We start from the raw sequence: 56,035 nt of genomic DNA, 5'->3' as shown, positions 1-56,035 counted from the left end.
TCGGCTCGCAGCAAGTCGGATCACGTCCCGGTGCCGCCGCCTACCATCGGTCGCGTGACGGTCCCTGAGCGCACCCACCAGGCGGCGACTGCGCCGCTCTCAGGACCTCAATGGACGCGCTTCGTCGCAGATGCCAGCCCACGCGTACGCCGCGTCGTCGCTGCGCGCACCGATGCGCCGTACTGGGCGCTCGAACGCCTGGCCGTTGACGGCGATCGTCAAACCAGGCAAGCAGTCGTGGACAATCCGGTCTGCCCGCCAGGGGTACTACTCGTCTGCTTGAGAGCCGTCGAATCGGGTATCCCTCGCCCAGTTGCGTGAGCTGTCGCCCGAACTGATCGAAGCACTGCTTGCCGATTCGGACTGGCAGGTGCGCGAGCAACTGGCGGTCAACACGCCGAGCGTCAACGTGCTGCAGAGACTGATGAACGACGCCGATGCGCGCGTGCGCGGCGAGGTTGCTCTCAACGATCTGGCGACAGAAGAGCAGCTTCGCATTCTGGCGAACGACGCTTCTGCGGTGACCCGAGCCAAGGTCGCGGCACGGGAAGTCCTTCCGGAGGACGTCCAGCTCCGGCTTGCGGCAGACCGATCCCAGAATGTCCGATGGTGGCTCTGCGTCACCCACGACCGGGACATCGCGCTCATGAGAACGATGAGCGCCGATCCCAGCGAGCTGGTCGCCGACCATGCGAAATCCGCCCTTGGACGGCGACACGAAGGCAGTGAGTCGCGCTGATAGGAGATCAGTCCGCGGTGTGCTCAGGTGACCCGGAGGGGTTGGTAGTCGCGGACACTTGTTGATTCTCATCTGCAGAAGGCAAAGAACTGTACATCTGGCTGTTACCGTGCATTCATGATGGACCTGGCCGGTCGTCGCCGGCTCGTCGTTCCTGCGTTTGCGCGGGACGATCTCCGGTACGCGATCAGTAGGGTTCTGTTGCCGATCTGCGCGGCGATCATGGTGCTGCATGTCGGGTCTGTCGCGGTCCGCAGCCTCGTCCGCCCGGGCGATGGCGCGCTGGCCGACGTGCTGGGTCTGCTGAACGCCGCCCAGGAGCGCTCGTTGGCAAGTTGGTGGACATCGGCGCTGTTGATTGCCTGTTGCCTGATGGCCGTCGGCGCATCACGGCTGGCTGTCGGTGACGCCCGCCGGGTCGCAAGATCGTGGCTGGTGCTGGCCGTCGTCTTCGCGCTGCTCTCCCTCGACGAGGTCGTCTCGCTGCACGAACGGGGCGCAGGGTGGACCTCCGCCGTGTTCGAGACCGGCTCGCTGCTTGCGCGCCTGGGGTGGACGATCCCCGCGGCCGCTGCCCTGGTGGTGTCGCTGTTCGTGCTGGTCCCCGCGATCCGCGCCATCCCGGCACGGTCCCGCGTCGTCATCATCAGCGGGCTAGCCACGTCGATCGCGGGAGCGCTGGGCATGGAGGTCGTCAACGTCCTGCTCACCGAGGCCGGCGCCCGGTACCTCTGGCGACACCTGGCGATGACTGTCGAGGAGACGGCTGAGATGGTCGGTGTGGTGATCGTCCTGCTCGGCGTACTCAGCGCCGTGAGAGTGCGTTGGGCCGGACGTGGGCTGACCGTCGCCTACGAGCACGCGGACCGCTGATCGAAGGGATCGGGCCGGGTTCGGCGCGCGGTTCGGGTGGGTGCGAGAGCGTAGAGTGGCCGCATCCGGAGATCGATGACGTCTCGTACCGAGGTGCCAGCGCCCGGCCACCCCTGAGGGGATGTCTGATGAACCTTCCTCGTTCGGCTCGCGTCTGGCCGGCGCAGATGACACGGCCAGGGACTGCCAAACAGTGAGTGATTCTGCGGCCGAGCGGCCGACCTCGTCTTCTTCGACTGCTGAGCCCGGGCAGGCGGAGGCGCAGGACTCCATGGTGGAGTTGACTATTCGTACGGCGGGAGCGGTGCGTCACGCTCCACGACTGCTGCGGGCCTGGATGACGGACACCGAAACCTGCGTGCGTGACGACGCCGGGATGCTGCTGTGGCTGGCAACCCCCACACGGGTCGCCTGGGTACACGACGGCCAGCTGACCGAGTCGCCGGCGCTGCACGACCGCGATGTCGATGACGTTGTGGTGTGGGAGCCGGCAACGGAGGTGGCAGCGCTCCGCTCGTTCCACACGGCAACGTTGTGGCTGGGCGAGGCTCGAGAGCCCGGTCCGTCAACCGAGCACGGCGTGCTCTACGGCCGGGACGTCAACTGGTTCGACATCCCCCACTCTCACCTCAGGAACCTGCGGATCGCACAGGACACCCTCACTGGCATCGTCCTGCACATCAGCGGCACCGATCCCGTGTACGGCGACCTACTCGTCGAGGTCACCTCGATCGAAGTACTCCCCCACGACGAGGCCCGCTTCCAGGCCCGGCTCCAGCTCTGACTGGACGGAGTACCGGCGCGGCAGCACTTGCCGGGAGGTACAGTGGCAAGACTCCGGAGACGATGGCACACCAAGCGGTTTGTCGGGAACCGGCAGCCTATGAGGCGATGCCAGATGTCCATCCGGCCACTACCTGTTCTGCGTGGAATCCAGCATCGCTCGGCAGCGGATCACGACCTTTCGTACCTGTTCGCCGCGGTCACGTCCGCTCGCGAGGCCGATCGACTGGCCCGAGGTGGGCAGCGTCGGGAGGACATCTTCCGAAGCGACTCCGGCCGTCTCGCCGCCTCCCTCAACGCCTACGCCACAGCACTGGAGAAGTACCGGCTGCCGGTGCCCCACGAGATCCGCGACGAACTCCGCCTCCGCAGACAACTGTCGTCCTGACGCTGTCGGGATCCCTGTAGGACCTCACCCGCTGATCCTCCTGGATGGGACACCTGCGTGACCGGCGATCAGCGGGGTAGGCCGGCGAGGTCGGCCATCAGGTTCATGTGGTGGTCGAAGTTCTCGGCGCGGGCCTGGATCATGTCGTCGAGGCGACCGAAGACCTCGAAGCTGAGTACGCCGAAGAGGTGGGTCCAGGCGACCAGGACACGGTCGAGCCGTTCCTCCAGGAGGTCGCCGTGGCGCCGCTCAATCAGCCGGCGAAGGTCCTCGCGGAGCGGTGCGGTGAGTGGCGCGGTCCGCAGTGCGGTCAGGCGGTCGAGGCCGTCGACCACGATGCCGACGAGCAAGAGGATGACCTTCGACGCCGGCTCGACGGTGTCCCGTGGCGCGGCGTAGCCGGGGATCGGCGACCCGTAGATCAGGCCGTACTCGGCCGGGTGCGCCAGGGCCCAGGTGCGCACGGCGCGGCAGACAGCCATCCAGCGGCCGCGGAGGTCTTCGCGCGGTACGGCGGCGTCGGCCTCGGTGGCGGCGGTGGCGAGGGCGTCGTACGCGTCGATGACCAGGGCGGTGATCAGGGCGTCACGACTCGGGAAGTAGCGGTAGAGGGCCGAGGCGACGATGTCCAGGTCGCGGGCCACGGCGCGCAGGGAGAGGTTGGGGCCGTCCGTGGCGAGATGCCGGCGGGCGATCTCCTTGATCTCCTGGCTCATCTCCGAGCGAACCCGGGCGCGCAGTGACGGTGCTGGCATAGGGCCAGTCTGACACAGGTTCGAGAACACTGGAACGAGCTGAGAACAGTGTTCTTGCATCTGGCTCCCTCTCCCGAGTACAGTGAACCTATTCGAGAACACTGTTCTCACCCCACTCTGAGGAGATCCGCCCATGTCCCTGCATGTCGTCATCGGAGCCGGACCGGTCGGCTCGGCCACCGCCCGCCTCCTGGCCGCCCGCGGCGAGCAGGTCCGCCTCATCACCCGCTCCGGCAGCAGCCCCCAACCACCGGTCGCCCGCAACGACGTTGAGGGAATCGAGCGCGTTGCCGGTGATGCGCGGGATGCGGAGGTGCTGGCGCGGTACTGCGACGGCGCGGTCGCGGTGTATTCGTGTGCAGGGCCTGCCTACCACCGGTGGGTGGCGGAGTGGCCGCCGCTGGGGGCGGCGTTGATCCAGGCGGCCGAGGCGACCGGGGCCGTCTTGGTCACCACCGGAAACCTCTACGGGTACGGCGCAGTGGACGGCGCGATCACCGAGGAAACGCCGCTCCGGCCGAATTCGGCCAAGGGCCGCGTGCGGGCGCAGGTGTGGGAGGACGCACTGGCGGCCCACGAGGCCGGCCGGATCCGGACGGCCGAGGTGCGCGGCTCCGACTACCTCGGCGCCTACACGGTCTCGCCGTTCAGCGTGATGGTGTTGCCGAAGGTGATCGCCGGCCAACGCGGCATGATGCCGGCCGACCTGGATGCGCCGCACAGTTGGACGTACGTCGGCGACGTGGCCCGCATGCTGGTGGCGGTCGCGGCGGACGAGAAAGCGTGGGGCCGGCCGTGGCACGTGCCTACTGCCCCGCCGGTGTCCATCCGGGAGTTGGCCGGCCGCGCGGCCGAGTTGGCCGGTGCTCCGACTGCCCGGGTCGCCAGGATGCCGGGGTTCGCCTTGCGCCTGGCCGGCCTCTTCAGTCCGGCCGCCCGCGAGATGGTCGAGACGCAGTACCAGTGGCAGCGGCCGTTCGTGGTGGATTCCAAGGCCGCAACTGTTGCCTTCGGCATCGAACCGGCCGGCACGGACGCCGCCCTCGGTGAAACCGTTGCCGGACTGCGCGCGGTGTGACTTCCTTGGCCGCCTGACTAGGCTGTGCCGATCAACCGGCGATCTGCTGGGTCGGTGCGTGGAAGGGCTGGGATGAGTGCTGGGAAACCGCGGCGGTGGTTGCGGCGTTCGGTGGTGACGGTGGTGATCCTGGGGTGTCTCGCCGTGGGTGCCGATCGGGCGGCGGCGTGGGTGGCCGAGGACCGGCTGGCGACCATGGCCGCGGACGAGGCCGCGCAGTACGACGTACGCGCCGCGGACACCGAGGTGAAGATCGGCGGGTTCGGATTCCTGCCGCAGGTGGTGAAGGAAGAGTTCTCCTCCGTCACGCTGACCATGCGGCAGCCGACGATCTCGTCGGTGCCCGCCGAGGATCTGGTCGTGACGATGACGGGCGTGCATGTGCCGCGCGAGTTGGTCACGGGCGGCTCCGGTGCGGCCGTGACGGTCGACTCGACGGACATGAAGGTGCGGTTGTCGCCGGCCGAGTTGGCCAAGCTGGCGGCCCGGGCGACCGGTGTGGACGACCTGACCCTGCGCATCGTCGAGGGCAAGCTGCACGCCCGGCTGTCGGTGCGCGGGATCGACGCCGACGTGGCGATCAGCCCGAAGGTGGACAAAGGACGCATCGTCCTGGCGGTCGACGAGCTCTCCGGGTCCGTCCCGTCCGTTGTCCGTGACGCGATCTCCCGGTTGCTGGCCCGCGGCATCACGCTGCCTGAACTCCCGTTCGGCGCGTCCCTCCGGCAGATCGCCGTCGAAGGCAGTTCGGTCGTCCTCGTGGCCACCGCCGCCGACCTGGAGTTCGCCGGCTAGGCCACAGTCGACTCTTGGGTTGCGATCGTTCGCGATATATCGTCGAACTATCGCATCTTCACCTGAGGGACGGTGGTCGGGATGACCGGATGGACGTACTCCGCGGGGTGGCCCTGGCAGCACCTCGCGCGACACTGTTCAGCCTTCGACGACATCAAGGAAGAGTTGCGCGCCGCGATGACCGGCGGCCGCAGGGGCCATCACGGACATCACCCGTTCGGGGCCCAGTGGGGAATGTTCGGCGGCCAGATGTTCGCGCCGCCGTGGGGGCCGCCGCCGCGCTGGCGCGGACCGAAGGCGCGCCGCGGTGACGTGCGCGCCGCGATCCTGGCCGTACTGGCCGAGCAGCCGATGAACGGCTACCAGATCATCCAGGAGATCGCCGAGCGCAGCGGCGGGGTGTGGAAACCGAGCCCGGGCTCGATCTACCCGACCCTGCAGCAACTCGAGGACGAGGGGCTCGTCACCGCCGACGCCGAGGTCGGACGCCGTACCTTCACCCTGACCGACGAGGGACGCGCGTACGTCGCCGAGCACGCCGACGAGGTGACCACGCCGTGGGAGGCGATGAGCGCACCGGCCGACGAGGACGAGAACGGGCTGAAACCGCTGCTCGGCCAGGTCGCGACCGCGATGTGGCAGATCCTCGCCACCGGTACGCCGGAACAGCAGGCGCAGGCCAAGGACGCGCTGGCCGACCTGCGCCGCAAGTTGTACGGCATCCTCGCCGACGACGAGCAGGACCGGTCATGAGCTCACACCTCCCGGACCGTCACGGCCCGGTCCGCATCGGCGACGCCGAACGCGACCAGGCCGTGGCGATGCTCAGTGACCACTTCGTCGCCGGCCGGCTGACCCAGGACGAGTTCGAGGAGCGCAGCGAGCAGGCCACGCGGGCCCGGTACGCCGACGACCTCGCACCACTGTTCGACGACCTCCCGGACCCGGCCGAACTGCAACTCGTGCGGGGGCCGTGGTCCCCGCCGGCGAAGGTGGTCAAGCAGCGGCAGCGGCCGGCGACGCCGCCGCCGTTCGTGATGCTGGCGCCGATCCTGATGATCGGCCTCGTCGTCACCGCGGTCATACTGACCGCGCCGTGGCTGCTGTGGGGCCTGTTCTGGATCGCGATGTTCAGCGGAGCCCACCGGCACCGCTGGCACCAGAACCACTACCGCCGCTGACGCCCTCGCCGGCGAGGGATCTCCTGGGCGAACTCGACGACGAAACCGTCCGGGTCGGCGACATGGACCGTCCGGTGGCCCCACGGACGGTCCGCCGGGCCGCTGAGCACGGTCACGCCCTGAGTCGCGAGGCGATCGGCGCAGGCGTCCACGTCGTCGACGACCAGCACGATCTCGGCGGCCGGCCCGGGCGTCACCGGCTGCCCGGTCAACCACTCCGCCCGCCGCCGCTCGTACAACGCGAACCGGGTCCCGTCCGTCCCGAACTCGGCGTACCCGGCGTCGGTGAACTTGTACGGCAGCCCGATCACGTCGCGGTAGAACGCGACCGACGCGTCGAGGTCCTCGACGTACAGGATGACGTACCCGATCCGGTTCACGACCCAAAACTAGTCGGTGGCGTGACCTAGCCTCGGCGGTGACGAGAGGAGACCGGGTGTACGAGGGCACGTTGATTCTGGAAAGTCTTCGGGTCGGGACCGAGCTGTCCGGGATTCCGCTGGTGGTGCGGAAGATCAGCCGGTACGACGTGAGCACCGCGACGACCGATCAGCCTCCGGTGTGGTCGGTGCTGGAGTTCGACGTGGAGGACAAGCACACGGAGTCGCTGGCCGGGGAGTTGTCGGCGGCGCTGGACTCGCCGGGGTGGTACGCCGACTTCCACAACGACCAGGAGATCTTCGTGGTGTTCCCCGGGCGGGTCTTCCGGTACCGGCGCGGTGACACCGCGGCCCGCGCGGAGGCGCAGGCATTCGGGCGCGAGTCGGGGATTCCCGAGCCGCAACTGGATTGGACCGAGTAGTGACGTCAAAGCCGGCATGACGGCTTCGCCGCGCAGGAGGATCGGGAGGCCGGCAGGACCGGGATCGACGCGGACCGGATCGGCCGGTGGGACGAGGGCGTCGGCGCGACGATCATGGGCCGGAACATGTTCGGCCCGGTGCGCGGCGGCGGCGAGCGCCTGTTCGACAACGTCGGACGCCCTGCGGAACTACCAGGTCGCCGAGATGGTGAGCTCCCCCGCCGTCACCCATGTCACGCTGACGCGCCGGTGATCACGGGACGCGCGTGAGCCAGTCCTCGGTGCCGAACTTGGTGCGGACGCGGTCCTCGGCCAGTTCCACGGTGGTCGGGTCGATGGTGCCCGGTTTGAGGCCGTAGCGGTTCGCGAACGACGCGACCATCCGGTCGATCACCTCGGTGCGGTCGAGGCCGGTCTGGCTGCGCAGCGGGTCGACGCGCTTGTTGGCGCTCGTGGTGCCCTTGTCGGACAGCTTCTCGCGACCGATCCGCAGTACTTCGAGCATCTTCGCGGCGTCCATGTCGTACGCCATCGTGACGTGATGCAGGACGGCGCCGCCCGCCAACCGCTTCTGGGCGGCGCCGGCGATCTTGCCCGCCGGCGAGGTGATGTCGTTGATCGGCTGGTACGTCGCCGCGATGCCGAGTTCGTTGAGTGCGCCGATCACCCAGTCGTCCAGGAACGCGTACGACTCGACGAAGGACAGTCCCGAGACCAGCGACTCGGGGACGTAGAGCGAGTACGTGATCGTGTTGCCCGGCTCGACGAACATCGCTCCGCCGCCGCTGATCCGTCGTACCACCGTCACGTCGTGCTTGGCGGCACCGTCCAGGTCGACCTCGTTGCGCAGGGACTGGAAGCTGCCGATGATGACAGCGTTCGACGCCCACTCCCAGACGCGCAGCGTGGGTGGCCGCTCACCGGAACCGACCTGTTCGGTCAGCACCTCGTCGAGCGCCATCTGGAGCGCGGGCTCGCGCGGTACGTCGTGCACGAACTCCCACTCGTGGTCGCGCCAACCGGTCGCGCCTGTCAGCGCCCGTCGTACGGCGACCGCGACGGCCTCCGGCGAGAATCCGAGCATCTCCACGCCATCACCCAGTACGGCGCGCACCCGAGCAGCCACCTGAGCCGCCGGAGTCGCCACCGGCAGTCCGGCGAGCGCACCGTTGATCCGCTCCAGCGCGTCGTCCGGCTCCAGGAAGAAGTCCCCACTGATCTGAGCCCGCCGCACGTGCTCGTCGACCACATCCAGGTCCGCCACAACCAACTTCCCGCCGGGCACCTTGTACTCACCATGCATGCACAGTGACAACTCGATTGCCGCAGTCGATGTTCCCGCTCCTTCCCTCGGCGGACCGGCGCCCTTACCCTCGCCTGCATGGGGGAAATGAGTATGAACAAGGCGATCCATGCCGCGTTTCGGCGGGATCTGGGGAGGTTCGTCGACGCGTTGGAGCGGTTTCCGGCGGGGAGTCGGCAGCGGGCTCAGCAGTTGGCGACGGCCTGGGCCAACTTCGACGAGCAACTGACACGTCACCACGAGGGCGAGCACGAGATCGCCTGGCCGGCGCTGGAATCGATCGGCGTGAGCCACGACGTACTGACCCAGATGGACGCCGAGCACGACACGATGGCGGCCGCGCTGACCGCGACGCGCGGTGCGATGGCGTCCTTACGCCGTACGGCGAGTGCCGAGGACGCGGCCGCGGCGCTCACCGCGATGCGGGAACTGCAGCGGGTGACCGTGCAGCACCTGGATCACGAGGAGGCCGAGATCGAACCGGTGTACCTGCAGAATCAGGACTCCGCCGCACTGAAGGCGATGGGCCGGCAGTTCGCGAAGGTCAGTCCGTCCCAGGGCGGCACGTTCTTCGCCTGGGTCACTGACGGCGCCGCCCCGGAGGAACTGACCGCCGTCACCAGCGGCATCCCGAAGCCAGTCTTCACCGTCATCACCGGCCTCTTTGGCCGCACCTACCGCAGAACCGTCGCCCCGGTCTGGCGCAGCTAGATCTCTCGGTGTGCCGGGAGAACGTCAGCCGGCTGGGGTGAGGGCGCCGGCGACCTGGAGGAGGCGTTCGCGGACCTCGGCGATCTCGCCGTTGCCGTCCACGTTGTGCAGCACTCCGCGGTCGGAGTACAAGCTGATGAGCGGGACGGTCTGGTCGCCGTACACCTGCAGCCTGCGGCGGATCACGTCCTCGGTGTCGTCGGAGCGGTGTTCGATCTCGGCCCGGCGGAGCAGGCGGCGTACCAGAGCCTCTTCATCGACCCGCAGGGCGACCACCGCGTCGAGGCTGCGGCCCTGCGTCGCGAGGAGGTCGTCCAGTACGGCGACCTGGTCGAGTGTGCGCGGGTAGCCGTCGAGGAGGAAGCCGGGCCGGGTGTCCTCGGCGGCCAGGCGTTCGCGGACCATCGCGTTGGTGATCTCGTCCGGGACGTACTCGCCGGCGTCGAGGTACCGCTGCGCGGTCCGGCCCAGGTCGGTCTTCGCGGCGACCTGGGCACGGAAGATGTCGCCGGTCGAGATGACGGGTACGCCGAGACGACCGGCCAGCAACTCGGCATGGGTTCCCTTGCCCGCGCCGGGCGGCCCCATCAGAACGACGGTCGTCACGGTCTGTGCTCCTGACTCTCGGTAAGGCCATTCAGAGTAGGAGAACTTCCGCCCCGGGGGTACGGCGTACATCACCTCATGGACAGGGCATCGGTCACATCACGGGGCGTAACTCGATCACATCTCCCGGGCCGGCGAACTTGGTGGCGATCTCCTCGGCGCGTTCCCGGGTGGCGAAGTCGAACAGGAAGAACCCGGCGAGCTGCTCCTTCGCCTCCGCGTACGGGCCGTCGGTGCTGACCGGCTTGCCGCCGCCCCACCGGTAGACGGTCGACGAAGCCGGCGAGTCGAGAGCCTCCGCGGTGAGGAACTCCCCCGACGCCTGCAACTCGGCGAGCAGTTCCCCGAACTCCTTGTACATCTGCTCGCGCTGCTCAGCCGGCAAGGCCCGCCCGTCCGCGGTGTAGTCCGGCGTCGGGTGCCCCCACGGCTGCGGATTGGAGTGGATCAGAATCACGTACTTCACGACAACCTCCTGAAGAGAGCCGGTACGCAGAGACGTCGGAGTCGACGAACCGGGCTCGACACTTCACAATCGGCGCTTGTGAAGTATCTGCTCGCAATCTATGGGAATCGGGAGAAGTGGGCGTCGCTCGGGAAGGAGGAGTGGCAGGAGGCCGTGGCGCGGCAGGACGCGTACAACCGGAAGTACCGGGCGACCGGGGAGTTGCTGGCGGCGTACGGGCTCGGTGACGAGTCGACGGCGCAAGTGGTACGGCGTGCGGACGGGATGCCGGCGGTGACGGACGGACCGTACCTGGAGACGAAGGAGTACCTGGCCAGCTTCTACCTGCTCGAGGTGGACAGCCTCGAGCGGGCTCACGAGATCGCTGCCGACATGCCGTGGGCCGAGAAGAACGCGGTCGAACTCTGGCCGGTCGAGCACGAACCGCCCGCTGACTGGTGACGCCGGACACACCGGTCACACTCCCCTGCGGGGGCTCGTCAGAAGGGTAGGGACCCGGGAAGTGGGTCCACCTGACGAGTGGAGGAACCGTGGGAACCATGCTGGTGACGGGTGGGACCGGGACGCTGGGCCGGCAGGTCGTGCCGCTGGTGCAGGCGGCAGGGTGGAAGGTGCGGGTGCTGAGCCGCCACGCGAAGGACCGCAATGACAGCATCGAGTACGTCGCCGCCGATCTGCTGGCCGATGACGGGATCGACGCGGCGGTGGAGGGTGTCGACGTGGTCGTGCACTTGGCCGGCGGACCGAAGGGGGACGACGTCGGGACACGGAACCTGGTCAAGGCGGCGGAACGCGCCGGGGTCAAGCACCTGGTGCACATCTCGGTGACCGCGGTGGATCAGCTGCCGTTCACGTACTTCGAGGCGAAACTCGGCGCGGAGCAGGCGGTCCGTGAGTCGTCGGTGCCGTGGACCGTCGTACGGGCGGCGCAGTTCCACGACTTCGCGCTGAAGACCGTACAGGCGATGGCGAAGCTGCCGGTGATGCCTGTGCCTGGCGGACTGCGTTTCCAGCCCGTGGATGCGCGGGACGTGGCCGAGCGGATCGTCGAGCTGGCCCTGGGCGAACCAGCCGGCCTGGTGCCCGATCTGGTCGGGCCGAAGGTTTACAGCGTCGGCGAGCTCGCCCGCGACTACCTGAAGGTGACCGGCAAGCGCCGGCTGTCGCTCCCGGTCCGCGTACCGGGTAAGGCAGGCAAGGTGTACCGGGCCGGAGGCAACCTGACGCTCAGCGGCGCGACCGTCGGAACGCGGACCTGGGAGGACTTCCTGGCCGAGCATGCCCGCGGGACTTCCGCCAGGTCGCCTCGGGGGTGATGCTTGCCCCATGGCGATGGTGGGGCGCCGGAGCGAGCTGCAAGCGCTGCGCGCATGGTTGGACGAGGCTCGTGCGGGACGCGGGCGCCTGGTGCTTGCACCGGTGAGGCAGGGATCGGAAAGACCCGGCTGGCGCAGGAACTCGCCGGCCTGGCCCTCGCAGAAGGAGCCTCCGTCGCGTGGGGCCGGTGCGCCGAGACGGAAGGCGCCCCTGCCTACTGGCCCTGGCGGCAGGTACTGCGGTCGGTCGAGGTGGACGCGGATCAGGTGCTCGCCGGCGACGACCGCTTCAAGCTCTTCGAGGAGATCACCGACGGGGTACGACGGTCGGCCGCCGACCGCGGCCTCGTCATCATCCTCGACGACATCCACCGTGGCGACGAACCCTCCCTGCTGGTACTGCGGCAACTCGCCGGGCACCTGGCGGACCTGTGTGTCCTGATCCTCGCCACCGCCCGCGACGTCACCGGCCTCGGTGACCTCTCGGCCGCCGAACACCTGCACCTCCGCGCCCTCGACCACGACGAAGTCGCCGAGCAGTTGTCATCGGCAACAACCGACCCGCAGCTGGCGGCCACTGTCTACGAGACCACCGGCGGCAATCCGCTGTTCGTCCGCGAACTGGCTCGCGCCATCGCCGACGGTTCCTGGCGTCCGAACCAGCCACCGCCGCGCTCGGTCCGGGAGATCGTCGCCACCAGGCTCGCCCGAGCCTCGGCCGACTGCCGCCGGCTGGTTCAGGCCGCCGCTGTCGTCGGCCGCGACTTCCGCCTCCGAACAGTTGCCGCGACGCTGCAACGATCGGTCGACGACTGCCTCCCTCTGCTGGACGAGGCAACGAAGCTGGGCTTCGTGGACCGCCTGGACGGCAACTTCCGGTTCGTGCACGCCCTCACCCGGGACGCCGTCGAGGGCTCTCTGTCGACCACCGAACGCACGGCCCTCCACCGCGCTGTCGTCGCGGCCCTGGAGGACCATCCCGACGGGCAGGTGGCCACGATCGCCAGTCACCACGCGTTCCTCGCGCAGTACGGCGACGGCACGGTCGCCCGGCGGTGGATCGTTCGCGCGGCCGAGGACGCCGTACGGCGACTGGCCTACGAGGAAGGTGTTCGGCTCTACCGGCAGGCGTTGACGACGCGACCTCTCGACAACGAGGAGTGTTGCGAGATCTTGGTTGCCCTGGGCAAGGCCGCGTACCTGGCCGGTGATCTGCAGGGTTGTTGTGCCGCGGCCGCGGATGCGGCGGCGGCGGCGGCGGCGGCGGCACAGAGTCCCCGACAGGCGGCCGAGGCGGCGCTGGTGCTCGAAGCGGTCCCCGATCCGGCCATCAACGCGACCGCCAAACGGCTGTGTGAAGAAGCGCTCACCCGAGACGTCGATCCCGTCCGGCGCGCACGGCTCCTTGCCCTGCGCAGCCAACTCGCCTTCTACGACGGCGAGCAGGCCCGGCTCGACGAACTCAGCTCGGAGGCACTCGCTCTCGCACGGACCTCGAAGGACGACCGCGCCTTGGCGGACGCACTGCGCGCACGCCAGGAGGCGTGTCCGGGTCCCGACGGTCGCGCCGAACGGCTGGAGCTCGCCACGGAGATGCTTCACCTGGCCGAACGGACCAGCGATCCCCGGGCCGAGATGTGGGGCCGGATCTGGCGGCTCGACGCACTGATCGAGAGCGGCCGGCTCGCCGCCGCGGCCGAGGAACTCCCTCGCCTCCGCGTCGCCGTCGACCGCCTCGGCGGTCCGGTCGCGGCCTGGCACCACGACCGCATCGCCGCCTGCATCGCGCAGGCCCGCGGCCTCTACGCCGAGGCAGCACTGCTGGCACGGCGTGGCTTCGACCGGATGCAGCAGGTCGAACCTGCTCCGGCCACCGGTGCCTACTTCGCGCTGCAGATCGCCTTGGCCGGCCATGTCGGGGTCACCGACGAGCTACGGCAGTTCGTCGAGCGGCCGTTCCGACCACCACCTCGGTTCGCCACGCTTTCGTTGCTGTCCCGGGCGCACCTGTTGCTCTGTGCGAACTCGCCCGAGCAGGCCGAGGCGTCGTACCGGCAGGCAGGTCCGATCGAGACGTGGTCGTTGCCGGCGTTCTTCGTGCTGCCGGCGTACGTGTACGCGACGGTGGTCTGCTGCGGCCTCGGACGGTACGACGACCTCGCCGTGCTGCTGGACCGGCTGCAGCCGTTCCGCGGGGAACATGCCGTAGGCAACGGTGTCGCCTACATGGGGCCGGCCGAGCTGGCGATCGGCCTGGCCGCGGCGACCCTGGGCCGATTGGATGCCGCGGTCAACGACTTCGCGACGGCGGTCCAGCAGGCACAGACCACAGGAGCCGCAGGATTCGTTGCCGAAGCGCAGTACCACCTGGCGTGGACGCTGTTCACCCGCGCCCGGCCGGGCGACCGCGATCGGGCCCGGCCGCTCGCGACCGAGGCGGCTCGCCTGGTCGATGCGCTCGGCATGACGGCGTACGCGGAGCGGGCCGGTGTTCTCGTCGCACGGTTGAACGGCGGCCAGGAGCACGGCCTGAGTGCCCGTGAACTGGAGGTGGCCGGGCTGGTGACCGAGGGGCTGACGAACCGGCAGATCGCCGCGCGGCTGGTGATCTCGGAGCGGACCGCGCAGAACCACGTCCAGCACATCCTCACCAAGCTCGGCTTCACCACCCGCAGCCAGATCGCCGCCTGGTCGAGCCGCCGCTGAGTACCTGTGGATGAGTACCCCTGATGAGTCATCCGGCGGATTCGCGGCGGTGACGAGATTCCTAGCGTGACGAGTGACAGCACTCACCTAGGAGGAATCATGCAGTGGATCGCAGTCGCCACCCCGCCGTTCACGGCGATCGAGCAGTTCGACCGGGTCCTCGACGAACTCGGCGACGACCCCGTCGAGGGCATGGAGGCGCGGTACGTCGGCACCACCGCCGACGGGCTCCGAGTCGTCACCCTGTGGGAGACCAAGGAGCATGCCGACCGCTTCTTCGCCGCCCGTCTCGGCCCGGCCCTCGCCAAGGTCCTCGGACCGGAACCCGCCGGCCGGCCCGAGATCCTGGGCATCGACGTCGGCCGCGCCTACACCCGCCAGCCGGTCGGCTGATCCAGCGTGGTGGGCGGGTGGAGCCCGCCCACCAGGTAGGGCTGGAGCAGTTCGCTCGGCTGCGAATGCATGCGCCGTGCGATGCCAGCCAGCAGGTCGGCGACCTGGACGCGCGGATCGCGGCGGGAGTCGACCTGCTGCACGGTCAACAGCGGCGGCGGGGCCGGGAACACAGCTCCGGCCAGGTAGGTGCGCAGCCGCGCGATGCGATGCCGGGTCAGGGCGCTCTGCTCGTCGTGGACGACGGCGACCGACCGGCACCCGGCACTCCAGCTCAGCGCGGTTTCCGCCAGCGCGGGCACCATCGGCTCGAGCGGCGGCGGAATCGCCGGATCGTCGTCGATCAGCCGCAGTACGACGTCCTCCACCTGGCTTCGCGTCAGCTCCCGCAGCTCCGGTACGCCGTCCGGCATCGTCTCGAAGAACCGGTCGATCCGGGCCTGGTCGACGAGCCGCAACCGCTTCGTCCGCGTCATCCGGAGGAACGCGTCCAGGAACTCGGTGCGGCCCTCAGCCCGGTAGATGCCCAGTGCCGCCTCGTCGTGATCACGGGCCAGGCTGGTCCCCGCGCCGTACGACGGTTCGGCGACGAGCAACTCGATCACCCGGCGGGCGACGTACCAGGTCTTGTCGATGACGTGGACGCGCGCCCGGCCGCGCAAGACGGTGAGGAACCACTCGAGCTCGGGGCGCTGCTCGGGCCGGAGCAGCACGTTGGACTTGTACTCGGATCCGCGGCGACGGAACGAGGACCTGAGGACGTCGACCACCTCGGCGGCCTCCGGTACGGCGAGATCCACGCCGGCGTGGGTGATCACGGGCGACTCGGGGTCCAGGAGGTTGCTCCCGGAGAATCCCGACTCGTCACACGCGATCTCGATCCACGCCTGCGACGGCAGGGTGTGCATAGGCGATGAACTCCAAGGCTGAAGGCTGCGCGCTGAAGGGGCCCGTCGGCGACGACGGGCGTGATCCGGCGAGGTGTCGCGGAATCAGTAAGCGGCAGCGGCCTTGGTCGGCATGCGACCCATGATCGGCCACGCAGCACCCGACCGGCCAGCGATTTAGGTCATGCCCCTGCGGGCGGCATACCCGCGCTGTGCGGGCGGAGTAGCCGGGTCGCTGCGGGCGGCGTAGCCGGGTCGCCGCAGGCGGCGGAGCCGGGTTGCCGCGGGCCGCATAGGCGGGCTGCGCGGTGGAACTGCCATCCGCCGTGTCCCGTCGGGCGGGAGATCCCGGCGAGTTGCTTGGCAAGCGCTTGCCAGACCGGGCTGGCGCGCCCCAGACTGAGCGCCACATCCGGACCACCGCCCCGATCCCGGAGGAGCAGCCATGCATCGCCGTACCTTCCTCACCGCCGTCGGCGCCACCCTCGCCACCACCGCCAGCGTCGCCCCGACCGCCCTCGCCCAGGCCCAGATCCGAGTTCAGGCCCGAGCCGTCCGGGCCAGGACGCTCGACGAACTCCGCAGAGCGATCGCCGCGGCCCGCCCCGGTGACGAGATCGTGCTCGTCAACGGGACGTACGCCGTACCGGACGGCCAGACGATCCCGATCCAGGGCAAGCGCGGTACGGCGGACGCGCCGATCACCGTGCGCGCCGAGTCGATCGGCGGGGTGACGCTGACCGGCAGCCGCGGGTTCGTCTTCGGCGACTCGTCGTACGTCATGGTAAGCGGGTTCAGCCTTCGGCAGCAGACGACGTTCGAGGTGCCGACCAGCTGTCACCACGTCCGGATCAGTCGGAACGACTTCCAGCTTGCCGACATCGAGGGCGTCCACTGGCTGATGATCCGCGGCGACCACACGACCGTGGAGCGGAACCACTTCCACCACAAGTCGACACTCGGCGTCTTCGTCGGTGTCGAAGGGCCCGGGCCGGACGGGATGGCGCGCGGTGTGCGGATCACCCGCAACCACTTCTCCGACCACACCTTCGCCGGCGACAACGGCGGCGAACCGATCCGGCTCGGGCTGAGCGGGCGATCGCTCAGCGACGCGGGCGCGGTGGTCGAGTACAACCTGTTCGAACGCGTCGACGGCGACCCGGAGGCGATCTCGGTCAAGTCGTCGGCCAACACCGTCCGGTACAACACGATCCGCGACAGCCTCGGCGGCATCGTGCTCCGGCACGGCAACCGGACCCGGGTCGAGGGCAACTTCATCCTTGCCGGAAGCAACGGCATACGGATCTACGGCAACGATCATCTGATCGTGAACAACTACGTCGAGCGGGTCGGCGGCTCCGGCGTCGTCCTGGGCAGCGGGAACGTGCAGGACCACAAACCGGAGGACTCACCGGAGAGCCGCCGCGGCAACGACGCGCCGGACCGGGTGACGATCGCCCTCAACACGATCCTGTCGTGCGGTACGGCGATCAGCGGGGAGTCGCAGCGGACCCTGCCGCCGCGCGACTGCACGATCTCCGACAACCTCCTGGTCGGCGACTCGGGCCGGCAGCTGGTCTCGATGCCGTACCTGGACGGCATCAGCTGGTCCGGCAACATCTGCTGGGGCGCGGCCGCCGACGGCAACATCCCCGGCGGCTTCGCCCGGAAGGACCCGAAGCTCGGCACCGGCTCGGACGGCGTACGACGGCTGAGCTCGAGCAGCCCCGCGATCAACGCCGCCAGCAAAACCTACCCGACCGTGACCCGCGACCTCGACGGCCACCCGCGCACCGGCCGGGCCGACGTCGGCGCCGACGAGTACAGCCCGGCCGCGCCGCTCAACCGCCCGCTCACCGCCTCCGACGTCGGCCCGCGCTGACGGCTGGCGGGAGTGCTAGAAGTCGACGGCGGTCGAGTGCATGACTGCGCGGATCTCCACCGACCTCCCGGACGCGCGGGTGTCGGGCAGGAGGTAGGCCAGTTCCAGGGCGCGGGCCGGTGTCTCCACGTCGATCAGGTAGTAGGCGTCGATCGGCGTGGCGCCGGCCCGGTCCGGAACGGTGATCGCCAGTTGCGGATCGGCGAGCATCTCGCCGCCGACCAGCTCACCGGCCTCGCGGGCGGCGTGCTCGAACTCGTCGCGGCACAGGTCCGCACTCTTACCCTGCAGGATCAGCAGAAACTTCATCGGCGCACTCCCTTCACTGATACGACGGAGCCGCCCCCACAGTTTTGACATGACGATTCAGCTGACTGCCTTCGCGGCCCAGGCTCGGGCTGTGAGGTGGATCGAGCCGTCGGGTCGGATGGGGAGGCGGGCGCGGACCGCTTCGCGCAGCTCGTCCTGGTCGGGCTCGGGGAGGCTGCGGAGGTACGCCGGCGCGACCCCCTGGCCGCCGAGGAACGGCCGCCAGTAGTCGTCGAACGACGAGAACTCCGTCGGTACGACGATCTCGCGCGTGCCGACCGTCGTGAACCCGGCCTCGGTGAACAGCCCTTCGAGACCTTCCGCCGTGCAGAACGGGAAGCGGAGCCCTTCGTCGTGGTCGCGATCCTGCGGCCGGACGTCGATCATCGCGTCCCAGAAGTACTTCATCAGTTGCATCCCGTCGGCGTAGTCCCAGACGTACACCGCGACCGTCGAGCCGATCTCGCGCATCCGGCGCAGCGCCTCGATCCGCTCGGGGATGAAGTTGAGCACCAGACCGGCGACGACCGCGTCGTACGGACCGTCCGGGAGTTCGGCCGCGGACCGGACGTCGAAATCGGCCCGCTCGTCCTGGACCGTCTGCCGCGCGTACCCGACGAAACCTTCCGACGGATCCACGCCGAGCACCGAGGCCGGGTCCGCCGTACGCAGGATCGTGCTGGTCAGGGCGCCCGTACCGCACCCCACGTCCAGCCAGCGCAGTCCGGCGGGCTGATCCAGCCAGCGGACGAACTCCTCCGCGACCAGCCGGCTCCACCGGCCCACATACGACTCGTAGATGTCACCAGCCGACCACTCGTTCATCTCCGCAGGGTAGGCCTACCCGACACGAGTTGGGAGGGAGACACCGTCAAACCTGCTTGACGTATCGACGACAGGGGACGGGTAGCGTGCCGGTCTCCGTCGACGCGGGGTACTCGATGGCGCCGGTGTCGGTCCAGCCGCTGCGCTCGTAGAAGCGCCGGGCCCGCGCGTTGCCGGTCACGACCGCGAGCCACGCCTGCGAATGCCCGTTGGCCTTCACCTGCCGCTCGGCCTCGGACAGCAGTACGCCGGCGACCCCCGAACCGCGGTGCTCACGCGACACGTACACCTGCTCGACCTCGTCTCCCACCACCATCACGAATCCCGCGACCTCGCCGTCGACGACAGCGACGGTGGTGTCGGCGACGCGTTCCGCAGCCCGGGTCCAGAACGACTCCTTCGTCCGGAACGCGACGAGTTCCTCCGGCACGTGACCGAGGTGGCCGTCGCCCCATCCGGCGTACCAGATGGCTGCGACCGCGTCGGCGTCGGCGGGTTCGGCAGGGCGGATCGAGGCTGTCATTCCGTCAGCGTAAACACCGGGGAGGCCCCAGAAGACCCACGCCGCTCAGTCCGGGTCGTAGGCCAGGTTCGGCCGCAGCCAGCGCTCCACCTCGTCGACCGGCATCCCACGGCGTACGGCGTAGTCCTCGACCTGGTCGCGGCCGACGCGGCCGACGCTGAAGTAGCGCGAGGCCGGATTCTGGAAGATCAGACCGCTGACCGCCGCGGCCGGTGTCATCGCGAACGACTCGGTCAGCCCGAGGCCGATCGTGTCCGCCTGCAGCAACTCGAACAGGTCCTTCTTCTCGGAGTGGTCCGGACTCGCCGGGTACCCGAGCGCCGGCCGGATCCCACGGAACCGCTCGGCGTGCAGATCCTCCAGCACCGGCTCCGCGCCCGGTTCGAACCAGGCCCGTCGCGCCTCCAGGTGGATCCACTCGGCGAACGCCTCCGCCAGCCGGTCGGCCAGCGCCTTGACCATGATCGCGCGGTAGTCGTCGTTCCGTTCCTCGTACGTCGCGGCGAGCGCCTCGGCACCGTGGATCGCCACCCCGAACCCGCCGAGGTGGTCCCCGGCCGGCGCGACGTAGTCCGCCAGGCACCGGTTGTGCCGCCCGGCCGGCTTCGCGGTCTGCTGCCGCAGCATCGGGAAGCTCACGTCCCGGCCGTCGAGAACGATGTCGTCACCCTCGCTGTGCGCCGGCCAGAACCCGTACACCCCCTTGGCCGAGAAGGAGCCATTGGCAACGATCTCGTCGAGCAACGCGTTCGCGTCGTCGAAGAGCTCGCGGGCCACCGGCTGCTCCAGGATGGCCGGGTACTTGCCCTTCAGCTCCCAGGCCAGGAAGAGGAACTGCCAGTCGATCATCTCGCGCAGCGTCTCGATCGACGGCGACACCCGACGCAGCCCGGTGAACGTCGGCACCGGCAGCTCGGCGTGGTCGACCGGCTCGGCGTTGGCGCGGGCGTCGGCCAGCGTCAGCAGCGGGGTGCGCTGCTTCCCGGCGTGCTGCTCCCGAAGCCGCTCCTGCTCAGCCGCGTTGCTGCGGGCAAGCTCTTCGGCGCGCTCGTCGTCGAGCAGGTCCGACACCACCCCGACCACGCGCGACGCGTCCAGCACGTGCACGGTCGTGTTGTCGTACGCCGGCGCGATCCGTACGGCGGTGTGCTGCTTGGACGTCGTCGCACCGCCGATCAGCAACGGGAGCTTGAGTCCGCGGCGCTGCATCTCGGTGGCGACGGCAACCATCTCGTCGAGGGACGGCGTGATCAACCCGGACAGGCCGATCGCGTCGGCACCCTCGGCCACGGCGGTGTCGAGGATCCTCGCCGCCGGCACCATCACGCCGAGGTCGATCACCTCGTAGTTGTTGCAGCCGAGCACCACGCCGACGATGTTCTTGCCGATGTCGTGTACGTCGCCCTTGACGGTGGCGAGCACGATCTTGCCCTGGCCGCGCACCGACTCGGCGCGGCCTTCCAGCCGGGCCTGTTCCTTCTCCGCCTCCATGAACGGTTCCAGGTAGGCGACCGAGCGCTTCATCACCCGGGCGCTCTTCACCACCTGCGGCAGGAACATCTTGCCGGCGCCGAACAGGTCGCCGACGATCTTCATGCCGTCCATCAACGGGCCCTCGATCACGTCGAGCGGCCGGGGCAGCCGTTGCCGGGCCTCCTCGGTGTCCGCCTCGATGTAGTCGACGATGCCGTGGACGAGCGCATGCGACAGCCGCTCCTCGACCGTCCCCTCGCGCCAGGACAGATCGACCTCACGCTTGGTCCCGCGGCCGCTGACGGTCTCGGCGAAGGAGACCAGCCGGTCGGTGGCATCCGGCCGGCGATCGAACAGCACGTCCTCGACCAGTTCCAGCAGGTCCGGCGGGATGTCGGCGTACACCGCGAGCTGTCCCGCGTTCACGATGCCCATGTCCAGGCCGGCCTTGCCCGCGTGGAACAGGAACGCCGAGTGCATCGCCTCGCGGACCACGTCGTTGCCGCGGAACGAGAACGACAGGTTCGAGATACCGCCGCTCAGGTGCACGCCGGGGCAGCGTTCCTTGATCAGCGGCAAGGCCTCGAGGAAGGCCTTGGCGTAGCCGTTGTGCTCGGCGATGCCGGTCGCGACGGCCAGGACGTTCGGGTCGAAGATGATGTCCTCGGGCGGGAAGCCGGCCTTCTGGGTGAGCAGATCGTAGGCCCGCGCGCAGATCTCCACCTTGCGCTCGGTGGTGTCGGCCTGACCCTGCTCGTCGAAGGCCATCACCACCACGCCGGCGCCGTAGTCGCGGACCCGCCGGGCCTGTTCGAGGAACTGTTCCTCGCCCTCCTTGAGGCTGATCGAGTTGACCACGCCCTTGCCCTGGACGCACTTCAGCCCGGCCTCGAGCACGGACCACTTCGAGCTGTCGATCATGATCGGGATCCGGGCCACCTCGGGCTCGGTCGCGATCAGGTTCAGGAACGTGGTCATCGCCTGCTCGCTGTCGAGCAGGTCGGCGTCCATGTTCACGTCCAGCAGGTTCGCCCCGCCGCGCACCTGCTCCAGCGCGACGTCGACGGCGGCCTGGTAGTCGCCGCTCTCGATCAGCCGGCGGAAGCGGGCCGACCCGGTGACGTTGGTCCGCTCGCCGATCATCACGAACCCGGTGTCCGGCCCGATCCGGAACGGCTCGAGCCCGGAGAACCGGGTGGTGTGGTCCGGCGGTACGACGGTCCGCGGTGCCAGGCCGGCCACGTTCGCCGCGATCTGCTCGATGTGGGCGGGGGTCGTGCCGCAGCAGCCGCCGACGATGTTGACCAGGCCGGACTCGGCGAACTCGCGCAGCATCCCGGCGGTCTGCTCGGGCGTCTCGTCGTACCCGCCGAACGCGTTCGGGAGACCGGCGTTCGGGTGCGAGGCGACGTAGGTGCCGGCGAACCGGGCCAGGTCGGCCACGTGCGGGCGGAGCTCGCGGGCGCCGAGCGAGCAGTTGACGCCGACGATCAGCGGCTCGGCGTGCTCGACCGAACTCCAGAACGCCTCGACCGTCTGCCCCGACAGGGTCCGGCCGCTCAGGTCGACGATGGTCACCGAGATCCACAGCGGCAGCTGCGGCGCGACCTCGCGGGCCGCCGCGATCGCGGCCTTCACGTTCAGGGTGTCGAAGATGGTCTCGATCAGCAGCAGGTCCACGCCGCCCTCGGCCAGCGCCGCGATCTGCTCGGCGTACGCGTCCCGCACCTGCTCGAAGGTCACCGCCCGGTACGCCGGATCCTCCACCCGCGGCGACAGCGACAGCGTCACGTTCAGCGGCCCGATCGAACCGGCGACGAACCGGTTGCCGAACTCGTCCGCGGCCTGCCGCGCGAGCCGCGCCCCGGCGATGTTCATCTCGCGGACGTGGTCCTGCAGACCGTAGTCGGCCTGCCCGATGCTCGTCGCGGTGAACGTGTTCGTGGTGGTGATGTCCGCGCCGGCGGCCAGGTACTGCCGGTGGACGTCGAGGACGACGTCCGGCCGGGTCAGGTTGAGCAGGTCGGGATCACCGGTGACGTCGTGGGTGTGACCGGCGAAGCGGTCGCCCTGGTAGTCGGCCGGAGTCAGCTTGGCGGACTGCAGCATCGTGCCCCAGGCACCGTCCAGGACCGCGACCCGCTGATCCAGCAGCTCCCGGAGAGCGGTCTCGCTCATCTGCCGTCACCTCCAGAAAATCTCCGGAGGCGCCCTTGCAGTCAGAACTCCGGGCCGAGCGTGGCGGACCGATGGGTCCGTTGCAGCGCCTCTCGACCTGGCCGCACCATGTTAGCGGCGTCACATGGCCAGCACAGGGCCCTTGCCCATTTGGTGAGACGGCTGTTCAGTCAGTGGATGAGCGCCTGGATGGCCGGGGCGTAGAGGCCGGCGATGGTCTCCGGGTCGGCGGTGGTGCTCGGACCGGTCTTGTCGATCGACATCACCGCACCGAGGCCGAGCAGTTGGGCGGTGATGAGCTCGGCGCGCAGACCCGCGTCGTCTCCGGTGAGGCGGGCGGCGAACGCACGCGTCACCTGGTCACGGAAGTGCTCGCGGATCAGGGCGCGCTCGTCACCGCCGCCCGCCGCGAAGATCACCCGGACGAGCAGGTCGAGACCGTTCTCGCGGCGGTAGTTCACCAACGTCAGTACGGCGTGCCGGCCGAGATCCTCATCGGGTGCGCCGAGCAGGAGCTGGGCTGCCTCGCTGAAGTCCGCGACCTGCTCGAACAGCGCTTCCTTGCTGCCGAAGTGCTTGACGATCAGCGCCGCGCTCACGTTCGCGTCGGCGGCGAAGCGCGGGCGCAACCTGACCGCCGCGCGTCAGGGTCACGTGGGTCAGGACCGTCACCACGATCGTGCTGCAGATGGCGGCCCCGATCGTGCGCATCAGCGTGTTGAGTCCGTTCGCCGCGGCCGTTTCGGTCACCGGCACAGCATGCATGATCAGGGCCGGTAGTGCGGAGTACGCGACCGCGGTGCCGGCCGAGACGACTGTCGCCCCGGCCACGATCCCGGGCACGTTGCCACTGGTGAACAGCCGGACGACGTACCCGGCCGCCATCAGCACCGACGCGATCGCGAGCGTGAACCGTGGACCGCGAGCGGCCGAGATCCGCGCCGACACCGGTGACAGCACCACCATCGCGAGACCACCGGGCAGCAGGCAGAGCCCGCTGATGACGATCGACTCACCGAGGCCGTACCCGGTCCACGTCGGCTCCTGCACGAGTTGCGCGGTCGTCAGCGAGTTCGCGTAGAACGAGAACCCGATCAGCAGCGCGGCCAGGTTCGTGAACAGGATGGCGGGCCGCGCGGACACCCGCAGGTCGACGAGCGGACCGGTCGTCCTGAGCTCGTACCATCCCCACAGCGGCACGATCGCCACCGCTGCGACGTACAGGCCGGCCATCGCCGTCGTACCCCAGCCGCTGCCCTTGGACACGGCCAGCAGCAGGCAGACCAGGAACGCGCTCATGCCCAGTGCGCCCAGGACGTCGAAGCGGCCTCTGGTCCGCAGAGCCGACTCGGGCACGATCAGCAGGACCAGGGCGAAGTCGAGTACGCCGATGCCGGCGCAGATCCAGAACATCGTGTGCCAGTTGGAGTACTCCACGACCAGCGTCGCCGCCGGGATGCCGAACGCCGCGCCGACGCCCAGCGTCGAGCTCATCAGGGCGATCGACGGGATCACCCGGCGCGGCTCGAGTTCGTCGCGCAGGATGCTGATCCCCAGTGGTACGACGGCGACCGCGGCACCCTGGAACGCGCGGCCGGCGATCAGCACCGCCAGGTCCGAGCTGCTTGCGCAGAGCAACGAACCGATGACCATCGAGCCGAGAGCGATCAGCAGCACCCGGCGTTTGCCGTACATGTCGCCGGCCCGGCCGAGCAGCGGCGTGAACACCGCGCCGGTGAGCAGCGTGACGGTGATCAGCCAACTGACGTCGGCTGGCCCCCGATGCGTGATCCGCGGCAGCTCCGGCAACAGCGGCACGACGATCGTCTGGCTGATCGAAACCAGGACCCCGCAGGACGCCAGTGCGCCCAGCACGAGGCGCGGACGGGCTGGGCGGACGGTCGAGCTCACACGACTCCTCGCAGGGGTGAACACTTGTTTACTTCCACCTCAGGGTATGACGACCACCCCGGAATGGCCCACCGAATCCCCTGTGAACTGGACCACCGGCGGGCGGGCGGTGATCGCCTAGCGTGAGGCCATGCGGATCTTTGTCGCCGGTGCCACCGGCGCGATCGGACGCCTGCTCGTACCCCTCCTGGTCGCCGACGGCTACGAGATCACCGCCCTGACCAGACGGGACCCGGCCCCACTCGAGCGCGAAGGTGTGACGGCTGTCGTGGGAGACGTGTACGACGCCGAGACGTTGCGCGAGGTGGTCGCGGCGGCTCAGCCGGAGGTGGTCATGCACCAACTGACCGACTTGGGCTCGCGGGACTTCGCGGCGAACGGGCGGATCCGGCAGGTGGGCACCCGCAACCTGGTCGACGCCGCGCTCGCCGCGGGCGTGCGACGGATGATCTCGCAGAGCATCTCCTGGGCCTACGAAGGCGGCGACGAACCGGCCGTCGAGTCGACGCCGCTGGATCTCGGCGCAGCCGACGATTCCCGACGCGGAATGGTCGACGCGGTGGCCCAACTCGAAAGCATCACCGCCGAGGCGCCCGAGTGGGTGGTGCTGCGGTACGGCATGCTCTACGGCCCGGGCACTTGGTACACCAAGGGCGGTCTGATGGCCGACCTCGCCGCCGCGGGCAGTCTTCCGGCCGGCGCGGACGTCACGAGCTTCCTGCACGTCGAGGACGCCGCGATCGCCGCCGTCCAAGCGCTCACCTGGCCGACCGGCGCGGTCAACATCGTCGACGACGAACCCGCTCCGGCATCCGCCTGGATGCCCGTGTTTGCCGAGGCCGTCGGCGCTCCCGCTCCCCCACCGACGCAATCCAACCGACCCCCGTGGGCCCGCGGCGCCTCCAACACCTACGCCCGTACACACCTAGCGTGGACGCCGACTCACCCGACGTGGCGCACCGGCTTCTTTGGCGGCTCGGGCCAGCAGTAGCCCGCAGGCAACGGCGCACAGCGATCGGACCCGGGCCTCGGAGGGGTAGGAGGCGCGCCGGGTCCGATCGGTTTCGGTCCGCTTCAGCGGGGGGTAGCGCTGGGGTCAGCGGACCGGGCCTGGGACGAGTTCGATGGTTGCCTTGTGGTGGTGGCCGGTCGGGTCGACCCAGCCGACCTCGACCTTGTCGCCGGGGTGCTGCTTGTTCAACAGGGCGGAGAGGGTGTCGGGCGACTCGACCGGCTTTCCGGCAAAGGAGGTGATGACGTCTCCGGGCTCGATCCCGGCCTCGTCCGCCTTGCCGTTCGCGAGGACGCCTCCGACCACCGCGCCGGTCGTGGTCACGTCCGGCAGGACCGAGATGCCGAGCATCGCCGACTCGCCGATGTGCACGGTGTCCGACGCCTGACCGGCCTCGATCTGGTCGGCGATCTCCATCGCCTCGTTGATCGGAATCGCATACCCCTGTGTCGGGGTCTGTCCCTGCCCGTTCCCCGAGGCACCGCCCGACGCACCGCCGTTGCCGTCGCCCGCACCGGATCCGGGCCCGCCGTACCCGTTGCCGCCGTACGCCGCCAAGGTCGCAGTCGCGGCGGTGCTTGCGGCAGTTTGTCCCGGCCGACCCGTGCCTCCGTTGTTACCGCCCGAGCCGGCCGTGTCGACGCCGATCACCTGGCCGGCCGCATCGGCCAGCGGTCCGCCGGAGTCGCCGGCCTGGATGTTCGCGTTGGTCTGGATCAGGTTGGTCAGGTGCTCCGGGTCCTGGCCGTTCTGGTCGGTCGCGGTGATCGACTGGTTCAGCCCGGTCACGGTGCCGGGCGCGTAGCTCGGCGTACCGCCGACGCCGCCGGCGTTGCCGATCCCGACCACCTGGTCCCCGAGCGTGACCTTGTCCGAGTCACCGATCGTGGCCGTCGGCAGTCCGGACGCGTCTTTCAGTTTCAGTACGGCGACGTCGTGGGCCTCGTCGTACCCGACCACACTCGCCGAGTACGTCCTGCCGTTGCCGATGTCGACCACAGAGATCGACGTCGCGCCCTCGACCACGTGGTGATTGGTGAGAACCTCACCGTCGGACGTCAGCACGATCCCTGTCCCGGCCGCCCGCGCACCTTCGAACCCGAGCACCGAGTTCACGTCCACCAGTCCGGGCGAGACCTGGGCCGCCACCGCGGCCGGATTCAGGTGCTGCTGCGCGAGCTGCGAACCGTTCCCGCCCACTCGCTGGTCGATGCCCCAGGCAACCGATCCGGCGACCAGCGCGACGGCCAGGCCCAGCGCCGCGGCTCCGAGCAGCCGCCCCCGCTTCCGCGGCGGCTTCTGCTGCGGGACGCCGTACGGCGGATAGCCCGGGTACTGCGGATAGCCGAGGTGCGGCGGACCGGCCTGGTACGGCGCGGACTGCTGGGGACCGGCGTGCTGCCAGTAGCCCGGCTGCGGAGCGGGGCTCTGGTTTCCGGCGCCTTGCTGACCGGCGCCCTGTTGCCAGCCGCCGGCGCCCTGCCCTTGTCCCGCTCCCTGCCGTCCCGCGCTGTCGTCCATGTTCCGATTGCCTCCTCGGCGAGTGCTTTCCGCCTCCGAGTAGAGCGCGCGAGACTGAGAACTCCATCGACCCAATAGATGAGTTCCCTGAGAATCCGGAGTGGCGTCCGCCACACCCGCTACGTCGCCAGCAGCCGCCGTACTGCTTCGACGACGGCGTCGCGACGGGACTTCCGGTCCGGCGCGGCTGCGCCGTACTCGGGATTCATCGAGGACCAGCTGGTGGCGATGGCCTGGAGCAGGGCCAGCAGCTCGGCCGGGGCGAAATCCGCCGGTACGACGCCGGATCGCTGCGCCTGGTCGAGGTCGCCGAGCCGGCTCTTGTTGACCGCGACGATCGCCTCCAGGGCGGTGCCCTCCGGACGCTCCAGGCGGTACCAGATGTTGAGCCGCTGGTGCTCTGGGTGCTCCTCGAAGTAGTCGAAGACACGGCCGGCGTACCCGGGCAGATCGGCCGTGTCGAAGCCGACCTCGGCCAGGTAGGCGTCGACGGCAGCGGTATAGACCGCGTCGAACAGCCCGTCCTTGCTGCCGAAGTAGGCGTACAGCATCGCCTTGTTGCAGCCGGCCACCTCGGCGATCCGGTTCACCCGCGCGCCGGCGATCCCGCGGGCGGCGAACTCCTCGGTCGCGGCGGCCAGGATCCGCGCCCTGGTCCGGTCGGCGTTCCTCTGCATGCAGCCCAGCCTAACAACCATCCGGTTGGTTGATTTCCCGAACAGGCTGCGGTTAGCTGGGAATACATCCAACCAGTTGGTTAGTTAGGGCTGACATGAGCAAAGTATGGTTGATCACCGGTAGTTCCCGCGGGCTCGGTCGCGCCCTCACCGAGGCGGTCCTGGCCGCCGGCGACCGGGCGGTCGCCACCGCCCGCAAACCCGAGCAACTCGACGATCTGGTCATCGAGTACGGCGACCGGATCCGCGCCGTGGCCCTGGACGTCACCGACGCGGCCGCGGCGAAGGACGCCGTACGGACAGCTTTCGACGAGTTCGGCGCTCTCGACGTGGTCGCGAACAACGCCGGGTACGCGAACAGTGCCGCGATCGAGCAGACCACCGACGCGGACTTCCGGGCGCAGATCGAGACGAACCTGTTCGGCGTCGTCAACGTCACGAAGGCCGCGCTCCCGGTGTTCCGGCGGCAGCGCAGCGGTCACTTCCTGCAGTTCTCCTCGATCGGCGGGCGGGCCGGAGGTACGCCGGGCATGGGCGCGTACCAGACCGCGAAGTACGCGGTCGAAGGGTTCTCCCAGGTGCTGAGCAACGAGGTCGCGCCGTTCGGTGTGAAGGTGACGATCATCGAGCCGGGTGCGTTCCGGACCGACTGGGGTGGTGCGTCGATGACGCTGGCGCCGGTCGACCCCGATTACGACTCCACCGTCGGCGCGATGAACCGCTACCGGCTCGAGACCGACGGCAAGCAGCCCGGCGACCCGGCCAAGGCCGCCCGCGCGATCCTGGACATCGTTGCCCTCGACAACCCACCGCTCCAGCTGCTGCTGGGCAAGGACGCCCTCGCCCACGCCGACCAGGCCTCCCGGTCCCGAGCCGACGAGGCCGCCGCCTGGGCCCACATCACCACGTCGACGGACTACGCCGACTGACCGGGTCCGGAGGCCGCACCGGGGGGTCAGCGGCGGGGCGGGACCCGGGTGCGGGTCAGGTCGGCGGCGACGACGATCTCGCCGGCGAACTCCGCGGCGGCCTCGTCGTGGAACGCCTGCGGATCCAGGTAGCGCTGGGAGAAATGCGTGAGCACGAGTTTGCGGACGCCGCACTCCTGGGCCACCCGGGCCGCCTGGCGGGCGGTGAGGTGACCGAACCGGCGGGCCAGGGCCGCCTCGGTGGACAGGTAGGTGGACTCGATCACGAGCAGGTCGGCCCGGTCGGCGAGTTCGAGGACGTTGTCGCAGAGCCGAGTGTCCATGACGAACGCGAAGCGCTGTCCGGCCCGCGGCTCGCTGACCTGCTCGATCGTCACCGTGCGCCCGTCCACTTCGATCGACCCGGCCTGCTGCAACCGCCCGACCGCCGGACCCGCCACGCCGTACTCGGCGAGCTTGTCCGGCAGCATCCGCCGCCCGTCGGGCTCGATCAACTGGTACCCGAAGGACTCGATCGGATGCTCGAGCCGCCGCGCCCACAGTTGCCCGAACGGGCCGACCGACAGCAGCCCGTCCTCCTCGACGGGCTCCTCGAGCAACTCGGCTCGCTCGTAGAAGGAAGCGGCGTACCGGAGGCGGGTGAAGTACGCCTGACCCGACGCCGGGTAGTGCGCCCGGACGGGATGCGGTACGTCGTCCAGCGACAACCGTTCCACGATGCCCGGGACGCCGAGGCAGTGGTCGCCGTGGAAGTGGGTGACGCAGAGCCGGGTGATCGCGCCGGCCGGCACCCCGGCGTACAGCATCTGCCGTTGCGTTCCCTCACCGGGATCGAAGAGGAACCCGTCGGTGTCCCAGCGCAGGAAGTAGCCGTTCTGCGTGCGCTCACGCGAGGGCACCTGACTCCCGGTGCCCAGCACAACCAGTTCGCGCACCCGCCCAACAGTAGCTAATGCAACGCCTTCTGGAACGCCATGACGAACTGCCGCACCTCGGCCGACTCCCAGATCAGCGGCGGCCGGATCTTCAGCACTCCCCCACCGGGCCCGGTCGTTCCGACGAGTACGCCGTACTCCCGCAACCGCTCGGCGAAGTCAGCCGCGCCCGGCACCTCGACGCCGATCATGAGTCCCTGGCCGCGGACACCCGGCACGAGGGCTTCGAGACCAGCCCGCAGTTCGTCGCCGACCCGGCCGGAGCGCCGGACCAAGTCGGTCTGCTCGATCACGTCGAGGACGGTCAGCGCGGCGACACAGGACACCGGGTTGCCGCCGAAGGTGCTGAAGTACTCGTCGACCTCGACGAAGGCTTCCGCGATCTCCCGGCGGGTGATCAGGGCCGCGATCGGGTGCCCGTTGCCCATCGGCTTGCCGAGGGTGACGAAGTCCGGCGTCAGCCCGAAGTCCTGGAATCGCCACAGGTTGCGGCCGCCCCGCCCGAAGCCGGCCTGGACCTCGTCCGCCAAGAACAGCCCACCCGACGCCCGCGCCTCGTCCTGCAAGCCGCGCATGAAGGAGTCGGCCGGCGTCAGGATCCCAGCGCTGCTGAACACACTGTCGACCGCGAGCAACGCCAGATCGTGGCCGGCCCGCCTCAGCTCCGCTCGCGCGGCACGAACCCGTTCCGTCGCAGCAACGCTGTCGTCGCCAGGATTCCGGGGCGCCTCGAAGATCGCGACATGCGCGGGCCGCGCCTGCGCCGGGTAGGTGTTGGTGGAGAGGGCCGCCGTCGCCTCGCTGACCCCGTGATACGCGAGGTCGGCCACGATCGCGCCACCCCGTCCGGTGACGACCCGCGCCATCCGCCAGGCGAGGTCGTTGGCCTCACTGCCCGAGTTGGCGAACACACACGTGTCCAGCCCGTCCGGCATCGAGGCCGTCAGACGTTCGGCCAGCTCGACCACGTTGGGATGCAGGTAGCGCGAGTTCAGATTGAGTACGGCGGCCTGCCGCGAGATCGCCTGGACGACGGCCGGATGCGCGTGCCCGACGACGGGGACGTTGTTGTAGGCATCGAGATACCGGCGGCCGTCCGCGGTGTGGACCCACGCGCCTTCGGCCCGCACGACCTGCAGGGGCGACCGGTAGAACAGCGGCGACAGCTCACCACCCAGCGCGGCATGCCGTCGTACCAGCAGCGTCGGATCGGGAGTCTGGGCGGAGGCGACGCGCGAGGTTCCGCACAGCCGGTGGAAACGGTCGGCGAGGTCGCCCGCGGGGAACCCGGCGAGGAGGTCGAGGATCCGCCAACTGCCGGCGACCAGGCTGGTCAGGTATTCCTCGTTGTCCGGGAAGAGCGGCGCGCGCCAGGCCGAGATGAGGACGCTCGCCGCGGATCGGGCGAGGACCAACTCCCCGATCAGCGCGACCTCGGCAGGCTCGAGCGGCAGGACCCGCTGATACCCGTCGAGAAAGCGACCGGCGTCGTTCCAGAAGTCATCCGACTCGCGCAGCAGTGACGTCAGGCTGATCGCGAGGTCGGCCACCCGAGCCGTGTGGTGCATGTCGCCGAAGTCGATCACTCCCGCGATGCCGCCGTCCTGCAGGAGGACGTTGCTCAACGTCACGTCGCCGTGCAGCACGAACCCCGGCAACTCCCGCGTCGCCTGTTCGAGCGCCTCGAACCGATCGAGCAGCCGGTGCATCGGCACGCGGCGAGTCTCGTCCGGCAGCCCATCGGCGTACGGTCGCAGCGTGGTCACGACCCGCGGATCCCAGTCGAGCCGCCGGAACGCCGCCGGATGCCCGAACCCCTGCAAGGCGCGCGTCAGCCGCGCACTCACCGATCCGAACTCAGCCGCGAACCACACGGGCAGCGCGGTCAGGTCCGCGACCTCACCCGGCATCACGGTCATCACGCGGACCAGATGTGTCCGGCCGTCGTCGGCCTCGACCGTCACCACCGAACGACCGTCCAGGCCGGGCAGCACCCGTGGGATCGGCAGGTCCGGGTCGACCTGCTCGACGTGACGCATCGCGGCGGACTCCATCGCGATCTGGTCCGGGTCGTCACCCGAGTTCGACACCTTGATCACCAGCCGCCGGCCGTCCGGCGCGACGGCGAGGAAGTTCCGGTCCCGCTCGCTGCGCAGGTCCGACACGTCGGCGTCGATCCCGTACTCCGCCCGCAGCAACCGCGCCGCCGAGGTCAGCCCGACCCGCGGCGGATCCTCCTGCATGCTGGGCGTCCGCGTCGGCGTGGTGTGCACGGCAACTCCTTGACAGACGGCGTGTTGCAGCAGTGCCCCGCGGAATCATGAGCACGCGTCGCGCGGGGCACTGCTGGCTCAGGGGAGGACGAGTGGACCGGCGTCGATCAGCAGCGACGGTACGACGACGCTGTCCATGAAGGTCGTGTCACCGCACTCCCGGGTGTTGCCGACCGCAACAACAGCGTTGAGTACGTCGACCATCCGGAAGGTGAAACGCACCTGCGGATGCCAGGCGACGAGCTCACCGCCCTCAGCCCAGTACGTGCCGTCCCGCGTCGTACCGGTGACCAGCGTCTGCTTCGGGTGCAGGGACCGCAGGTAGTCGAGCCGGTTCACCACCAGGCCGCTGCCGCACTCGGCCAGCAACTCCTCGTCCGAGCTGTCACCCGGGTCCAGCAGCAGGTTGGACGGGCTCGGGTCGCCGCCGAACCGCCAGCCGTCGGGTACGGCGTGTCCGGTCGGGACGCCACCGGTGACGGCGGCGCGCCGCCGGTCGGAGACGACACCGGTCAGCACGCCGTGGTCGATCAGCTGGGTGCGGCGGCGTACGTTGCCTTCGGCATCAAAACCGCTGGGCAGACCCGCCGTGTCGGCACCGTCGTCGACCAGGCTGAGCAGGTCGCTCACCACCTTCTGCCCCATCCGCCCGGCGACTGCGGAGCGGCCGGTTGCGTAGCCGGTCGCGCCGAGGACGAAGTGTCCGTACGTCGCGATCAGCGTGATGACGGCCTGTGGTTTCAGCAGCACCCGGCACGGGCCGTGGTGGGCTTCACGGGTCGGCAGCGGACTCAGCGCCGCACGCAGCCGCGCCGGGATGTCGTCCACCGGGATCCGGTCCGCGTCGCGGTTCATGGAGCGGACGCTGACCGAGTTGTCGCCCTTCTTGGCGATCGCCTGGATCGATGCCTTCGTCAACGTCTCGGCCCGGAACAGCCCGTCGGAGTCGGCCACGACCCGATCCAGTACGTCGTACCTGATCGCCCCGCCCAGTGACGTCGACGAGTCGAGCCCGTCCCGCACGGTCGTGAACCACCGATGCCGGACCGCAGGATCCGCCTCCAGCACCGACTCGGCCGGCTCCACCTTCGGCACCGGACGGGAATGATCAACGGAAGGTGCGGACGCCGTTGGTGTCGCAGGTCCCGGTGGAAGGTCGGCGAGCGCCGCGTCGATGCGGGCTGCGAGGGCGCGGACCGCCTCGGGGTCGAGGGTTTCCAGGGAACCGGCGACGGAGCGGCCGTCGCGGGTGGTGCGGACCCGGACCCGGAGGCGGCGTTCGCTGTGCTGAGCCGTGACCTCGGACTCGGCGAAGCGGAGCAGGTCGGCGTGCTCACCGAGGACGTCGAGCCGGGTACCTTCCCCGAGGATCTCCAGCGCTTGTTCGACCTGGGACCGTGCCATTCCTGATTCCTCCTCCACCCGACCGCCTCGGCCGCTCATCGGCCCACCTGTACGTTCTGGAAGCGGCCTGGGACCGTGCCGTGACCGACGTGGGCGACCTGCAGCGGTTCGCCCTTGTTGCAGGACGGGACGCCGTGCACCTTCCACTCGTCCGGTCCTCCCAGCGCGTCGAGGCTGGCCCAGAACTGCGGTGTCACGCTCTGGTACGTGCAGTTCTTCAGCATCCGGCCGACCTTGCCGTCGCGGATCTCCCAGCCGATCTCGGTGCCGAACCGGAAGTTCATCCGCTGGTCGTCGATCGAGAACCCGCGGTTGGTGTCGACCAGGATGCCGCGCTTGGTGCCCGCGATCATCTCCGCAAGCGAGGAATCTCCCGGCTCCAGGCAGATGTTCGTCATCCGCACCAGCGGCAGCCGCTGCCAGCCGTCGGCGCGGGCCTGGCCGGTCGACTCGCCACCGAGCGCCCCGGCCGACTCCCGGCCGGACATGTAGCCGACGAAGATGCCGTCCTTGACCAGTTGCGTCCGTTGCGCCGGCACGCCTTCGTCGTCGTACCCGAAGGAACCGAGGGCGCCCGGGATGGTGGCGTCGGCGTACGCCGAGACGATCGGGGACCCCCAGCGGAAGGTGCCGCGGCGTTCGGGGGTGGCGTAGGTGCCGCCGGCCAGGCTGACCTCGGTCCCGAGCGCACGGTCGGCCTCCATCGGGTGACCGGCGCACTCGTGCAGCACCATCGCAAGCTGGTTGCCACCGGCAATGAGTGTGGTGATCTCGTCCGGGCACTGCGGCGCGGACAGCAGGGCGACGGCCTCGGAGGCGATCCGGGCCGCCTCCCGGTCCAGGCCGAGCGAGATCACGTGCTCGTAGCCGGCGGTGGCGAAGTCGCCGCGCTGGCCGCGGATCTGCCGCGGTACGCCCTGCGGGAAGGACCGGCGCTGCAGGTCGTCGCCGTCACCGGCGTTGACCAGCAGGCCGCCGCCGCTCTCGGTCAGGGTCTGCTCGATCAGCGCGCCCTCGGTGTTCGCGAACACCTTCTCGTCCCGGTAGAAGTCCATCGAGGCCTCGATCTGCTGGACCAGCGGACCGGCGGTCGACGCCTCCTTCACCGTCGCGGCGAGTAGGTCGAGCTTGCCGGACAACGGCACGGTGAACGGGTCGACCTGCATCGGCGAGCACCACCGGGCCCGGGTGGTCACCGGCGACCCGAGCTCCACCTGCCCGCCCCCACCGGCCGCGCGGGCCTGGCCGACCGCCTGGGCGACCACCGCGTCGAGCCCCTGGCGATCCAGCCGATGAGTGGCGGCGAACCCCCACCGGCCGCCGATCACCACCCGCAGGCCGAGCCCGGTGGAGTCGTCGTACCCGACCTCGCCGGGACCGTCGAGTTCCACCAGCACCTGCTCGTGCGTCCGCCGTACGACGCGAACGTCGCCGTACTGCACGTCCGCGGGAAGCAGCCCGAGCACCGCCTCGGCGGTATCGCGCATCACCGGTGAATCAGACATTCGGGACCTCCGATGCAATGGACGGAACGGGCGCCTCGATGGCAGCACTGTAGCAGACACTACGAGAATCTGAGAAGACGTTGTGTTTGCTACAGACCGTGCGGACAACGGAACCGGCCCCGCACCTTCGCGCGGGGCCGGTTCGGTCAAGCAGGGAAGGGGATCAGCGCCGTTTGGGGCGGACGTCGATGGCCAGGCTGATGGAGAACGCGACCACGACCGCGGCGCCGCCGAGCAGAGTCAGCGCGGTGTCGCCGAGCAGACCGGTGGCCATCACCGCCAACGTGAGGCCGAGTGCGAGCACCACGGCGACGGCGATCTTCCAGTCGTCACCGATGATGAAGTCGTACCAGAACTGCCCGAAGGCCTTGAGAAACCTCACTTCTTCACCTCCACAGGGACGTCACCGGCGGCCACCGGCGCGGCCGGGACCCGCAGCACTGAGACGAAGATCCGGCTGAGCAGGAGCCAGGCGGCCAGCAGGACGAGGATCATCAGGTCGTGACCCGGCCAGTCGATACTCTCCCGGCCGTCACGGAAGATGCCGAGACCCTCCACGGCCCAGTAGGTGCCGAACGACGCGAGCAGCAGGCCCACGCCGTACTTGAGCAGGTTCTCGTTGATCATCGACAGCGGGCGGCGGAGTGCGACCGCGGCACCGAGCACGATCACCACCGCGGCGATCGCCCCGAGGCTGGCGCCCGGGATGTTGCCGGCGTTCAGGCCGAACGTCAGCACGATGAAGACGACCTCCATACCTTCGAGGAAGACGCCCTTGAAGGACACCATGAAGGCGAACAGGTCGAAGCTGCTCCTGGTCTGGCCGGCCGCCTTCGCCGCCTCGACCTCTTCTCGGAAGATCGCCTCCTCGTCGTGGATCGCCTTTCGCCCCGACGATCTGAGGATTGCCTTGCGCAACCACTGCAGGCCGAAGATCAGCAGCAGGCCGCCGATCGCGAGCTGCAGGGCCGACTCCGGCAGCCAGTTCGCCAGCGCGTAGCCGGCCGCCACGGTGACCACCGCGAGCGCGCCGAGCGCGGCGAAGGTCCCGGCCAATGCCGACCGCCAGCTGCGGGTGTACCCCATCGCCATCACGATCGTGGTGGCTTCCACCATCTCCACGAAACACGCGACGAACGTCGCGATGATCAACCCCCACGTTGCCGCATCCATCTCCCACATCCTCGTCTCAGATGAAACATATGCTGCACGAAACGATAGTTACGTAGTGATGAGCGTGTCAACGGCTATGAGAACGGCGCCTCCGGCGCCGGGAGGAAGCCGCCTTCGGCGGCGGGGGGTGGGGGCGCTCAGCGTGTCAACGGCACGGCGGACGAGGGAATGGTCTGAATTCGGGCAGGCCGAAGTGCCCGAGGGAGGGGCTCGGGCGCTTCGGTGCTGGGGTCAGGCCAGGGCGGCCGCCAGCGTGGCGGACGAGATGTTGCCGCCGCAGGACACCACGGCGACGCGCTTCCCCTCGAGTTCGGTACGGCGCGCGCGTACGGCGGCGAACGCCATCGCGGCGGATCCCTCGATCAACTGGTGTTCGGTGTCGATCACCGTCCGCAGCGCGGCGCCGATCGCGTCCTCACTCACCAGCACCCAGTCGTCGACCAGGTCGCGGCACAACGGGAACGTGATGCTGCCCGGTTCGACGCTGCCCGCCGTACCGTCGGACAACGTCTCCTGCCCGTCCACCTGGACGATCCGGCCGGCCCGGACCGACGCGGCCATCGCGTCGTCGCGCACCGGCGAGGCGCCGTACACGCGGATCCCAGCCCGGTGCTTCTTGAGCACCGACGCGACACCGCTGATCAGGCCGCCGCCACCGACGGCCACGACCACGGCGTCGAGCGGAGCGCCGGCCAGCTGCTCGAGCATCTCGACCGCGACCGTGCCCTGGCCGGCGATGATGTCCGGGTCGTTGTACGGCGGCACGTAGGCCAGGCCGTGCTCGGCGGCGTATGCCCGCGCCTTCGGCTCGAGCACTCCGGAATCGTTGCCCTCGGCCCGTAGTTCGAGACCGAGCCGGCGCAGCGCGGCGACCTTGCTGGGTGACGCGTTCTCCGGCAGGTACACGATGCCGCGTCCGCCCAGTGTCGCCAGCGCGTTCCCGACGCCGAGCCCGTGGTTGCCGGTCGACGCCGTCACCACGCCGCTCGCCCGCTGCTCCTCGGTGAGCGTCAGGATCTTCGCCATCGCCCCACGCGCCTTGAACGAGCCGGTGCGCTGGAGGTGCTCGCACTTGACCAGCACCTCCGCCCCGAGTTCGTCGCTGAACGCGCCGAAGCGGACGAACGGCGTGAGCGGCAGGTGCTCACGCAGCCTCGGCGCGACCCGTTCCGCCCGCTCAGCGGCTTCCGCGGGACTCAATGTCATGTACGACTCCTATCCGGTTGCCACCGAGAGCTGGGTGCGCAGGCCGGCTCGTAGTGGGATGCACATCGGTTTACCACTGACCGGGTGCGGGACGACCTTCGACTCCACACCGAACACGTCCCGGATGATGTCGCAGGTGAACACCTCCTCCGGCGGCCCCTGGGTGACCAGGCCGCCGGACTTCATCACGAACACGTGGTCGGCGTACTCCGCGGCCATGTTGAAGTCGTGCAGCACCATCGCGACCGTCTTGCCCTGCTCCTGGTTGAGCTGGTGCAGCAGGTCGAGCACCTCGAGCTGGTAGGCGACGTCGAGGTACGTCGTGGGTTCGTCGAGCAGGATCAGGTCCGTGCCCTGGGCCAGGCACAGCGCGATCCACACCCGCTGCCGTTGCCCCCCGGACAGCTGGTCCACGTGCTGGTGCCGGAGCTCCGCCGTACTGGTCACGTCCATCGCCCACTCGACGGCCTCCTTGTCGGCGGGGCTCGGCACCTTGAGCGAGGCGCGGTGCGGGTGACGGCCGAACCAGACCAGATCCTCGACCGAGATCGACTCGGGCGTGACCAGGACCTGCGGCAGGATCGCGAGCAGCCGGGCCACCTCCTTCGTCGGTGTGTCCTGGATCGACTTCCCGTCCAGGATCACACTTCCCTTCTGCGGGGGCAGCAACCGGGCCAGGGCCCGCAGCGCGGTGCTCTTGCCGGAGCCGTTGGGACCGATCAGCACGCTGACCTTCCCGTCCGGGATGGTCAGGGTCAGGTCCTTGGCGATGACGCGCTGGTCATAGGCGAGCTGGACGCCCTGTGCCTGCAGACGCATGGCGGTTCTCCTACTTTCCGGTCTTCACGAGCAGGTAGAGGAAGTACGGTCCGCCGACCACGGCTGTCACCAGGCCGGCGGGGATCTCCAGCGGCGGGGCGAGGCCGCGGCCTAGCATGTCGGCGAACAGCATCAGCAGTACGCCGAAGAGCGCGGCGGCCGGGATCGAGGCGACATGCTTGCCGCCGAACACCCGGCGGGCCATGTGCGGCGCGATCAGGCCGACGAAGCCGATCGTGCCCGACACCGCGACCGCCGCGGCGGCCAGCGCGACCGCGAACAACAGCAGCGTCCGCCGGGTCCTCTCGACCGGCTCGCCGAGCCCGGCGGCGAGGTCGTCGCCGAGGCCGAGGACGTCGAGTTTGCGGCTCCAGATCACGATCAGCGGCACCAGCACCGCCACCCACGGGAGGATCTCGAGGACCGAGCTCATCGAGCGGCCGAACAGGCTGCCGGTCAGCCAGATCAGCGCCGCGGACACGTCCAGCGGGTTGCGCACCAGCAGGAAGCGGATCCCCGCCTCGAACGCCGCGCTGACCGCGATGCCGACGAGCGCGATCCGCACGGGTGTGGCGCCGCGGCGATAGGCGAGCAGATAGACCATGGCCGCGGCGAGGAGTCCACCGGCGAACGCGGCCGGTACGACGGCCACCACCGGGAGGCCCGGGATCGCCAGTAGCAACAGCATGCCCGCGAACCCGGCTCCCTTGGTCACGCCCACGACGTCGGGCGCGGCCAACGGGTTGCGGATCACCCCCTGCATCACCGCGCCGGACACCGCCAGGGCGATCCCGACCAGCCAGGCCAGCAGGACCCGCGGCAGCTGGAACTGCACGACGATCTGCGCCGCCTGATCGCTGGTGTTGCCGACCATCGCATTGAACACGTCACGCATCGACACGTCCGTCGCGCCGACACTGAGGCTGTAGAAACTCAGCACCACCGCGAGCACGCCGAGGGATCCCATCAGGACGGCGGGGTGCCGCTGGGCCATCGACGTACGCCGCACATGCTGCGCGACAATCGCCGTACTGGTCATGAGCTCACCTTCTGTCGACGAGCCAGGTAGACGAAGATCGGTGCGCCGATCAGGGCGGTGACGACACCGGCCGGCACCTCGAACGGCGGCTTGATGTAGCGGGACACGATGTCGGCGTACAGCACCAGCACACCTCCGGCCACCGAACACAGCGGCAACAGGGCCGTGTAGCTGGAACCGACCAGGCGGCGCATGATGTGCGGCACGATCAGGCCGATGAACGCGACCGGACCGGCCACCGACACCGCGGCACCGCACAACACGATGACCAGGGCGGACCCGAACATCCGCGTCCGTTCCACGTTCTGCCCCAGACCGCGGGCCATGTCGTCACCGAGTGCCAGCAGGTTCAGCGACCGGGCCATCGCGAACGCGCCGATCAGGCCCGCCACCAGCCACGGGAGCAGGTTCCGAATGTCCTGCCAGCCGGCGAAGTTGACGCCGCCGACCAGCCAGAACAGCACGCTGTCGGTCGAGTTCTCGTCGAAGATGATCAGCACCTGCGTCAGCGAGATCAGCAGGCTGCTCGCGGTCACACCGGCCAGGGCGAGCCGGACCGGACTGACCCGGCCCCGGCCCGACCCGGCCAGCAACATCACCGACACACCGGCGGCTGCCGCACCACCGAACGCCAGCAGGATCGTCGGCGCACCGGACAGCGACGGCACCACGGTGATCGCGAGTACGACGACCAGGACCGCCCCGGCGTTGACGCCCATGATCTCCGGTGCCGCCAGCGGGTTCGCGGCGACCGCCTGCATCAGCGCACCGGCGACCGCCAGGGCGGCGCCGACGCACAGCGCCAGCACCACCCGCGGCAGACGGATCGACTGGATGATCATCAGGTCCGGCTGATCCGCCCGGAAGATTGCCGCCGGCAGCCGGGTGAGCGAGATCTGCTGGCTCCCGATCGACAGGCTCCACACCACGCCGGCCACGACCAGCACCAGCAGCGCCAGCGTCACCCAGGTGACCCGCTGCTTGCTGGTGACGATCCTCGGACGCTGGGGAACGGCGTCCTCGACGGGTTCGGGCGCGGTGCCCACCGGTGCAGACACGACCATGTCACTTCCCGTAGAGGAGCTTGACGGCTTCCTGGGCGACCACCTCGGAGGCGATCAGACCCCGCGACCGGGACCACTCGTTCGGGTTCACGTCGAACGTCGCGTTGTTCTTCACGGCCGGGATCTCCTTCCACAGCGGACTCTTCGCCCAGGTGTCACGCAGCGTCGGCCCGTCGTTGGGGGCGATGAACATCACGTCCGGCTTGGTGGCCACCAGGGTCTCCAGGGTGAGCGAGACCGACGCGTCCCCGGACTGGTCCGGCAGCGCCGACTGGATCCCGATCGCGGCCAGCACGCCCGGCGTGTACGCCTTCGGCGGGAACCCGGTGAAGCCCTTCTCCGAGGCGCGCACGAAGAGCGCCTTGCGCTTCTCGTCCGCGGGCGCCTTGGCCTTCAGTTCGGCCATCAGCTTGGCGTGCTCGGCCAGCCGGGACTTCATCTCGTCGCACTTGTTCAGTGCGATCGCGGTCGACATCTCGCTGTCCAGCACCTGCTGGTAGTTGCCGTTGAGACTGGCGTAGGCGATGGTCGGCGCGATCTTGGCCAGCTGGGCGTAGATCGCCTTGTGCCGGCCGCTGTCGGCGACGATCAGGTCCGGCTTCAGCGCGGTGATCACCTGGATGTTCGGCGTCGCCCGCAGGCCGACCGACGCGTACTCGCCGACCTGGTCGCGCAGGGCCGGGATGATCCGCTCGCGCTGGTTGTCGTCGGCGACACCGACCGGTGACATCCCGACGGCGACCAGGGCGTCGACGAAGGAGTACTCCAGCGCCACCACCCGGGTCGGGCTGCCGGTGATCGTGGCGGTGCCGAGGTCGTGCTGAAGAGTGCGGGTGGGTTTCCCGCACTGGTCCAGGTTGACGTTCGGGCTGACGCCTTCGGCCGCCGCGGCGCGGTCGGCGTTCGGCGCCGCGCCGGTGGACGGCGAGGCGGAGGAGCCGCCGCAGCCGGTCAGGGCGGCCGCGGCGGCGGTCAGGGCTACTACGGCGACAGCACGCCGTACTTTCGTGGCGGAGTAGGACATGGCACGTGCTCCTCGGACTGAAGCTGGGTCATCGGGCGCCGGCGAGTGCGTGCGCCGGACCGGGGACGTCGGGACGGTCGTCCGGGCCGGGACCGTCGTAGAGATTCCACGGGAGCTGCTGGTAGCTGTTGGCACACGGCAGGCCCGGGGTGAGCCGGTAGGTGCCAGTGGTCAGATCGACCAGACTGGACACGATGGTGGCGTAGCGGTCGAGCTCGTGCCGGCGCGGATCGACGTGCTGGCAGACGGCGTCGGGGTGACCGAAGTGGTCGCTCATCGTGTCCTGCACGATCTTCACGAGCGCCCCCTCGGTGGTGCCGTCGCGGCGGACCCGGTGCAGGCCCTTCTCGACGCGCGGCACCCGGTAGAGCGAATCCACCGAGAACGGCCGGTAGGTGTTCTCGAGCTGGGGCGGGACGAACGCCTGGAAATGGTTGCCGTGTACCAGCAACCCCTCCGCCGGGTACATCCAGCCGTGCCGTCCGGGCGTGGTCTCGACGTCGATGGCGAAACCCTCCCGGTGGGTGAGCAGGAGATTGCTGGACAAGGTCTGGCGGGCGTCGAAGACGGCCTTCAGCGCCTCGTGGAAGTCCCAGCTCTCCAGGACCTTGCGGCGGACGAAGGCGCCGGGGACGCCCAGTCCGGTGCCGAAGCCGGCGCCCAGGCCGTTCGCGTTCAGCGCGATACCGGCCGAGTTGGCGCCGTGCCGGCCGACCTGGCCGGCCTCGACGTGACAGATGATCGTGGGCTTGCCGGGCTGCGCGATCCGTACGGCGACGATCGTGTCGGCGACGCCGGCCCACAGGTCCCAGTTCTGCCCAGCCCAGGTCCGCCCCAGCGGGTTGGCCTGGGGCAGGATCGCGAACGACGTGCAGCCCTCGTCGTCCTGGGGTTCGAAGGGGTGCCCGCGGGTGAGCTCGCCGCGGCTGTTCAGCGCGACGATCTCCTCGAAGGTGCGGCCGGAACCCTCGGCGATCCCGCGCAACTCGGGCACGATGTCCGGCAGGTAGCCCTCGATGATCGGCACCCAGCCGGCCGCCCGCTCCAGCACCTGCGGCCAGCCCAGTCCGGTCTTGTGCGCGACGGACTCGGCGTAGAAGGCCACGGAGGCGGCGATCCGGTCGCGGGCGGCCTCGCCGTACTGGTGACCGCGCACCCGCGGATCCGTTGCCGAGATGTCGATGGTGTCGATCACGGATGCTCCCTGCATGGACGGGGATGGAGCCGGAGCCGGGGAGCTGGGGCCGCTCCGACCGGTCGTTCGTTGTGTTCACTACGAATATTCAGTTGACGGTAGTGATTGCTACAATCCCTGTCAACGGGTTCTGCCCGGGTTTACCTGGCGGTGATCTGAACCCGCGGGTGACATGATCGGTCCGTAGCGACCGCACGACCGTGAGGGGTGAACAGCGCCGTGACCACTGCGGAGATCAAGCCGCCCACCTTGCAGGAGCGGGTGGCGGCACGGCTCGCCGGCCTCACCGCGACCGAACGGAAGGTGGCGGAGTACCTGTCCGCGCACCCGCAGGAGGCCGCGTTCTCGTCCGCCGAGGAGCTCGGCCGCGCGACCGGCACCAGCGACGCGAGCGTCGTACGCACCGCCAAGGCGCTCGGGTACGACGGTCTGCCCGGCCTGAAGCGTTCGCTACAGGGCCACCTGCAGACCCTGCTCACCCCGGCCAACCGGCTGAGCGCCAGCCTCGAGTCGCTCGGCCAGGGACCGGAGGCGGTCCTGCGGGCGACGCTGCGCGATCACATCGAGCACCTGACCATGGCCGAGCAACTGATCGACCCGGAGGAGTTCCGCCGCGCGGTCGAGCTGGTCGACGGCGCCCGGGAGACGGTGATGTGCGGGTTCGCCGGTCTGGACGGAGTCTCGGAGTACATCGCCACCCACCTGACCCGGATCGGGCACCGGGCCCGGGTCGCGAGCGACACCGGCTACCGGCTGGCGGACCGGATCCTGCTGCTCGAACCCGACGACGTCGTCATCGTGATGGCGCACAACCGGCTGAGCCGCGAGGCCCGGATCGTCATCGACCACTGCTCGGAGGCCGGCGTACCGGTGATCCTGGTGACCGACACCCTCGGCGAAGCGCTACGGGACGAGGTGGCCGTCGTGCTGTCGACCCGGATGAGCCGGCCCGGCACGTTCACGAGTCAGGCGATGGTGCTCATCCTGCTGGAGGCGCTGACGATCGCCGTCGCCGCCCACGACCGGGAACGCGCGCTGAGCAACACCGAACGCATGAACCAACTCCGCGAACAACTCAACGGCTACTCCCTGGCCGACGAGAACGTCCTGGGCCTTCCCCGGACGACTCCCCGCCCCAAACCCCGCCGCCGCACCACCTGAGCAACCAGGAACCACAGGCTCGGCCGGGTCAGACCTTGCCCTCGGTGCGTTCGTAGACGTCGGCCTCGAACTCCTCCAGCAGGCGTTCGCACTCGGCGACCTTGGCGCGGGCCAGTTCCTTGCCGTCGGCACCCATCCAGTCGCGGCCCTCGACCTTCGCCAGCCAGCGGCGGAGCTTCTCCAGGTCCTGCCGGATCTCCTCGGCCTCCTCGAACGTGTAGTTCTCCCGGAACCGCTCGAACTCGATCTCCTTGACGAACTTGGTCTCGCACTCCTCGACGATCTCGGCGTACTCCTTCGCGGACTGACTCCGGAAGCCCTCCACGAACTGCGACCGCGCGTCCTCGTCCACATCGGTGAGGGTGAGGAACACACTCGACCCGCCGAGCTCGGCGACCCGCTCGCGGACCTTCTCCATCCCGGTCCGCAGGTCGTCGCGGTCCGGCAGCACACACACCGCCTGCTGGACGTAGAACCCGCCCAGCCGCTTCAGCTCCCGCCAGACCGCCACCCGCGCCCGCGACGAGTCGCTGGGCACCTTGTAGATCAGCAGCAGCCAACCCTCGGTGTCAGGGGTGGTCACCGCTGCCTTCGTCCGTCGGGTCGTCGCCATGCCGCACAGGTTATCCGGCCTCTCGCACACTCACACGATTCCGCAGTCCTTCGACCAAGTGGGGCATCACCTCCCGCCAGTCCGCGACCAGGCCGACGTCGCAGTGCGCGAACACCTCCGCGGCCGGGTCGGTGTTGATGGCCAGGACCGTGCCGGCGCGGCTCGCCCCGGCCAGGTGGTTCAGGTTGCCGGACAGGCCGACCGCGACGTACATCCGCGGCGCGACGCTGCGGCCGGTGATGCCGAGCTGGCGTCCGTGCGGCAGCCAGCCTTCGTCGGTGACCTTCCGGGTCGCGGCCAACTCGGCGCCGAGGAGCGCGCGGAGCGGCTCGAGTTCGGCGTAGCTGTCGGGTGCCACGCCACGGCCGACTCCGATCACCACGTCCGCCCGGTCGAGGGCGTCTCCTTCGCTTCCGGTACGACGCTCTGCCCGGCGTACCGCTGGATCGTCGGCCACGGGCAGCGTGTGTTCGTCGAGGGGACGATCGGCGCGTGGGGTGCGGAGGGGCAGCAAGCCGGTGCGGATGGTCGCGATCTGCGGCGAGCCGTGGCTGATGATCTCGGCCAGGGTGCCGCCGCCCGACGGTTTCCGGCCGGCCAGCCGGGTGCCGCTGATGCTCAGGCTGATCAGGTCGGACATCAACCCGGCACCGGTCGCCACGGCGAGCCGCGCCAGCACTTCCCGCTCCCACGGCAACGCGGCCCCGAGCACAGCCCACGGCTCCCGATCCGCCATCCACTTCACCAAACTCTCAGCCACCGGCCGAGGCTCATCCCCCGTCAACCTCACCACCACATCCGCCCCCCACCGCGCCAGCTCGCCGCTGCTCTCCACTGTTCCTATTGCAGTAACCCCACCCCCAACCTCAGCCGCAATCTCCGCGGCCGCCCCCAGCAACGCCTGAGTCCCAGCCTCCGGGCCGGCCCCAACCAGCACCACTACTTCATCGCCGCTTTGCGAGGGTTCAGCAACAGGTTCTGTCGGCTCCGCACGGGAGGCCTCGAAGCAGCCTCGGGTGTGGAGTTCGGTTAGGGCTCGGAGGGCTTGGGTTTGGGGGTGGCCTCGGAAGATGACTGGATTTCGGGTGTGGGGGGCTGGGTGGACGGTGGCGACCTTGGTGGGGCTGCCGGGGAGGCCCCAGCGGCCTGGGATGAGGTCGGCGGTGGTGACGCGGCGGATGCGGTCCGCGGAGGGCCAGGTTTCGGCGGGGGCCTTCGCGGGCTGGCAGGAGCGTTCGGCTACCGCCACCACCGCGGGCAGTTGTACGTCGACCGTCTCGGTGCCGGTGTCGTGCTGGACGGTGGTGCGGAGGTGGATCGTCGCACCGAAGCTGTCCGGTTCGAGGGTGAGGACCGGCCCGGTGAAGGGCAGGCCGAGGAGTTCGGCGAGCATGGCGCCGACTGCTCCGGTGCTGCCGTCGACCGAGCTGGCGCCGACCAGGACGAGATCCGGCCGTTCGTCCAGCAGAGCGATCGTGGCAGCGAGAGCGCGCGCCGTCACGAGGCAGTCCGACCCGGCGAGCGCCGGATCGCTCAGGTGAAACGCGTCGTCGACACCCCACGCCAGCGCCTCGCGCAGTACGTCGGCAGCCACCGGAGGTCCCATGGTGATCGCCGTACTGCGACCGCCGGACTCCCGAGCCAGCCGGACGGCCTGAGCGACGGCCCGGCGGCACCACGGATTCAGCTCCGTGACGGCGCCGGCGCGCTCGAGCCGCCCGTCGGCGTCCAGGCGTCCGCTGTGGTCACCTTTCGGCACCTGCTTGATCAGCGCCGTGACACGCAACGGCCGCCCTCCGGCCGTCATGACAGCCCGGTACCGACAGCCAGGCCGATCACGAACGTCACCGCGGCCGACAGCCCACCGAGAAGCAGTTGCCGTCCACCGCCGTACCAGAACGGCCGCGCGGTGATCTTGCCGACGATGCCGCCGGTGACGACCAGGCCGAGCGCGCTCAGCAGCAGCGCCGGCCAGACGCTCAGCGCGCCGAAGAGGAACGGGATCAACGGGATCACCGCGCCGACGGCGAACGCCGCGAACGACGAGCCGGCCGCCAGCCACGGCGACGGCAGGTCGTGAGGGTCGACGCCGAGCTCCTCGCGGACGTGCACGTCGAGCGCGACGTCCGGGTCGGCGGTCAGTTCGCGGGCGACCTCCGCGGCGAGCTCGGGCCGCAGCCCCTTCGCCTCGTACATCATCGCGAGCTCGCGCTCTTCTTCCTCGGGGTGGATCTGCAGTTCGCGCCGCTCGACCTCGATCTCGGCCTGCATCAGCTCGGTCTGGGACGAGACCGAGGTGAATTCTCCGGACGCCATCGAGCAGGCGCCGGCGACCAGGCCGGCCAGTCCGGTGATGATCACGACCTTGCCGGTCGCGCCACCGCCGACGACTCCGGCGACCAGGGCGAAGTTCGACACCAGGCCGTCCATCACGCCGAAGGTCGCCGGTCGCAACCAGCCGCCGGTGACGTCGCGGTGGGAGTGGTGAATCTCAGAGGCTTGTACTTCCGCTGCATGCGCGGTCATGGGCTTCCTTCCGCGGGTGAGGTGAGCGTAACCTTAGTTAAAATGCATCACCTGTTACATCAGTCTACCCGTTACTTTCCTGACCTCGCAACGGTTCCTGGCGCAGCCGGTGCAGCACGTACGGCAGGACGCCGCCGTGGCGGTAGTACTCGGCCTCCCGCGGGGTGTCGAGGCGAACCCTCAGCCGGTACTCCTTGCCCGCGGACGATGCGGTGGCGAAGCCGTCGTCGCCGAGCTGGATGTCGATCGTGTCCTCGCCGGTCAGGTCGTCACCCTCCCCCGGCAGGAACTCCAGCGGCAGGATGCCGAGACCGACCAGGTTCGACCGGTGGATCCGCTCGAAGGACTGCGCCAGCACCGCCCGCACCCCGAGCAGCGCCGGTCCTTTCGCGGCCCAGTCACGCGACGATCCCGTGCCGTACTCCTTGCCGGCGACAACGACGATCGGTACGCCGGCCGCCCGGTACGCCTCGGCGGCGTCGAAGATCGACGTCAGTACGCCGTCCGGCCCGGGAGTGGTCGGCCCTTCGATGCCGTGGGCCAACTGGTTGCGCAGCCGGACGTTTCCGAAGGCACCCCGCATCATCACGAGATGGTTGCCGCGTCGAGACGCGTAGGTGTTCAGCTGGTGACGCGGCACACCTAGATCGATCAGGTAGCGACCCGCCACGCTGTCCGGCGGGATCGCACCCGCGGGCGAGATGTGGTCCGTGGTCACCGAGTCCCCGAGCCGCACCAACGCACGCGCGCCGATCAGGTCGCCAGGCGCCGGCCGTCCGTCGAAGTACGGCGGCCGCCGCAGGTACGTCGAATCACCCCAGGCGAAGGTCTCACCGCCTGGAGCGTCGAGCCGCTGCCACCGGTCGTCGCCGACGAACACATCGTCGTACGCGCCCTTGAAGAGCTCGGGTTTCAGCGTGTTGCCGATCACCGCGTCGATGTCGGCCGGCTGGGGCCAGAGGTCGGCGAGGTGGACCGGATCACCGTTCGTATCCGTGCCGAGTGGCTCGGTGAGCAGATCGATGTCCATCCGGCCGGCGAGGGCGTACGCGATCACGAGCGGCGGCGAGGCCAGGTAGTTGAGCCGCACGTCCGGCTGGATCCGGCCCTCGAAGTTGCGATTCCCGGACAGTACGGCGGCCACGGTCAGATCCCGATCCCGCACGGCGGCAGCCACGTCGTCGATGAGGGCACCGGACGCCCCGATGCACGTCATACAACCGAAGCCGACCAGGTGGAAACCCAGCTTCTCCAAGTACGGCGTGAGCCCCGCGTCGCCGAGGTAGTCCATCACCACCCGCGACCCCGGGGACAGCGTCGTCTTCACCCACGGCTTGCTGGTGAGGCCGCGTTCGACCGCGTTCCTGGCGAGCAGTCCCGCGGCGACCATGACGGCCGGGTTGGACGTGTTCGTGCAGGACGTGATCGCCGCGACGACCACAGCACCGTGTCCGGGATCCTCGAGAGTCCGCGCACCCGGTGGGAGTTCGGCCTCGACGGCTGCGCGGGCCTCGGCGAGTGACGTGCGTTGCTGCGGTCGACGCGGACCGGCGATCGACGGGACCACCGTGCTCAGGTCGATGTCGACGTACTCGTCGTACCGGATCTCGACCGCGGGGTCGTGCCACAGTCCTTGCTCGCGGGCATACGTCTCGACCAGGTCGACCTTCTCTGCCGGTCGCCCGGTGAAGAGCAGGTAGTCCAGCGTGCGCCGGTCGATCGGGAAGTACGCCGCGGTCGAGCCGAACTCCGGGCTCATGTTGGCGATCGTCGCCCGGTCGGGCACCGCCAACTCGGCCAGCGCCGGGCCGCCGAACTCGATCAGTTTGCCGACCACGCCGTGCGCGCGCAGCGTCTCGGTGATCGTCAGCACCAGATCGGTCGCCGTCGTACCGACCGGGAGTGAACCGGTTAGCCGGACGCCGACTACCTTCGGCAGCGCCATCGACACCGATTGGCCGAGCATCGCCGCCTCGGCCTCGATCCCGCCGATCCCCCAGCCGAGTACGCCCAGCCCGTTGACCATGGTGGTGTGCGAGTCCGTGCCGAGGCAGAGATCCGGGAACACCCACCCGTCGCGTTCCTCGACCACCCGGGCCAGATACTCCAGGTTGATCTGGTGCATGATCCCGGCACCCGGCGGCACGACCTTGAACTGCTTGAACGTCTGCTGCCCCCAGCGCAGGAACCGGAACCGCTCGGCGTTCCGCTCGTACTCCAGCGCCACGTTCACCTGCATCGCGTCCGGTCGTCCGAAGACGTCCGCGATCACCGAGTGGTCCACGACGAGTTCGGCCGGGATCAGTGGGTCGACCAGCGCCGGGTCCTTGCCCTGGGCCACCATCGCGTCCCGCATCGCGGCCAGATCCGCCAGTACCGGTACGCCGTTCGTGTCGTGCAGGAAGACCCGCGACGCGAACACTTCCAGCTCGCCGACCACGCCCGGCTCCCAGTTGCGCAGGGCGTCGCTCGCCGTGCCGTGCCGGAGCGCGTTCTCGAGCAGGATCCGCAAGGTGCGCGGCAGATGATCGGGGGCGATGCCGCGGAGCGGCTGGAAGCGGCGGCCGTTCATGCCGGCTCGTTGATCGACGCGACGACTGCCTCGGTGAACTCGGCCGTTCCCGCGGTGCCGCCGAGGTCGGCGGTCCGGATGCCGCGGGCGACTGTGGCCCGGAGCCCGCGATCGACCAGGACTGCTGCCTGTTTGAACGGATCGTCGCCGAGCCAGTCGAGGAGCATCGCACCGGACGCGATCATCGCGGTCGGGTTGGCCAGGTCGCGGCCGGCGATGTCCGGCGCCGAGCCGTGCGCGGCCTGCGCCATCGCGTGCTCGTGGGAGGCGTTGATCGACGGCGCGATCCCGAGCGATCCGGCCAGTTCACCGGCCAGGTCGGACAGGATGTCGCCGAACATGTTCTCGGTGACGAGAACGTCGAAGTCGGCCCCGTGCCGGACCAGGTGCACGGTCATCGCGTCGATGTGGAAGTCGTCGACCCTCACGTCCGGGTAGTCGGCGGCGATCTCGCGGCAGATGTCGCGGAAGAAGCCCGTGGTTAGGCGCAGCACGTTCGCCTTGTGCACGATGGTCAGGTGCTTGCGGCGCCGCCTCGCGAGCTCGAACGCCTGGCGGGCGATCCGCTCGATCGCGGGCCGGGTGAAGATGCCCATCGCGATCGCCACGTCGGCGGTCGGCATGTACTCGCCGGTGCCGGCATAGGTACTGCGGTCGGCGTAGAAGCCCTCGGTGTTCTCCCGTACGACGACCAGGTCGAGGCCGGGGACGACCGCAGGCGTCCCCTCGAAGGCCTTGGCCGGCCGGACGTTCGCGAACAGGTCGAAGTGTTTGCGCAGGAACCCGCTCGGGTTCAGCCGCACCCGATGATCCTCGGGGTACGACGCGCTGTCGTGCGGACCCAGCAACCAGCCGTCGAGCTGCCCCAGGGTCTCCAGCGTCACCGGCGGGAGCGCGCTGCCGTGTGTCTCGATCGCCGCGGCGCCGACCGGGAGCGGAACCCACTCGATCGGGGAGCCACCGGCAGCAGCCACCGCCGCGTCGAGGACCTGCACGGTCGCGGGGACGATCTCGGGTCCGATGCCGTCGCCGTCCAGGACGCCCAGCCTGTAGTTGTCTGCCATGGCCTTGAGTGTGAGTCGTTATAACCTTCTAGGTCAACTGCTCACCCATGGCCGTCTCATGCCTTGAAATCCGAGGATCTTTGCCACATATTCGTTATAACGGCGATGATGCGTTAGGTTGGAGCCCGGTTCGGACGAGGAGGGCGGGCGTGGCAGGGATCAACGGGGCGACCAAGGCCGAGGTCGCCTACCAGCTCGTGCGCGAGCAGGTGCTGGGCGGCGAACTGGTGCCCGGGTCGGTCATCCAGCAGGCCGAGCTGGCCAAGCAACTGGGGATCAGTACGACGCCGTTGCGGGAGGCGCTGCGCCGGTTGATGACCGAGGGGCTGGTCGAGCTGGACGCCCACCGCGACGCCCGGGTCACGCGGCTGACCGCCGAGGAGGCCCGGGACCTGGTGGAGATCCGGCGCTCGCTCGATCCGTTGGCGGCCGGCCTGGCGGCAGAACGCCGTACCAGGCAGGACCTGGAACTGATCCGGGCGACGGCGGACGAGTTGCTGCCGTTGCGGACCGATCCGGGGCCGGCCGAGTTGTCGACGCACCGGCGGTTCCATGTCGCGATCTACACCGCGTCGCACAACCAGATCCTGGTCCAGACCCTGGACGGGCTCTGGGACAAGGCCGACCGGTACCGCAGGCTTGCCCTCGAGGACGGCCGGACCGAGGAGGACCTGGACCGCACGCACGCCGAGCACCTCGCACTGGTCGACGCGATCGCGGCCGGTGACGCCGAGACGGCCGCCGCGGTCATGCTCGCCCACGTCGACGCCAGCCTCGGTGCACGCGCGGTCGCCCGCCTCACGTCCGCCGCCGCACAACCCGTCGCCCGGTCACTCCGGGGCATCCGAGGAGCACGAAGATGAGCCTGAACTCGACCGGGGCGCTGTGGACCGGGTTTCGGCATCGCGAGGTCGACGCGGACGGGTGGGCGACGTTCTGGCGGCTGGATCCGCGCGGGCACGACTTCCGGCTGATCGACTGGATCGGGAATCCGGATCGTCCCGGTCACCGGCTGTGGGAACGGGCCGCGACCCCCGCCGGCGTCCGGGGTGCCTGGCGTACGACGGCCTCGTCGGTGAGCCTGGAGATCCGCGCCGGCGTCGGGATCTACGGAGGGATCGGCCCGCTGGACGTTCTCGTCGACGGCGAACTGCACGAGCGGTGCGAGGTCCGCGAGGGCGAACAGCGTCTCGTGGTCCCACTGCCGGGGCGTTCGGTCGAGGTCGAGATCTGGCTGCCTCATTCGGGCGTGATCGCCGTCCGTGAGCTTTCGTTCGACGGCGAGGCCGAGCCGCTGGCGCCCACCGGGCCGCGGTGGGTCACCTATGGCAGCTCGGTCACGCAGTGCACCGGCGCCTACGGGCCGTCCGAGACGTGGCCGGCCCTGGTCGCGCGGTCGCACGGGTGGGATCTCGTCGCGCTCGGGTTCGCCGGTGAGTGCCACCTCGACCCGGTCGCGGCCCGCACCATCAGAGACCTCCCGGCCCGGCTGATCTCCCTGTGCCTCGGCATCAACATCTACGCCGGCGAAACCTTCAGCGGCCGGACCCTCCCCGGCCAGGTCGAGGCCTTCGTCTCCACTGTCCGCGAGGGCCACCCCAAGACTCCGCTCGTGGTCATCACGCCCCTTGTCGCACCCAACCTCGAAGGCAAACCCAACGCGGTCGGCCTCACGCTGGACGACGTACGCGCCTGTGTGGAGCTCGGCGCCCGCACCGACCCGGCCGTCCAGCTCATCGACGGTCGCACCATCCTCACTCCCGGCGAAGCCCGGGACCTGTACGCCGACGACGTACACCCTGGTCCCGACGGCTACCGCCTACTCGGTGAGCGTCTCGGAGCCCTGCTCACCCTGAACGACTGAGGTCAGCGCTCCTGGTCGGCCGGGCTGAGGCTGGTGCCGAGAGCTTGCCAATCCAGGACCGGGGCGGCCTGGGCACTGATGGTGGCCAGCAGGCCCAGCCGGGCGGCGCGGAGGTCCGGGTCGTCGGCCATCACCAGGATCTCGTCGAAGAAGGTGGTGACCGGCTCGACGAGGACGGAGGCCGCGGTGACAAAGTCGGCCAGCCCGGTCGGCGCCTGGCCGACCTTCTGGACCGCCTCGTGCAGGACGACCTCGGCCGGCTCGGTCAGCTTGCCCGCGTCGTACGACGGCTCGGTCCCCTCCGGCACGATCCGCCGTACCCGCTGAAGCACCGCGACCAGGTCGGCGAAGTCGCCGCTGCCGACCAGCTGCTGCAGGGTCGCCAGCGTCTCGTCCGCGACCGCGGGCGCAGTTGCCAACGGCAACACCGCGGCCACCTGGTGGTGATCGTCGCCGCGATCGAGCAGCTGCTGCTCGTACCGCCGTACGGTGAACTCGACGACCTCCTCGAGCGACGCCGCCGGTACGTCGATGCCCTGGGCACCGATCTCCGCGGCGGCGGCCCGCAGACCCTGCTCGAGCGTGATCCCCTTCAGCGCCGGGTGTTCGCGCAGGATCGCCACCACACCGGCGGCGGCCCGGCGCAGCGCGAACGGGTCGGAGCTGCCGGTCGGCTTCGCGCCGACCGCGAACAGGCCGGCCAGCAGGTCGAACCGGTCGGCCAGCGCGAGCAGGGCACCCGGAGTCGTCGACGGCACCGGGTCACCGGCCGACCGCGGCAGCTCCATGTCGTAGAGCGCCTGGGCGACTGCCTCGCTCTCGCCCGCGCGGCGCGCGTACTCGCGGGCCATCGTGCCGGCCAGGCTGGTCAGCTCGACGACCATCTGTGACCCGAGGTCGAACTTCGCCAGCTCGGCCGCCCGCCTCAGCGTGGTCAGATCGTCACCGTCCAGCTCCACCAGCGAGGCCAGCGACATGGCGATCCGGCCGATCCGGCCCGCCCGGTCGGCCATCGAGCCGAGCCGCTCCTCGAAGGCCAGCTTGTCCAGCTCACCCTTCATCGTCTCGAGCGGCGTCTCGAGGTCGGCCCGCCAGAAGAACGCGGCGTCCTCGTAGCGCGCCCGCAGCACCGCCTCGTTGCCTTCCCGGACCACACCCTCGTCGACCGAACCGTTGGCCACGGCAACGAAGTGCGGAAGCAGGTTGCCGTCCGCGTCACGGACCGGCAGATAGCGCTGGTGCTTGCGCATGACGGTGGTGAGGATCTCGCCCGGCAGCGTCAGGTAATCGGCGGAGAACCCGCCGAGGATCGCGGTCGGCTCCTCGACCAGGTTGACGATCTGGTCGATCAGCGCCGACTCGCCCTCGACGTCGATGGCACCGCCGACGCTCTGCGCCAGCCGCTGCGCCGCCTCGACGATCTGCGCCCGGCGGCGAGCCGGGTCGGCCTCGATCCCGTGGATCCGGAGCAGGTCCAGATACCCCTCGGCCGCGGCGATCTCCACCTGCGGCTGGGCCGCGGTCCGGTGCACCCGCGTCGTCCGGCCGGCCGCCAGGGTCGACACCGACACCGGCACCACCTGGTCGCCGAGCAGCGCGACCAGCCAGCGGATCGGTCGTGTGAACGACAGCTTGGCGTCGTTCCAGCGCATGTTCTTGTCCGAGCGCAGGCCGCTGACGATCTCGCTCAGTACGCCGCTCAGCACCTCGGCGGCGCCGCGTCCGGGGTCCGGCTTGGTCACCGCGACGTACTCGACACCGTCGACGTCGAGGTCGTGCAACTCGGTCACGTCGACACCCTGACCCCGCGCGAACCCGGCGGCGGCCTTGGTGACGTTGCCGTCGGCGTCGTACGCGGCCGACTTCCGCGGACCACGCACCACCCGCTCGGCGTCCGGCTCGCCCGCCTGCACAGCCGCGACGAAGGCGACCACGCGGCGCGGAGTCGCGTACACCGTGATGTCACCGTGGCCGAGGCGCGTCGCGGCCAGCTTCTCGGTCAACGCGGCACGAACCGCCTCGGCGGTCTTCGTGACCTCCGACGGCGGCATCTCCTCGGTGCCGATCTCGAAGGTCAGCTGCCGGGTCCCGGAGACGGCCGGGAACTCGGCCGGCGCCGGCGCCGGCGCGGGCAACTCGGCGATCCCCAGCGGGTGTTCGAGCTCGGTACGGCGTTCGGCCCACAGTTGAGCCACCTCGCGGGCCAGCGACCGCATCCGGCCGAAGGCCTTGGCGCGTTCCGTCGTACTGACCGCACCGCGGGAGTCGAGGACGTTGAAGGTGTGCGAGCAGCGCAGCACGTAGACGTGCGCCGGGACCGGGAGCCGCGCGTCGAGCATCCGGCGGGCCTCGGCGGCGTACTCCTCGAACAACCGCTTCTGGCTCTCGACATCGGCGTCGTCGAGGTAGTACCGGCTCATCTCGTACTCGGCCTGGCCGAACGCCTCGCCGTACGAGATGCCCGGCGCGTAGGCGATGTCCTTGAAGTGCGAGACGCCCTGCAGCGCCATCATGATCCGCTCGATGCCGTAGGTGATCTCCACCGACACCGGGTCCAGTGTCATGCCGCCGGCCTGCTGGAAGTAGGTGAACTGGGTGATCTCCAGGCCGTCCAGCCAGACCTCCCAGCCCAGACCCCACGAACCGGTCGCCGGGTTCGCCCAGTTGTCCTCGACGAACCGGACGTCGTGCGCGTCGATGTCGATGCCGAGCGCGGTCAGGCTGTCCAGGAACAGCTCCTGCGGGTTGCCCGGGTCCGGCTTGAGCACCACCTGGAACTGGGTGTGGGTCTGCAGGCGGTTCGGGTTCTCGCCGTACCGGCTGTCGTCGGGCCGGACACTCGGCTCGACGTACGCGACCCGCCACGGCTCCGGACCGAGCACCCGCAGGATGGTCGCCGGGTTCAGCGTTCCGGCACCGACCTCGGTGTTGAACGGCTGCACGACCATGCAGCCGCGGTCGGTCCAGTACTTGGTCAGCGCCAGCAGCGCGTCCTGCATGGTGAGCACGGCAAACCTCAAGCGTTCTTCCGAGGGGTATCGGGAGGAAGTCTATTGGTCCCGCACCGGCGGCCAGTGCCCGGACTACTATCGGCGAGTGACGGTTGTTGAGGCCCATCGGGCCGTGGACGCGGTCTGGCGGATCGAGTCGGCCCGGATCATCGCCGGCGTCGCCCGCATCGTGCGGGACGTCGGGCTGGCCGAGGAGCTGGCGCAGGACGCGCTGGTGGCGGCGCTGGAGCAGTGGCCGGAGTCCGGCGTACCGAACAATCCCGGGGCCTGGCTGATGGCGATCGCCAAACGCCGGGCGATCGACCTGATCCGGCGCAAGGAGACGTACCAGCGCAAGCTCGCCGAGATGGGCCACGAGCTCGAGATCGATAGCAATGGAGTCGAGGACAGCGTCGAAGACCAGGTGGAAGCGATCCTCGAGGACCACATCGAGGACGACCTGCTCCGGCTGCTGTTCACCGCCTGTCACCCGGTGTTGACCATGGACGCGCGGGTGACGCTGACGCTGAAGCTGCTCGGCGGCCTGAAAACCGACGAGATCGCCCGTGCGTTCCTGGCTCCGGAG

Annotated in this window: 53 protein-coding genes and 1 riboswitch (1 of these 54 only partly in view); of the genes, 21 read left to right on the top strand and 32 right to left on the bottom strand. The window is 69.7% G+C overall.

The annotated features are described in order from the left end of the window. The first annotated feature begins 313 nt into the window (after positions 1–313). From ACYVOK_RS11395 to ACYVOK_RS11380, 4 genes are all read left to right on the top strand, one after another. On the top strand, positions 314–739 hold the full coding sequence (locus ACYVOK_RS11395) for a hypothetical protein (RefSeq protein ID WP_460662297.1): 426 nt from the start codon (positions 314–316) through the stop codon (positions 737–739). A 117-nt stretch (positions 740–856) separates the two neighbouring features. Next, positions 857–1,612: a hypothetical protein gene (locus ACYVOK_RS11390; protein ID WP_460662296.1), complete on the top strand. Its 756-nt coding sequence runs from the start codon at positions 857–859 to the stop codon at positions 1,610–1,612. Between the two features lie 271 nt (positions 1,613–1,883). Next, positions 1,884–2,396 (top strand): hypothetical protein, encoded by a 513-nt coding sequence (locus ACYVOK_RS11385; protein ID WP_460662295.1) that lies wholly within the window; start codon positions 1,884–1,886, stop codon positions 2,394–2,396. Between the two features lie 114 nt (positions 2,397–2,510). After that, positions 2,511–2,783, top strand: coding sequence for a hypothetical protein (locus tag ACYVOK_RS11380; protein WP_460662294.1), 273 nt, complete (start codon positions 2,511–2,513; stop codon positions 2,781–2,783). A gap of 68 nt (positions 2,784–2,851) precedes the next feature. Here the strand turns inward: ACYVOK_RS11380 and ACYVOK_RS11375 are convergent, their stop codons facing one another. Further along, on the bottom strand, positions 2,852–3,538 hold the full coding sequence (locus tag ACYVOK_RS11375) for a TetR/AcrR family transcriptional regulator (RefSeq protein ID WP_460662293.1): 687 nt from the start codon (positions 3,536–3,538) through the stop codon (positions 2,852–2,854). Positions 3,539–3,671: 133 nt separating this feature from the next. On the opposite strand from ACYVOK_RS11375, the gene ACYVOK_RS11370 reads away from it, so the two are divergent. From ACYVOK_RS11370 to ACYVOK_RS11355, 4 genes are all read left to right on the top strand, one after another. After that, positions 3,672–4,616, top strand: coding sequence for an NAD-dependent epimerase/dehydratase family protein (locus ACYVOK_RS11370; protein ID WP_460662292.1), 945 nt, complete (start codon positions 3,672–3,674; stop codon positions 4,614–4,616). A gap of 72 nt (positions 4,617–4,688) precedes the next feature. Continuing rightward, positions 4,689–5,411 carry an LmeA family phospholipid-binding protein gene (locus ACYVOK_RS11365; protein ID WP_460662291.1) on the top strand — a complete coding sequence of 241 codons (723 nt, stop codon included), beginning with the start codon at positions 4,689–4,691 and terminating at the stop codon, positions 5,409–5,411. Positions 5,412–5,492: 81 nt separating this feature from the next. Beyond that, the gene (locus ACYVOK_RS11360) at positions 5,493–6,164 is read left to right on the top strand and encodes a PadR family transcriptional regulator (protein WP_460662290.1); all 672 of its coding nucleotides are present in this window, start codon (positions 5,493–5,495) and stop codon (positions 6,162–6,164) included. Continuing rightward, a complete protein-coding gene (locus ACYVOK_RS11355; RefSeq protein ID WP_460662289.1) occupies positions 6,161–6,592 on the top strand; it encodes a DUF1707 SHOCT-like domain-containing protein in 432 nt (143 codons plus the stop codon). The genes ACYVOK_RS11360 and ACYVOK_RS11355 overlap by 4 nt, the downstream gene beginning before the upstream one ends. On the opposite strand, the gene ACYVOK_RS11350 is transcribed toward ACYVOK_RS11355, so the two are convergent. After that, positions 6,580–6,972 (bottom strand): VOC family protein, encoded by a 393-nt coding sequence (locus tag ACYVOK_RS11350; RefSeq protein ID WP_460662288.1) that lies wholly within the window; start codon positions 6,970–6,972, stop codon positions 6,580–6,582. The genes ACYVOK_RS11355 and ACYVOK_RS11350 overlap by 13 nt on opposite strands. A 38-nt stretch (positions 6,973–7,010) precedes the next feature. Between ACYVOK_RS11350 and ACYVOK_RS11345 the strand changes: the two genes are divergently transcribed. Next, a complete protein-coding gene (locus ACYVOK_RS11345) occupies positions 7,011–7,394 on the top strand; it encodes a hypothetical protein (RefSeq protein WP_460662287.1) in 384 nt (127 codons plus the stop codon). Between the two features lie 253 nt (positions 7,395–7,647). On the opposite strand, the gene ACYVOK_RS11340 is transcribed toward ACYVOK_RS11345, so the two are convergent. After that, positions 7,648–8,697, bottom strand: coding sequence for a lipoate--protein ligase family protein (locus ACYVOK_RS11340; protein WP_460662286.1), 1,050 nt, complete (start codon positions 8,695–8,697; stop codon positions 7,648–7,650). A 78-nt stretch (positions 8,698–8,775) separates the two neighbouring features. Here ACYVOK_RS11340 and ACYVOK_RS11335 point away from each other — a divergent pair, with 78 nt between their 5' ends. After that, on the top strand, positions 8,776–9,408 hold the full coding sequence (locus ACYVOK_RS11335; RefSeq protein ID WP_460662285.1) for a hemerythrin domain-containing protein: 633 nt from the start codon (positions 8,776–8,778) through the stop codon (positions 9,406–9,408). A 24-nt stretch (positions 9,409–9,432) separates the two neighbouring features. Here the strand turns inward: ACYVOK_RS11335 and ACYVOK_RS11330 are convergent, their stop codons facing one another. Then, positions 9,433–10,014, bottom strand: coding sequence for an adenylate kinase (locus ACYVOK_RS11330; protein ID WP_460662284.1), 582 nt, complete (start codon positions 10,012–10,014; stop codon positions 9,433–9,435). A 94-nt stretch (positions 10,015–10,108) separates the two neighbouring features. Continuing rightward, positions 10,109–10,480: a YciI family protein gene (locus ACYVOK_RS11325; protein ID WP_460662283.1), complete on the bottom strand. Its 372-nt coding sequence runs from the start codon at positions 10,478–10,480 to the stop codon at positions 10,109–10,111. Positions 10,481–10,558: 78 nt separating this feature from the next. Here ACYVOK_RS11325 and ACYVOK_RS11320 point away from each other — a divergent pair, with 78 nt between their 5' ends. The 4 genes from ACYVOK_RS11320 to ACYVOK_RS11305 all read left to right on the top strand — a co-directional run bounded on the left by ACYVOK_RS11320 (position 10,559) and on the right by ACYVOK_RS11305 (position 14,895). Then, complete coding sequence (locus ACYVOK_RS11320) at positions 10,559–10,921, top strand: YciI family protein (protein ID WP_460662282.1); 363 nt, start codon at positions 10,559–10,561, stop codon at positions 10,919–10,921. A gap of 98 nt (positions 10,922–11,019) precedes the next feature. Further along, positions 11,020–11,796: an SDR family oxidoreductase gene (locus tag ACYVOK_RS11315; RefSeq protein ID WP_460662337.1), complete on the top strand. Its 777-nt coding sequence runs from the start codon at positions 11,020–11,022 to the stop codon at positions 11,794–11,796. Between the two features lie 54 nt (positions 11,797–11,850). Next, positions 11,851–14,502, top strand: a complete 2,652-nt coding sequence (locus tag ACYVOK_RS11310; RefSeq protein WP_460662281.1) for an ATP-binding protein — start codon at positions 11,851–11,853, stop codon at positions 14,500–14,502. Between the two features lie 99 nt (positions 14,503–14,601). Continuing rightward, complete coding sequence (locus ACYVOK_RS11305) at positions 14,602–14,895, top strand: hypothetical protein (protein ID WP_460662280.1); 294 nt, start codon at positions 14,602–14,604, stop codon at positions 14,893–14,895. On the opposite strand, the gene ACYVOK_RS11300 is transcribed toward ACYVOK_RS11305, so the two are convergent. Continuing rightward, complete coding sequence (locus ACYVOK_RS11300; protein WP_460662279.1) at positions 14,871–15,803, bottom strand: DUF3800 domain-containing protein; 933 nt, start codon at positions 15,801–15,803, stop codon at positions 14,871–14,873. The genes ACYVOK_RS11305 and ACYVOK_RS11300 overlap by 25 nt on opposite strands. Positions 15,804–16,227: 424 nt before the next feature. Between ACYVOK_RS11300 and ACYVOK_RS11295 the strand changes: the two genes are divergently transcribed. After that, the gene (locus ACYVOK_RS11295; protein WP_460662278.1) at positions 16,228–17,664 is read left to right on the top strand and encodes a polysaccharide lyase 6 family protein; all 1,437 of its coding nucleotides are present in this window, start codon (positions 16,228–16,230) and stop codon (positions 17,662–17,664) included. A gap of 15 nt (positions 17,665–17,679) precedes the next feature. Here the strand turns inward: ACYVOK_RS11295 and ACYVOK_RS11290 are convergent, their stop codons facing one another. The 6 genes from ACYVOK_RS11290 to ACYVOK_RS11265 form a co-directional block, all read right to left on the bottom strand. Beyond that, positions 17,680–17,973: a YciI family protein gene (locus ACYVOK_RS11290; protein WP_460662277.1), complete on the bottom strand. Its 294-nt coding sequence runs from the start codon at positions 17,971–17,973 to the stop codon at positions 17,680–17,682. Between the two features lie 57 nt (positions 17,974–18,030). Continuing rightward, a complete protein-coding gene (locus tag ACYVOK_RS11285; RefSeq protein ID WP_460662276.1) occupies positions 18,031–18,798 on the bottom strand; it encodes a class I SAM-dependent methyltransferase in 768 nt (255 codons plus the stop codon). A gap of 46 nt (positions 18,799–18,844) precedes the next feature. Then, a complete protein-coding gene (locus ACYVOK_RS11280) occupies positions 18,845–19,321 on the bottom strand; it encodes a GNAT family N-acetyltransferase (RefSeq protein ID WP_460662275.1) in 477 nt (158 codons plus the stop codon). 45 nt (positions 19,322–19,366) lie between these two features. Continuing rightward, the gene (gene metH, locus ACYVOK_RS11275) at positions 19,367–22,972 is read right to left on the bottom strand and encodes a methionine synthase (protein ID WP_460662274.1); all 3,606 of its coding nucleotides are present in this window, start codon (positions 22,970–22,972) and stop codon (positions 19,367–19,369) included. Between the two features lie 20 nt (positions 22,973–22,992). Continuing rightward, positions 22,993–23,072, bottom strand: a riboswitch (S-adenosyl-L-homocysteine riboswitch). Positions 23,073–23,142: 70 nt separating this feature from the next. Beyond that, positions 23,143–23,571: a TetR/AcrR family transcriptional regulator gene (locus ACYVOK_RS11270; protein WP_460662273.1), complete on the bottom strand. Its 429-nt coding sequence runs from the start codon at positions 23,569–23,571 to the stop codon at positions 23,143–23,145. Next, positions 23,465–24,883, bottom strand: coding sequence for an MFS transporter (locus ACYVOK_RS11265; protein ID WP_460662272.1), 1,419 nt, complete (start codon positions 24,881–24,883; stop codon positions 23,465–23,467). Before ACYVOK_RS11265 ends, ACYVOK_RS11270 begins: the two co-directional genes overlap by 107 nt. Before the next feature lie 130 nt (positions 24,884–25,013). Between ACYVOK_RS11265 and ACYVOK_RS11260 the strand changes: the two genes are divergently transcribed. After that, complete coding sequence (locus tag ACYVOK_RS11260) at positions 25,014–25,874, top strand: NAD-dependent epimerase/dehydratase family protein (protein WP_460662271.1); 861 nt, start codon at positions 25,014–25,016, stop codon at positions 25,872–25,874. A 105-nt stretch (positions 25,875–25,979) separates the two neighbouring features. Here ACYVOK_RS11260 and ACYVOK_RS11255 read toward each other — a convergent pair whose 3' ends face one another. After that, a complete protein-coding gene (locus ACYVOK_RS11255; RefSeq protein WP_460662270.1) occupies positions 25,980–27,416 on the bottom strand; it encodes a S1C family serine protease in 1,437 nt (478 codons plus the stop codon). A gap of 119 nt (positions 27,417–27,535) precedes the next feature. Continuing rightward, positions 27,536–28,093: a TetR family transcriptional regulator gene (locus ACYVOK_RS11250; RefSeq protein ID WP_460662269.1), complete on the bottom strand. Its 558-nt coding sequence runs from the start codon at positions 28,091–28,093 to the stop codon at positions 27,536–27,538. Positions 28,094–28,188: 95 nt separating this feature from the next. On the opposite strand from ACYVOK_RS11250, the gene ACYVOK_RS11245 reads away from it, so the two are divergent. Next, complete coding sequence (locus ACYVOK_RS11245; protein ID WP_460662268.1) at positions 28,189–29,022, top strand: oxidoreductase; 834 nt, start codon at positions 28,189–28,191, stop codon at positions 29,020–29,022. A 26-nt stretch (positions 29,023–29,048) separates the two neighbouring features. Here the strand turns inward: ACYVOK_RS11245 and ACYVOK_RS11240 are convergent, their stop codons facing one another. From ACYVOK_RS11240 to ACYVOK_RS11185, 12 genes are all read right to left on the bottom strand, one after another. Beyond that, on the bottom strand, positions 29,049–29,957 hold the full coding sequence (locus tag ACYVOK_RS11240) for a ribonuclease Z (RefSeq protein WP_460662267.1): 909 nt from the start codon (positions 29,955–29,957) through the stop codon (positions 29,049–29,051). Between the two features lie 14 nt (positions 29,958–29,971). Beyond that, the gene (locus ACYVOK_RS11235) at positions 29,972–32,230 is read right to left on the bottom strand and encodes an aminotransferase class III-fold pyridoxal phosphate-dependent enzyme (protein WP_460662266.1); all 2,259 of its coding nucleotides are present in this window, start codon (positions 32,228–32,230) and stop codon (positions 29,972–29,974) included. Positions 32,231–32,308: 78 nt separating this feature from the next. Further along, positions 32,309–33,634, bottom strand: a complete 1,326-nt coding sequence (locus ACYVOK_RS11230; RefSeq protein ID WP_460662265.1) for a TldD/PmbA family protein — start codon at positions 33,632–33,634, stop codon at positions 32,309–32,311. Between the two features lie 35 nt (positions 33,635–33,669). Then, on the bottom strand, positions 33,670–35,139 hold the full coding sequence (locus ACYVOK_RS11225; RefSeq protein ID WP_460662264.1) for a TldD/PmbA family protein: 1,470 nt from the start codon (positions 35,137–35,139) through the stop codon (positions 33,670–33,672). 163 nt (positions 35,140–35,302) lie between these two features. Continuing rightward, entirely contained in the window at positions 35,303–35,521 is a 219-nt protein-coding gene (locus ACYVOK_RS11220; protein WP_460662263.1) for a hypothetical protein, read from the bottom strand. Further along, positions 35,518–36,312 (bottom strand): COG4280 domain-containing protein, encoded by a 795-nt coding sequence (locus ACYVOK_RS11215; RefSeq protein WP_460662262.1) that lies wholly within the window; start codon positions 36,310–36,312, stop codon positions 35,518–35,520. Before ACYVOK_RS11215 ends, ACYVOK_RS11220 begins: the two co-directional genes overlap by 4 nt. Positions 36,313–36,543: 231 nt before the next feature. Then, on the bottom strand, positions 36,544–37,518 hold the full coding sequence (locus ACYVOK_RS11210) for a threonine/serine dehydratase (RefSeq protein ID WP_460662261.1): 975 nt from the start codon (positions 37,516–37,518) through the stop codon (positions 36,544–36,546). Between the two features lie 9 nt (positions 37,519–37,527). Then, positions 37,528–38,337 carry an ABC transporter ATP-binding protein gene (locus ACYVOK_RS11205; RefSeq protein ID WP_460662260.1) on the bottom strand — a complete coding sequence of 270 codons (810 nt, stop codon included), beginning with the start codon at positions 38,335–38,337 and terminating at the stop codon, positions 37,528–37,530. A gap of 10 nt (positions 38,338–38,347) precedes the next feature. Beyond that, the gene (locus ACYVOK_RS11200) at positions 38,348–39,376 is read right to left on the bottom strand and encodes a FecCD family ABC transporter permease (protein WP_460662259.1); all 1,029 of its coding nucleotides are present in this window, start codon (positions 39,374–39,376) and stop codon (positions 38,348–38,350) included. After that, on the bottom strand, positions 39,373–40,434 hold the full coding sequence (locus ACYVOK_RS11195) for a FecCD family ABC transporter permease (protein ID WP_460662258.1): 1,062 nt from the start codon (positions 40,432–40,434) through the stop codon (positions 39,373–39,375). The genes ACYVOK_RS11200 and ACYVOK_RS11195 overlap by 4 nt, the downstream gene beginning before the upstream one ends. A 7-nt stretch (positions 40,435–40,441) precedes the next feature. Beyond that, positions 40,442–41,464, bottom strand: coding sequence for an ABC transporter substrate-binding protein (locus tag ACYVOK_RS11190; protein WP_460662257.1), 1,023 nt, complete (start codon positions 41,462–41,464; stop codon positions 40,442–40,444). A gap of 28 nt (positions 41,465–41,492) precedes the next feature. After that, a complete protein-coding gene (locus tag ACYVOK_RS11185) occupies positions 41,493–42,659 on the bottom strand; it encodes a C45 family autoproteolytic acyltransferase/hydolase (protein ID WP_460662256.1) in 1,167 nt (388 codons plus the stop codon). A 219-nt stretch (positions 42,660–42,878) separates the two neighbouring features. On the opposite strand from ACYVOK_RS11185, the gene ACYVOK_RS11180 reads away from it, so the two are divergent. Then, positions 42,879–43,820, top strand: a complete 942-nt coding sequence (locus ACYVOK_RS11180) for a MurR/RpiR family transcriptional regulator (RefSeq protein WP_460662255.1) — start codon at positions 42,879–42,881, stop codon at positions 43,818–43,820. Between the two features lie 28 nt (positions 43,821–43,848). Here ACYVOK_RS11180 and ACYVOK_RS11175 read toward each other — a convergent pair whose 3' ends face one another. From ACYVOK_RS11175 to ACYVOK_RS11155, 5 genes are all read right to left on the bottom strand, one after another. Further along, positions 43,849–44,433, bottom strand: a complete 585-nt coding sequence (locus ACYVOK_RS11175) for a Chromate resistance protein ChrB (protein ID WP_460662254.1) — start codon at positions 44,431–44,433, stop codon at positions 43,849–43,851. A 10-nt stretch (positions 44,434–44,443) separates the two neighbouring features. Next, entirely contained in the window at positions 44,444–46,240 is a 1,797-nt protein-coding gene (locus ACYVOK_RS11170; RefSeq protein WP_460662253.1) for an FAD-binding protein, read from the bottom strand. Next, complete coding sequence (locus ACYVOK_RS11165) at positions 46,237–46,959, bottom strand: VIT1/CCC1 transporter family protein (protein WP_460662252.1); 723 nt, start codon at positions 46,957–46,959, stop codon at positions 46,237–46,239. Before ACYVOK_RS11165 ends, ACYVOK_RS11170 begins: the two co-directional genes overlap by 4 nt. A gap of 64 nt (positions 46,960–47,023) precedes the next feature. Continuing rightward, on the bottom strand, positions 47,024–49,531 hold the full coding sequence (gene acnA / locus ACYVOK_RS11160; protein WP_460662251.1) for an aconitate hydratase AcnA: 2,508 nt from the start codon (positions 49,529–49,531) through the stop codon (positions 47,024–47,026). After that, positions 49,528–50,595 (bottom strand): isocitrate/isopropylmalate dehydrogenase family protein, encoded by a 1,068-nt coding sequence (locus ACYVOK_RS11155; protein WP_460662250.1) that lies wholly within the window; start codon positions 50,593–50,595, stop codon positions 49,528–49,530. The genes acnA and ACYVOK_RS11155 overlap by 4 nt, the downstream gene beginning before the upstream one ends. 149 nt (positions 50,596–50,744) lie before the next feature. Here ACYVOK_RS11155 and ACYVOK_RS11150 point away from each other — a divergent pair, with 149 nt between their 5' ends. Both ACYVOK_RS11150 and ACYVOK_RS11145 read left to right on the top strand, forming a co-directional pair. Continuing rightward, positions 50,745–51,458, top strand: a complete 714-nt coding sequence (locus ACYVOK_RS11150) for a GntR family transcriptional regulator (protein WP_460662249.1) — start codon at positions 50,745–50,747, stop codon at positions 51,456–51,458. Continuing rightward, complete coding sequence (locus ACYVOK_RS11145; protein ID WP_460662248.1) at positions 51,455–52,459, top strand: GDSL-type esterase/lipase family protein; 1,005 nt, start codon at positions 51,455–51,457, stop codon at positions 52,457–52,459. Before ACYVOK_RS11150 ends, ACYVOK_RS11145 begins: the two co-directional genes overlap by 4 nt. 2 nt (positions 52,460–52,461) lie before the next feature. Here ACYVOK_RS11145 and ACYVOK_RS11140 read toward each other — a convergent pair whose 3' ends face one another. Beyond that, positions 52,462–55,458 (bottom strand): glycine--tRNA ligase, encoded by a 2,997-nt coding sequence (locus ACYVOK_RS11140; protein ID WP_460662336.1) that lies wholly within the window; start codon positions 55,456–55,458, stop codon positions 52,462–52,464. Positions 55,459–55,555: 97 nt separating this feature from the next. Between ACYVOK_RS11140 and ACYVOK_RS11135 the strand changes: the two genes are divergently transcribed. After that, on the top strand, positions 55,556–56,035 hold the start of the coding sequence (locus ACYVOK_RS11135) for an RNA polymerase sigma factor (protein ID WP_460662247.1). 789 nt of this gene lie beyond the right edge of the window; the window shows 480 of its 1,269 coding nt (coding positions 1–480); the start codon lies at positions 55,556–55,558; its stop codon lies beyond the right edge, outside the window.

It is taken from the genome of Kribbella swartbergensis (genome assembly GCF_054784135.1).
Note: the sequence above shows the minus strand (reverse complement) of the source record. Positions and strands in the feature narration are given on the sequence as shown.

Excerpts from the sequence above, each read along its gene's own strand:
- ACYVOK_RS11390 (WP_460662296.1), top strand. The coding sequence starts at position 857 with ATGATGGACCTGGCCGGTCGTCGCCGGCTCGTCGTTCCTGCGTTTGCG.
- ACYVOK_RS11385 (WP_460662295.1), top strand. The coding sequence starts at position 1,884 with ATGGTGGAGTTGACTATTCGTACGGCGGGAGCGGTGCGTCACGCTCCA.
- ACYVOK_RS11380 (WP_460662294.1), top strand. The coding sequence starts at position 2,511 with ATGTCCATCCGGCCACTACCTGTTCTGCGTGGAATCCAGCATCGCTCG.
- ACYVOK_RS11375 (WP_460662293.1), bottom strand. The coding sequence starts at position 3,538 with ATGCCAGCACCGTCACTGCGCGCCCGGGTTCGCTCGGAGATGAGCCAG.
- ACYVOK_RS11370 (WP_460662292.1), top strand. The coding sequence starts at position 3,672 with ATGTCCCTGCATGTCGTCATCGGAGCCGGACCGGTCGGCTCGGCCACC.
- ACYVOK_RS11365 (WP_460662291.1), top strand. The coding sequence starts at position 4,689 with ATGAGTGCTGGGAAACCGCGGCGGTGGTTGCGGCGTTCGGTGGTGACG.
- ACYVOK_RS11360 (WP_460662290.1), top strand. The coding sequence starts at position 5,493 with ATGACCGGATGGACGTACTCCGCGGGGTGGCCCTGGCAGCACCTCGCG.
- ACYVOK_RS11355 (WP_460662289.1), top strand. The coding sequence starts at position 6,161 with ATGAGCTCACACCTCCCGGACCGTCACGGCCCGGTCCGCATCGGCGAC.
- ACYVOK_RS11340 (WP_460662286.1), bottom strand. The coding sequence starts at position 8,697 with ATGCATGGTGAGTACAAGGTGCCCGGCGGGAAGTTGGTTGTGGCGGAC.
- ACYVOK_RS11335 (WP_460662285.1), top strand. The coding sequence starts at position 8,776 with ATGGGGGAAATGAGTATGAACAAGGCGATCCATGCCGCGTTTCGGCGG.
- ACYVOK_RS11315 (WP_460662337.1), top strand. The coding sequence starts at position 11,020 with ATGCTGGTGACGGGTGGGACCGGGACGCTGGGCCGGCAGGTCGTGCCG.
- ACYVOK_RS11310 (WP_460662281.1), top strand. The coding sequence starts at position 11,851 with ATGGTTGGACGAGGCTCGTGCGGGACGCGGGCGCCTGGTGCTTGCACC.
- ACYVOK_RS11305 (WP_460662280.1), top strand. The coding sequence starts at position 14,602 with ATGCAGTGGATCGCAGTCGCCACCCCGCCGTTCACGGCGATCGAGCAG.
- ACYVOK_RS11300 (WP_460662279.1), bottom strand. The coding sequence starts at position 15,803 with ATGCACACCCTGCCGTCGCAGGCGTGGATCGAGATCGCGTGTGACGAG.
- ACYVOK_RS11295 (WP_460662278.1), top strand. The coding sequence starts at position 16,228 with ATGCATCGCCGTACCTTCCTCACCGCCGTCGGCGCCACCCTCGCCACC.
- ACYVOK_RS11290 (WP_460662277.1), bottom strand. The coding sequence starts at position 17,973 with ATGAAGTTTCTGCTGATCCTGCAGGGTAAGAGTGCGGACCTGTGCCGC.
- ACYVOK_RS11285 (WP_460662276.1), bottom strand. The coding sequence starts at position 18,798 with ATGAACGAGTGGTCGGCTGGTGACATCTACGAGTCGTATGTGGGCCGG.
- ACYVOK_RS11280 (WP_460662275.1), bottom strand. The coding sequence starts at position 19,321 with ATGACAGCCTCGATCCGCCCTGCCGAACCCGCCGACGCCGACGCGGTC.
- metH (WP_460662274.1), bottom strand. The coding sequence starts at position 22,972 with ATGAGCGAGACCGCTCTCCGGGAGCTGCTGGATCAGCGGGTCGCGGTC.
- ACYVOK_RS11260 (WP_460662271.1), top strand. The coding sequence starts at position 25,014 with ATGCGGATCTTTGTCGCCGGTGCCACCGGCGCGATCGGACGCCTGCTC.
- ACYVOK_RS11255 (WP_460662270.1), bottom strand. The coding sequence starts at position 27,416 with ATGGACGACAGCGCGGGACGGCAGGGAGCGGGACAAGGGCAGGGCGCC.
- ACYVOK_RS11250 (WP_460662269.1), bottom strand. The coding sequence starts at position 28,093 with ATGCAGAGGAACGCCGACCGGACCAGGGCGCGGATCCTGGCCGCCGCG.
- ACYVOK_RS11245 (WP_460662268.1), top strand. The coding sequence starts at position 28,189 with ATGAGCAAAGTATGGTTGATCACCGGTAGTTCCCGCGGGCTCGGTCGC.
- ACYVOK_RS11230 (WP_460662265.1), bottom strand. The coding sequence starts at position 33,634 with ATGGCACGGTCCCAGGTCGAACAAGCGCTGGAGATCCTCGGGGAAGGT.
- ACYVOK_RS11225 (WP_460662264.1), bottom strand. The coding sequence starts at position 35,139 with ATGTCTGATTCACCGGTGATGCGCGATACCGCCGAGGCGGTGCTCGGG.
- ACYVOK_RS11215 (WP_460662262.1), bottom strand. The coding sequence starts at position 36,312 with ATGGATGCGGCAACGTGGGGGTTGATCATCGCGACGTTCGTCGCGTGT.
- ACYVOK_RS11210 (WP_460662261.1), bottom strand. The coding sequence starts at position 37,518 with ATGACATTGAGTCCCGCGGAAGCCGCTGAGCGGGCGGAACGGGTCGCG.
- ACYVOK_RS11205 (WP_460662260.1), bottom strand. The coding sequence starts at position 38,337 with ATGCGTCTGCAGGCACAGGGCGTCCAGCTCGCCTATGACCAGCGCGTC.
- ACYVOK_RS11200 (WP_460662259.1), bottom strand. The coding sequence starts at position 39,376 with ATGACCAGTACGGCGATTGTCGCGCAGCATGTGCGGCGTACGTCGATG.
- ACYVOK_RS11190 (WP_460662257.1), bottom strand. The coding sequence starts at position 41,464 with ATGTCCTACTCCGCCACGAAAGTACGGCGTGCTGTCGCCGTAGTAGCC.
- ACYVOK_RS11175 (WP_460662254.1), bottom strand. The coding sequence starts at position 44,433 with ATGGCGACGACCCGACGGACGAAGGCAGCGGTGACCACCCCTGACACC.
- ACYVOK_RS11170 (WP_460662253.1), bottom strand. The coding sequence starts at position 46,240 with ATGACGGCCGGAGGGCGGCCGTTGCGTGTCACGGCGCTGATCAAGCAG.
- ACYVOK_RS11165 (WP_460662252.1), bottom strand. The coding sequence starts at position 46,959 with ATGACCGCGCATGCAGCGGAAGTACAAGCCTCTGAGATTCACCACTCC.
- acnA (WP_460662251.1), bottom strand. The coding sequence starts at position 49,531 with ATGAACGGCCGCCGCTTCCAGCCGCTCCGCGGCATCGCCCCCGATCAT.
- ACYVOK_RS11155 (WP_460662250.1), bottom strand. The coding sequence starts at position 50,595 with ATGGCAGACAACTACAGGCTGGGCGTCCTGGACGGCGACGGCATCGGA.
- ACYVOK_RS11145 (WP_460662248.1), top strand. The coding sequence starts at position 51,455 with ATGAGCCTGAACTCGACCGGGGCGCTGTGGACCGGGTTTCGGCATCGC.
- ACYVOK_RS11140 (WP_460662336.1), bottom strand. The coding sequence starts at position 55,458 with ATGCAGGACGCGCTGCTGGCGCTGACCAAGTACTGGACCGACCGCGGC.